Genomic DNA, 57,671 nt, shown 5'->3' on the forward strand with positions numbered 1-57,671 from the left:
CGACATCGTGTCGTTCGTGGGGTACGCCCTGCTCAAGGATCATTTGCGGTTCCTGAGATAGGGCAAATTGCCACAATTAGTCTGGCTTGTGTGGGCCGAATCCTTCTCGTCATCACCCTCGTCGCGTCATCCGTCTTCGCGCTGCCGGTGGCGGTCTCCGGCAAGGCGGCGAGCTCGGCGCTCTACATCGTGCAGCTGGAGGGCGACCCGGCCGGGCGCCAGGAGAGCGCCCGCGGCGCGATCCGGGCCGGCCGCGCGGACGTCCTGCGCCGCGCCGGGATCCGCAGGACGGTCACGGTGTACGAGTCGGCCTTCAACGGTTTCGCCGCCGCGCTCACCCCCGAGCAGAAGGCCCGCGTGGAGCGGACCCCCGGCGTGCGCCACGTCTGGCCCAACGAGCGGCGCACCGTCGACACGATCTCCACCACCGGCTTCCTCGGCCTGGACGGCCCCGCCGGGGCGTGGGCCAAGCACTTCGGCGACCCGTCCCGCGCCGGCGAGGGCATGATCATCGGCGTCATCGACACGGGCTTCTGGCCGGAGAGCCCCAGCCTCGCCCCGCTCCCCGAGCCCCGCCCCGATCAGGCCGTCATCGACAAGAAGTGGGCCAGGGGCGGCACCGACAAGTGCGACGAGGGCACCGGCACCGCCCAGCAGAGGATCACCTGCAACAACAAGGTCATCGGTGCCCGCTTCTACGACGGCGGCGGCTTCGGCGGCTGGGAGTCGGAGTTCCACTCCCCGCGCGACTACGACGGCCACGGCACCCACACCGCGACCACCGCCGCCGGCCTGCCCGACGTCCCCGCCACCATCAACGGCGACCCCGTCGGCACCATCTCCGGCATGGCGCCCGCCGCCCGCATCGCCGTCTACAAGGCCCTGTGGCGGCAGTCCGACGGCGAGGGCTCCGGCGGCACCGTCGACCTGCTCGACGCGGTCGACGACGCGGTCAGCGACGGCGTCGACGTCATCAACTACTCCGTCTCCGGCTCCGAGTCGCTCATCGTCGACCCGGTCGAGCTCGCCTTCTACAACGCGGCCGCGGCCGGCGTCTTCGTCGCCACGTCCGCCGGCAACAGCGGCCCCGACGAGTCCACCGTCGCGCACAACGCGCCCTGGGTGACCACCGTCGCCGCCAGCTCCCACGACCGCGGCGCCGACAAGTCCGTGACCCTCGGCGACGGCAAGACCTACACCGGCGCCGGCCAGGGCCCCGCCGTGCCGTCCGCGCCGCTCGTCGACTCCGTGAAGGCCGGCCTCAAGACCGCCGACGCGGAGAAGGTCGAGCTCTGCGACCCCGGCACCCTCGACCCGGCACTGGTCAAGGGCAAGATCGTGCTCTGCAAGCGGGGCGTCAACCCGCGCACCGACAAGAGCATCGCCGTCCGCGACGCCGGCGGGGTCGGCATGGTCCTCTACAACCCGAGCGAGAACTCGCTCAACGCCGACTACCACGTCATCCCCACCGTCCACGTCGACCACGTCGCCGGGGCGGCGATCAAGGCGTACCTGGCGACCCCGAACCCGACCGCCTCCCTCTCGGCCGTGTCGATGGTGGTGCCGCGGGCGCCCGCCATGGCCGCCTTCTCCTCCGCCGGCCCGGCCCTCGCCGGCGGCGGCGACCTGATCAAGCCCGACATCACCGCACCGGGCGTCGACATCGTCGCCGGCGTGTCCCCGGCCGGCCATCACGGCAACCTGTTCGACGGCGAGTCCGGCACCTCGATGTCCAGCCCGCACATCGCCGGCATCGCCGCCCTGATCCGCGCCGAACACCCGGGCTGGTCGCCGTCGGCCGTCCAGTCGGCGCTCATGACCACCGCCGGCGTCCACGACAACACCGACGGCATGATCCAGCGGGCCGGGAAGATCGCGAGCCCGCTCGACTACGGCTCCGGCCACGTCCGCCCTTCGCAGGCCTTCGACCCCGGCCTGGTCTACGAGTCGGGCCCGCAGGACTGGGCCCGGTACGGGTGCGCCATCGGCCAGCTGCAGCTCGTCAGCGACTGGTGCCCGACCGTCGGCAGCGCCGACCCCAGCGACCTCAACTACCCGTCGATCGCGGTCGCCTCGCTGGCCGGGACGCAGACCGTCGTCCGCACCGTCACCAACGTCTCCACCCAGCCGAGCGTCTACGTCGCCTCCGTCACCACGCCGCAGGGGCTCGCCGTCACCGTCACGCCGAGCACCCTGACCGTCGCACCCGGCGAGTCCGCCACCTTCAAGGTCACCATCCGGCGCACCGACGCCGCGTACCGCGTCTGGACCTTCGGCTCCCTCACCTGGACCGACCTGCGCGGCCACACCGTGCGCAGCCCCATCGGCGCCCGGCCCGTCGCGCTCGCCGGCCCGGGCGAGGTCACCGGCTCCGGCGCCGCCGGCACCGCCGCGATCGAGCTCACCGCCGGGTACAGCGGCAACGTCACCACCAAGCTCTTCAGCCTCACCGCGTCGGCCGTCCACCAGCAGAACCTCGTCGGCAGCACGGCCGCCTTCGTGCCCACGGCGCCCGCCACCGGCCCGGCCGTCTTCAAGTTCACCGTCACCGTGCCGCCCGGCGCCGAGTTCGGCCGCCTGGCCACGTTCTCCGCCGACCACGTCCCCGGCACCGACGTCGACCTCTACCTCTATCAGGACGGGCAGCTCGTGGACCGCAGCGACGGCACCACCGCCGACGAGGAGATCCCGCTCACGTCCATGGGGGTGTTCGAGGTGTACGTGGTGCGCTTCGCCGCGCCACCCGACGCCGACAGCCGGCCGGTCGTGGCGCACACGTTCCTCGTCGGTGGCGACCCGGCCGGCAACCTCACGGTCACACCGCCGGTGGCCGCGGTCCAGCCCGGCCGGCCGGTGACCTTCACCGCCGCCTGGCACGACCTCGACCCCGCGAAGCGCTACCTGGGCATGGTCGAGTTCGGCGACGGCACCGCGGCCCGGGCCTGGACCACGATCGCGGTCGGCCCGGACGCCTTGCCGCCCGCTCCGGCGCCTGGCGCGTCGCCTGGTGTGTCGCCGTCGGGTTCCAGGGCCGCCCGGCCGTCGCCGTCGGCTTCGGTTTCCAGGCCGGCGCGGCCGTCGCCGTCCGTTTCGGTTTCCGGGCCTGTTCGGCCGCCGTCCGCGTCGCGGTCTGCTTCGGGGGTGTCGCCGTGGGTCACCCCGCGGTGACGCCTACCGCCCGTCGGGGGTGGGGACCGGCTTGCGCCGGTAGTAGCGGGTGGCGCGCATGGCGATCGCCTCGGTCGACCTGACCGCGGCGACCGCCCCGATCACCGGCCCGATCCCGGGCACCGCGTGCCGGGCGATCCTGACCCCGGCGGCCTGCAGCAGCCCGCCGCCGAGCGTCCGGCCGAGCGGGCCCGCCAGCCTGGCGACCCCCACCCCGGGCCCGGCCCGCCGCGACCGCTGCGCCTGCTCCGCGGCCATGATGGCGGCCTCGGCGGTGGCGACCTCCGCGTACACCCGCTGCAGGACGAGCAGCTCGGCCGCCCGCGCCCGGTCGAGCGGATCGTGCCCGTGCGCGGCGGCCAGGTGCAGGACGAGCTTGGCGTGCAGCCAGTTGACCCCGGCCGCCTCGACCACCAGCCCCAGCGACCCGGCCGCCCCCGCCGCGATCCCCAGCCTCCTGGCCCGCCGCACGAACTCCCGCGTCACCGCCCGCCCGATCGCGTCACCGTCGACGCCGGGGTAGTTCGCCGCATACCAGGCGGCCCGCTCCCGCGCCGCCTCCCCGAGCCGCGCGACCGCGGCGAGGGCGAGCAGCTCCGGCAGGTACGCGGGATTGATCCCCCGCCCGCCCGGCTCCGTCTCCCTTGTGGTCTCCGGGACCCCGAGGTCGGTCGGATCGGCCTCGACCACCTCCACCCGCCTCTCGACGAGCGTCACCTCGTCCACCACCGGCGCCGCCTCGGCTGCTTCGGCTTGCTCGGCTGCTTCGGTTTCCCTGGGTGCCTCGGCTGCCTTGGGTGCGTCGGTTGCCTCGGGTGCAGCGGGTGCCTCGGGTGCTGGCTCGGGTGCTGCGGGCGCCTCGGGCGATTTGGGTGCCGGGAAGAGGACCTCTTGGGTCGAGGTCGCCTTCACCGCCGCCTTCTTCACGGCAGCCTTCTTGACGGGAGCCTTCTTCACGGGCGTGGTCTCCGGCGTCGGCTCGATCGCCGCCTTGGACTCGACCTCCACTTTGGGCGCTGCCTTCTTCGCCGGTGCCTTCTTGGCCACGGCCTTCTTGGCCGCCTTCTTCGCCGGTGCCGCTGCCTCCGGGGGCGTCACCTGGGCAGGCTCGGTGGCGGGCACCAGCTGCTCGGACGTCCGCGCCGCAGGCACCGTCTTCGCCGCGACCTTCGCGGGTGCCGCCTTCTTGGCGGTGGCCTTCGCGGGCGCGGTCTTCGCCGGTGTGGCCTTCGTCACTGGTGGCGGCGGCTCGGGAGGGCTCGCCTGCTTGACCGTCGGGGGAGCGGCGGCCGGCCTCGGCTGCTTCGTGGGCCCGGTCACGGGCGTGGGAGAAGCCGCCGGTCTCGGCTGCGGCCCGGCGGCCGGCGGGGGAGCGGCCGCCGGCCTCGGCTGCTGCGCAGGTCCGGCCACCGGTGGCGGGGCGAACGGGGTCACCGGCTTCGCCGCCGGGCGCGCCACGCGGGGCTGCGGGGCCGTCTGTCGCGGCGCCTCCACAACGGGCGGCGGCGGGGCGCCGAACGGCGTGGTCGCCGGACGCGGGGAAGCCGCCGCCGGCGGGGTCTCCGGGACGGACTCCTGCGGCGGCGGCTCGAACCGCAGGGAGGTGTCGCCGAGAACCTGTGGGCGGCGGGGTGGCTCGTTGGAAGTCGGAGGCTCGGTGGACTTCGGTTCCTCTCCCATTCGCAAGAGCGTAATGCGCCAACGCCGATGGCACCCGCCGTGCGACCAGGCAAACGTCCTCCGGTGGACGATGTGACGCAAACCACGCAGCCCGGTCCGACGCGCCGGGGGGTCACCCGCTTTGCCCGGTCCTTCACCGGCCCTGTATCCTCGGACGGCGGCTCCTGGCGACAGGGGTTGTTGGAGGCTTCGCCTAGTTCGGTCTATGGCGCCGCACTGCTAATGCGGTTTGGGTCTTAAAGCCCATCCCGGGTTCGAATCCCGGAGCCTCCGCGCAAAACCGGTAAAACCTGGTGTGTACACTAGGCAGGCACCAAGCGCCCGTAGCTCAACGGATAGAGCATCTGACTACGGATCAGAAGGTTAGGGGTTCGAGTCCCTTCGGGCGCGCTTGATCGACAGGGCCTGAGCTGCAGAGATGCGGTTCGGGCCCTTCATCGTTCCGTCCCCTGTGGACGGTGGGCGCCGCACGGGTGTCATCGCCTTCCGTGACGCTTCGCGCCGCCATGAGCTTCACCTGCGGCGCCTGCGCGGGCGAGACGCCGGCTGTCCCGAGGGTGTCTGCTTTCGCCAGTTGGGCGGTTCTTCGCAGCCTTCTCCTTGATCCGCTCGCGGTGTGCCGGGCGGCGGCCAGGACCAGGGCGACAGTGGCGTCGGCGCAGCGCCGGTGGGTGAGCGGTAGCAGCTGGGCTGCGGCGGGAACATGTGCGCGACACCGACGCGGTGGCGATCGCCCCGCTGGTAGGGCGAAGGTGAACGCCAACGCGTCGGCGTCGGGCCCGATCGTGAGAGACGCTGGCGCCGGGCGGCACCGGGCTTCGTCACCCGGACGGGGTGGCCTCCCGGGATGCCGGAGAACCGGCGGCGAGTTGCTCGGCGTACCGGTCGCCGAGGGCGCGCAACTCCGTCCGCAGGTCATCGGGGTCCCGTTCGTCGATGAGCCGGCAGATCTCGATGAGCGGGCCGAACTCCAGCGCCGGCTGGGACACTCCGGTGAATTCCTGCGTGATGCCCGGCCGATCGCCGTCGGTCGGCCAAGGTGCTGCGGTGACATTGCCGGTCATCTGATGCAGCGACCGTACGCGGAGGATGAAGCTTTCCCAGGCCGACAGCATCTTGATCCGGAGCAGTCCTTGCAGGTCGTCGCGCAGCGTTCGAAGGTCGCTCCAGGCGGAGTCGTAGGCGTCGATCAGCAGGTCGGCCCGCCGTGACCTCAACGAGTACGTCAGCCGCAACCGCCACAGCTTTCGCCGGGCACTCGCGACGTCGTCGGCGACGGGGTCGTCGGCGAGGATCTTCACGGCCATCGTGCCCACCGCCAGCAGCACGATGAGCGCCACCACGGCGCCGAGAGGATACTTGTCCGGGGGCGTCGGGTATTCCGCCCGCAGTGCTGACCACCAGGCGATGACCGCGAGCAGGAATGCCACGAAGCCGACCGGGAGCAGCCACCATGCCAGTCGCAGGAGTCCCCGGTGCACGGCGCCCAGTCCGCGCCGCAGCCGGGCGATCCATGAGGCGTTCTGCAGCGGCTCCGGACGTAGGAATGCTGCCGAACGCCATGCGTGCAGCGGGCGGAGCAGCATCTCGGCGGAGGCCGCGATCACCACTGCAAGCACAAGCCCAGGCAACACAGCGACAGCCGTCTCGATGATCATCGTCAGCCGGTGCTGACCGCCGTCGGTGGCGTCGCCGGTCTGTGAGGTGAGATACCGGAAAACCTGGCTGAAGTACCAGACGTCGAACAGGCCGATGCCGAGGACCACCGGCCAGCGCAGCCAGCGCAGCCACGCCGGCCGCCGCCGGCCTTCTGTCGCTGCCCGGTCCAGCGCTCGCTCAAGGTCAGCCGCCGCTCGGCCGACCTGTTGCTCGCCGATCGAGACACGCATCCGGTTGAGGTGCCGGCGGGCGCGGCCGTACTTCGTCACAGCGGCATGGCGGCGCTCGATGAGCCGAGGGTCTGACCGCACGGTCTCGTACCCGTTGCGTACCGCCCCGAGCAGTGCCCGCATCTCCGGGGCATTGACCTCGTCGGCGTCGCGTGGGCCGTGCTCTCGCTCACGCGCGATCAATTCGCGCATTCCGCAGACACAGCCGGACGAGCACTGTCCGAACGGCTCGGGCACCGCGAGAGGGGAAACGTCGCTCATCAATGCTCCGAACTCAGGAATAGACGATGATTTCGACACGGCGGTTGCAGGCCATGCCCGCCCGGTCGGGCTGACCGTTGGTGAACTCGGGGCACGCCGGCCGCGTCGACGCATAGCCCTTCGGCTCGATGTTGTGGAACGACCGGGAGAGCAACTCGCCGGCGACCGTGTCGGCCCGCTGCCTGGACAGGGTCCGGTTGTGCTCGGGTGTCCCGGTGGAGTCGGTGTGGCCGGCGACCTCGATGCGGCTGTATTTCAGCGCCCCGAGGAGTTTGAACACCTCGTCCAGCGCGTCCTGCGACCGTCCGGTGGCCAAGGTGTAGGAGTCGGTGTCGAACAGGAGCGATGCCGGCACCGTCAGGACGGTCGGGTTGCCGGGTGTGTTGATGATCTTCGGCATGGTCACGTCCTCGTCGGAGAGGAGTGCGGCGTTGTCGTCGGCAACGCTGTCCGGCTTGGCCGACTGCGGCTCGGAGCAGTTCGCGCCGGTGGCGTCGCACAGTGCCTTCCACAGGGTGACGAGCCAGGTCCGTTGCGGTGTCTTGATGTCCGACCAGCCCTCCGCGGCGTTGCCGATGCCGAGGAAGTGCACGGTGAAGTCCTTGCCGAGCTTGGGCAGCTCCGGTTCGCAGGCGGACACCATCGCGGGTATGGCGCTCAGGTCGCCGATGTCCGCACCCCGCAGATCCGCGCATCCGGTGTTGCTCAGCCCGTCGGTCGCGATGTACAGCGACTTGGCGCCGGGTCGGTCCTTCACGTAGACAGCGCCCTCGGCCAGGGCACGCAGAACGTCCGTCTGCGGCTTGGTCGGTGGCGATTTGATGGCATCGGCCATGTCGCCGATCAGGCAGCTGCGGGCGTCGTCCAGGTCGTTCTGGGTGCGCGCCGCGTCGTTGCTCCGGCCGGGCGTCACCTTCTGGAACTTCCAGTCGACCGCTCCGCCGAACAGGCCCATCGCCACCAGATCCGTCCCGTTCGTGGGCACATGCGCGCCCAGTTTGGCCAGCCAGTCCTGGCGGTGATCCGAGTTCGGCCGGGTGAAGCTCGACGCGGACTTGTCGGCGAGCAACACGGTGGATCCGGAGATCTTCACACCGTCGGCGGGCGCCTTCAGGATGGTCCCGCATCGTTCTGCGCTGGGCCGTTTGGCGGCGTCCTGGGCGGTGCTGCCTTCGCCGAGCAGGTCCTTCTTGGAGCAGGCACCGCCGACCACGGCGATGGTCAGCAGGATCGCAATCTTCCGTCGCATCAGGAGGTCGCCTTCGAGTCGAAATTCGAGTTGCTGCCCGCAGGAGGGGAGGCGATGCCGAGAATCTCGTAGGTCTTGCTCAAGGCGCTGTCGGTGGCGAGCGCGAACTCCAACAGATCCATCCGATCGGCTCCGGCGGCGACCGCGGCGACCGCGTCCACCAGCTTCGCGGCTTCGTCCTTGCGGTCATCGCGCAACTTGAACAGCAGTGGAGCGACCTGCGCCGGTTGCTGGGCCATGGCCATCGCGTACGGCGTGACCCACTGGGGCAGCCCGTCATTGATGAATTTGCTCCACACCTCGCGGAGTTCGCCGAGGCGATGAGCGGACTGCTCGCTCTGCTCATATCTCGATTCGAACTTCACCTGCTCCGCCAGGGCGAGCCTCTGCAGCTCTCGTACCTCTGCCGGCATGTCGACCCGGACCCGCGCGCTGCAGCTGAGATACACGCCGTCCTCGTCGGGCACGCCGGCCAACGCCGCTTCCACCGCCTGCTGGATCGCACGGGAAACGGGTGGCTCGGCCGCACCGGGCCGGAACGGAGGGAAGTCGCGGGCGATCGGGCGCGCCGATGTCATGAGTTCGGCGGTGAGGTCGGGCAGTCGCGCGTCGAGTTTGGCGTCGAGCCGAGCGGGGGCGGCCACACCGGTGGCGCAGAAGCAGAGATCGACAGTGATGGAGAAGTCGTACGAGTCGCCTTTCGCGGGCGTCGTGAACGTCACGCTTCTGACGCGGTTGACGGTCTGCGTCGCCGGGAGGTCAATCGGGGGGACCCCCGTCGATGTGTTGGGCGGCTCGCCGATCAGATTGCGCAGAACTCGGCCAATCCAGCGCCTCACCCGGCCGCGCCGGGGCCTGGAGGGGTCGATGTGCGATGACACGCCGGTCATGGCGTCTCCTCCTGATTGGGGGACAGCGATGAGGAACGGGCAACCTGCCGCTTTGCTTTGCGAAAAGCCCAGATGCGTTGGTGGAAATCGAGGTTGTCGGCCAGGGCTGAGCTACTGGCTCGGATATCGGCGAGGAGCTTTTCGGTCAGTGCGGCGGACTCCGCGGCGGCCGGGTCTCCGCGGAGCTCGTCAGCTTGATCACACCAGCGCCGCAGCGCTTCCCAGGGCGCCTCGTCCCGCTGCCCGGCGTCCAGAGCGTTGCGCCACAGGGCCAGCACCGCGTCGTAGAGGTCGTCCTGGACACTGGTCAGCTCGATGAGCAGCGGCCACCGGCTGGCACCTTCTTTGCGGGCCAGCTCGAGCAGTGACCTCGCCGCCGCCTTCCGCCAGCGCCAGTGGGGCAGCCCGGCCCACCTGGCGAGGGCCTGGATGACCTTCTCCTGGGCACCCGCGGCGAAGACGTCCAGCAGCGCCCGCTGGACGATATTGGCCAGCTCACGCTCCACGTGATCGATGGAGGCGTCGCGCCGGCCGTCCCACCGGCGAACCCGGCCGCCGACGATCTCCTCCATCCGGGCCAGCGCCTCGTCCGGATCCTTCGCCCCGAGAAATGTCCCGTAGGCGGCCATCGCGGCCGCCAGGAGCCGGACGTTGTTGCTGTGTGCCCAGCCTTGCACCAGACCCCGGACACGTCGCGCGAACCGGCCCTCCGCAGCGACCGCCAACGCTTCCAGCGCGACCGCGGCCGACTGCCGGGTGCGAAATCCACCGTTGAGCGCCCAGACGTGAATGACCTCACGGACCACGACGTCGAAGTCGTAGCACGCGAGCTGCGCGGCGGCTTGCGCGGCCTTGACCCTGACCCGCTTGATCGGATGCGCACCGAGCCCGCACAACCAGTCGAGCAGTACGTCACGCTCGCCAACGTGATCCTGCCAGATGACTTCCAGCAGGGGGATGGCCAGCCTCGGATGTGCCAGCCGGAAGATCTGCCCGGCGCCACTGTCAGCCTGGTCTCCTACCAGATCGACGCAGGCCGACCAGTATCTCGGCCCGTTGAACCAGTCGACCTTCGGCACTTCCGTCTGGATGCCGTTCGGGACGTGCAGTTCGGCCAGCCGCTTCGCTTCACGCACCACGGTTCCCGCGGACAGGTCGTACATCACCGCCGTGGCCACCAGCAGGATGCGGTGCCACAGTTCGCCCTCGTTGAGCTCCTGTTGCGCCAGGCTGAGTTTGGCCGTGGGCTCGCCTTTCAGCAGTTCCTGGTCCGGCAGACCGCTGGCCATGTCTGCCAGAACGTCCGCGGCGAGCATTGCGGCGTCCCGTGGGACCCTGCAGCGCTGCAGCGCCATGCGTACATCTGGAAGCGCACATAACGCGTCGACACGGGACGGCGGTCGGCTTGCGAGGTGCTTCTTGAAGATCGCGTCCAGCGGCGGTGGCGTGTAGGGCACCAACCAATCCGCTTTGAGTGCGGCAGATCCCTTGGGTTCGTTGACGCTTACGAGGATCAGCACGCTGTGCCGCTGCTCAAGGTCGGCGCCGATGGACCCGAACCAGGCGATGTCGGGTGCCGCGACGCTCTCCGGCAGCACGAGGATGAACGCCTTGCCCTCGGGCAGCGCCGATCCGTCGATACTCGAGATGTCGTCGGTCGCGAGGATGTGCACATTGCCCCGCGCGGTCTGACCCACGCGTTCCAGGTGACGGGCCGCCGTTGCGATCGCGGCCGTGGTGCGGCCGGAACCGGACGGCCCGACCAGGCACTGCACGGGTGAGACACGCAGAGCGTCGAGCAGCCGCTGCGCGCAGGAGGGCTGGACGTATGCGGTGACCAGCTTGCTGAGCACATGCCCTGGCACCTCGCCGGAGCGGGGAACCACGGAGTTCTCGCCACCGAAGATGCTGATCTGTTCCGCCTGGAACAGTCGTGCCCGGTCACCGGTCATCATGCTCAGATTGCGAATGCCGTGTTGCCGGTCGGCCTGCGCAGCTCGGTCGTCGGTGCTGTCCTCATCCGGCTCGGGGTCGGCGTCCTCCAGCTTGTTCGGTGCGGAATCCGCCTCCGTGGATCCGTCGGGCTGAGCCTTTTCAGCGCTCTCTTCGGACGAGCCGAACTGCGTGGCAAATGAGGTGGAGTCACCCTCGCTGAGGTCGACGTCCGGTGTGGATACGACGTCCTCGGGCTCCGGCGACTCGGCCTCGTCCGGAGCCTCGCTCACGTGTTATCAGACCCTTCGTTGTATGTAATGTGTTGCGCGACGAAGGACCTGGCGTGTTCACCCGTCTGGTAGACGTTCGTGCCGGTGAAACTTGGCGCGGCCTGGGCGGCCGCGTCGCCGGTTGCTGCGTGAGCGACGGTTTCCGCACCTTCGAGATTCAGTGTCTCGTCGTCCTTCTTGATTTGCCGATGCATTTCCTTGGTCTCCTCGTCCGGGCTGCTTCCGTGCTTTTCGGAGAGCACGTCCTCAAGCTTTACGTACACCATGATCGCTTCCTTCTTCTGGCCTGATCGGAAATGAGCGAGCATGCGCAGGCGGGCCAGTTCCTGGTCGTCGGAGCCGTAATCGTCGGCAGCGAGCAACGCCAACTCGGGGAGTAGTCGCCGGTGTTGCCCACAGCGCATCTCTGCGTCCAGGCAGAGCATGAGCGTCGCCCGGTAGTCCAGCTGCATGGCACGGATTCGGCCTTGTAACTGGCGTTCTTCACGCTCCAGCGGCGTGCCGCCGAGCAGGCCGGCGGGACTGCCCCATTCGGCCAGCGCCAAGCGGCCGAGTCGGGCCGCCTCGTCTGCACGGCGATCGATCAAAGCCACTTCGGCGCGGGCCCGCAAGGCCCGGAAACGGTGGTAGTCGACCTGATGAGCCGCGACCTTGAGTTCGTAGCCGATGTTGTGTGAGGTGGCGAGGACCGCTGCGCCGTCCACGCCCGCCTTGGTGAACGCGGCGCGGATTCGGTTGACGTAGTTGTAGACCAGTTCCGCCGGGTTCTCGGGAACTTCTTCCTCCGGCCATAGCCGCTCAATGATCTGCGGCTTCTCGACGAGCCGCCGCTCGATTGCCAGGTTCGCGAGCAGTAGTCGCTGTTTACGGTCGCCGAGATTCACCTCGGAGTCGTTGACGAACAGCTTTATCTTGCCGAGCACTCTGACATCGACATGCATACAGAACGCCTCCAGATCTCATGTGGAGAGTCGCGGAGAAGAGTTACAGATTTCCCCAGGAGATTCGACCTCGGCGACAGGCGCCATCACAGAAAGAGCGCAAGAAAGAGGTCGAAAAATGTTCGATGAGCAGGCATCAACGCCGCAGTTCCGGACCGCCTGCGAGGGCGCGGGCACCTGTGTGGAGGTTGCGACGCTGGCCAACCAGGTCCTGGTGCGTGACTCGAAGGACCCGAACGGGGCCGTGCTGGCATTCACGGTGAGCGAGTGGAGCGATTTCGTCGCCGGCGTGAAGCGCGGCGTGTTCGACATCGCGTGATCAGGATGGGTGCCGGGGCGGCCCCCTCAGTCCGCCCCGGCTCCCGGCCTGCGGGTTCCCGTTCACTGAACCGCCTGCATCTCCGCGATCAGGTCGTGCAGCAGGCGACGCGCATCGTCCCCATACACGGCGCGGCGACTCAGCGATGCCCAACGGCGTCGATACGCGTCGACATCCGGCTCATGCCGGACCTGGAGATTGCCATGGATCATCTCGACGTTGACGAGATCGTCGAGCTCGTCGTCAGTCGACTCGTAAACGGTGAACGCGTGTGAGTAGGGCACCACCGCTTGGGTCGCGTATGGCAGCAAGCCGATGGTGAGGTTGCTCAGCGTGCTCAGCGTGCTGATCCGGTCCAGCTGTGCGGCGAGCAGCATCGGCGGCCCCGGCCGCCAGCGCAGCGCGCCCTCGGTGATGAGGAACAGGAAAGTCCGTGTGTCGTCGAAGAGCAGCAACTGCCGGTCGAGCCGGGCGGCGATGACTTCGGCAAGATCGTCAGGTCCGTACGGCACCTCCTCGAACGACTCGAAGACACGCCGGGCGTAATCGGCCGTCTGCAGGAGACCGGGGACGACCGAAGGTTGGAACGTCAGGATTCTGGCCGCCCCTCGCTCCGTCTCCTCGATCTCGCCCTGGATGTGGCCCTGGGCGGACAGCTCGCTTCGCCATCGTTGGATGCTGCCGTGGGCGGCGTCGGTGAGTGCGAGGAGCAGTTCGCTCAGGTCGTCCGGCGCACCAACCGCATCCACCCAGGCCTGGACCTCAGGCATTGACGGGACGGAAACGCCGGCTTCGATGCGGGAGATCTTCGATTGGCTCATCCCGATTTTCCTGCCGAGGTCACGACCCGACAGGCCAGACCGGGTGCGGGCATGCTTCAGCTCCTCGGCGAGGCGCCGTCGGCGCTCGTCCAGGGACCAGGCGGAACCACGCTCTGTCACCAATTCTCCAAAGATCGAACGACGGGGCCTCGCCAGCATCCCTTGATGCGCGGCGATTCGTCGATCATGAATCAAGCAGGAGGTCGATTCACAGTGAACCATTTTGATGCAAGCTGTCAAGAGGGCTTCTCGCCGCCGACGATGATCACGTGGCGAGTGTCGGGCGCCAGGTCCGGGCCGTTCGGCCCCGTTCCGCCCGGCGGCGAGGTCATGATCCAGGCCGGTGAGGTGTTCGGGCGCGAGATTCTCGTCATTCAGGCGCGCAACGCACACGTGACGACGCACCCGGTGTGTGGCCTCGCGGATCATGAAAACGCCACCCCGCGCGCCGAGGTGGAGACCCCGGCGCCACGCCGTGGCGGACGGGTAGCTGTGGTCACCGCGCTCATCGGCGCCGTCGGGGTGATCGTCGCCGCATTGGTGGCGGGGGTGTTCACCGTCTGGCACGGCTGATGGTGCGCCGCCGGCCTTGGCGAGGGGTGACCCCGCGCAAAGGCCGGCGGCCCGCGTCACCTTGACTTCGCTACATAGGCGTGGATGCACTTCCTCAGCTTCACTGAACATCACGAAAGTAAGGTTCGGCCGTTCCGGCGCAAGCGATGGGCGTCACGACAGCAATACCGGGCCGAACCCGGTTGATCGGCCGCCGTCCGTAGTCCGTCCGAGTCCACTCGTTGACCACTCGCCGACGAAGTATTCGGCTGGTCCTCCTGGCAGTGCAGCAACATGGACTTGACATCGGTGTGCGTCGTCGATTGACGGAGGTCGGCACCTGATGGTCGAGCTTCACCGCTGAATCCGACGGATACGCACTGAACTTGGATAGCCGGACTCCCGGCCTAATGAGAGCATTCACAGCACGATTGGTCGGGAGCACACTCGTGCCGATATCAGATGCATTGCGTTCGGTAGATCCGCGTACCGCATCGCCGGGGCGTCTCCGTGTGTGCGGGGTCAGTCGCCGCCGGACATGGAGGCGCCCATGCCGTTGCCGGTGGTCAGGAACGAGGTCGGGGGCAGGGAGCCGTCGAGCGGGCGAGGGGACTGGGCGGTGACCGGGTCCGTGGTGCGGAACATCGACCTCGTCCAGGTGCCCTCGTCCCAGGTGTTGCGGCTGGACTGCACGGCGGCGTTGGCGCGGACCGCGGTCTCGTTGTCGATCGACACGGAGCTGCGCAGGGTCGCCGGGGCGTCGGTCACGGCGAAGCCGGTGGCGCCGTTGCGGAAGGCGGTGTTGTTGGTGAGCTGCAGGGCCGCGCGGTTGCCGCTGTCGGTGAAGCCGTGATGGACGTTGTCCCAGGCGGCGTTGTGCCGCAGCCGGTGCGCGGCCGCGGCGGGCGGGCTGCCGCCACCGAGCGTGAAGCCGTTGCCGTTGCTCTGCCAGTCGCGCACGCCCCAGCGGTTGACGCCGTTGCCGAAGGCCCAGTTGTACTCCAGCGTCACCGGGCTGCGGAAGTCGCCGAGGTCGAAGCCGTCGTCGGCGTTGTCGAAGGCGCGGCAGCCACGGATGAGGTTGCCGTCGCCGTCGCCGAACTTCACGCCCAGTCCGATGCCGGTCTGGCCCTGGTCGGCGGGGTTGCGGTTGCGGTAGAAGTCGCTGTCCAGGACCTGGTTGCCGACGGTGCCGTCGTCGCGCAGGGTGAGGCCCGACTCCACGTTGTCGTGGACGGACAGGCGGCGGAAGACGTCGTGCTTGCAGGAGAGGCAGACGTACGCGTGGCTGCGGGAGCCCTTGATCTCCAGGCCCTGCACGGTCCAGTGGTCCGCCCGCTGGGTGATCGCCCACTTGTCGGCGGGGATGCGCGAGGCGTCGATCACGGGTGCCTCGTCGCGGTAGTTGGTGAGCGTGATCCGCTGCTCGGCGGTGCCGCTGGTCGTGATGGTGACCGGGTCGGCGGGCCGGTAGGTGCCGCCCCGCAGCGTGATGGTCTGGCCGGGCCGCACCAGCGCGACCGCCGCCGAGAGCGTCGCCAGGGGCCGGTCGATCGAGCCGTCCCCGGTGTCCGCGCCGGTCGGTGACACGAAGATCTCGCCGGTGGTCCGGGCCGGCGGGGCCGCGGAAGAGGCGGCCGGCGGCGCCGGGGAGGCGGCCGAGGGGGCGGCGGGTGCCTGCGGCGCGGACACGGCCGGCGCCTCGCGCCCATCCGGCGTCTCGTACACCGCGTACGCGAAGCCGCCGCCCGCCACCACGGCCACGGTCGCGACCGCGGCCGCCTTGTGCTGGAACAGCTGCTGCAGGGAGCCGAGCAGGGACGTGCCGGGCAGCGCCGCCTTCGTGAACACGGCCGGCACGGCGACCGCGCCGATCCCGTGCAGCAGCCGCTCCGGCGGGATGAGCCCGTGCCGGTGGCCGCCGCAGCCGGTGCACTCGCGGACGTGCCGGGACAGCCGCTTGCGCCACAGCGGCCGGGCCACCCCGTTCCAGCCGTCGACGACGGTCGCGAGGCCCCCGCAGCGCGGGCTCGCCGCGAGGGCCCGGACGATCGCGCGGGCCGTCTCGAGCTGCGCCTTCATGCGTTGCAGGCGGACGGCGGCGTGCGGCTGGCCGATGCCGAGCGCGGCCGCGAGCTCGGTGCGGGTCAGGTCGCCGGCCGCCTCGTGCCACCACAGCGCGAGCAGGTGCCGGTCGCCGTCGTCGAGCCAGCGGGTCGCCTCGACCAGCTCGCGGCGCTGCCCGGTGAGCACCAGCTCGGTGACGGTGCGCTCGGCGAAGTCACCGGCCGGGTCGGGCACCTCGGTGAGCGCCTCCGGCCGGCGCGGGAACCCCAGCCGGCGGGCCTTGCGCAGATGGAGCTGGATCTCGCGGTACGCGATGGCGACGACCCACGAGCGGAACCGCTCCGGCTCGCGCAGGCCGCGCAGGTTGCGCACGACCCGCTCCATCGTCTCCTGCACGAGGTCGTCGACGTCGGCGTGGCCGTTCAGGGCGCGGCCGATCACGTTGTACACCAGCGGCAGGTGCGCGGCGGTCAGCTCCTCCAGCGCCGCCCGGTCGCCGGCCTGGGCCGCCGCGACGAGCTCGGCCGTCTCGACGATGGTCTCGGCCACCGGGCCTCCCGCCTGCGATGTTAGCGCTCCCAACCGCCGCCGCATGGTTCCATGCCGTTCGGCGGGGTGTAAAGGGAGCGCCGTCGCGGCCAGCGGCGACGGGCGTAACTTTCAGAAAACACAGCGGTGGGCCCATCGCTGATCGCGATGAGCCCACCGTTGGTGGTGCCGGGTGTTACGCGACGGGGTAGTCCGCCAGGTAGATCGGCACGCCGATCATGCTGGTGTCGGCCGCGTTGCCCACGCCGTTGACGACGTGGTTGATGACGCCGGCGCTCAGGTTGACCGTCATGATGTGGTGCAGCTTGACGCCCGGGGTGTTCGGGGCCTCGAAGCCGTTCTCGGTCTGGATCGACGGGTTGTTCTGGTTGAAGACGTACACGCCCGCGCCGTACAGGTTGTGGGTCTTCACCTTGTTGTTGACCTTGTAACCGGCGTAGCCCTTGACGCTGCCGTTCATCCAGTCGGCCTGCGTCGGCGGGTCGTACGGCAGCTCGTTCTGGTACAGGATCGTGGTGCCGCGCTCGCCGTTCCAGACGGTGTTGTACTTCTGGAAGTGCTCGACGAAGAGGCCCGTCGCGGTCACGTTGTCGCCGTTGATGATGGCGCCGTAGCGGCCGGTGTTGGTGACCCAGCGCTGGTTGTCGCCGTTGACGCCGCCGGTGAAGCCCTCGACGCCGTGGTCGCCGCGCCACACCCAGGTGTGGTCGATGAGCACGTTGTCGCTGTTGACCTCGAGCGCGGTGTCGGTCTTGCCGATGTGCGGACCGCCGACGCGGAAGTACACGTCGGACAGCGTGGTCGGGTTCTTCGGGTCGCTGAAGCCCCAGCCGTGCTCCTTGCCGACGCGCAGCAGGACCTTCGACTCCTTGAGGCCGGCGTCGATGGTGACGCCCGCGACGATGATGCCCGGGACGTCGGCGACGTCGAGCGGGGTGGCGCCGTTGACCGCGGTCAGCGTCGCGTGCCCGATGCCGAGGACCACCTGGTTGGGCCAGCGGACCTCGATGCTGCGGGCGATGTCGTACATGCCGGGGGTGAGCAGCAGGTTCTTACCGGCGAGCAGCGCCAGGTTGATCTTGGCGACCGAGTCGCCCGGCTTGGCGACGTAGAAGTCCGACAGCGGGATGGTGCGGCCGGCGGTCTGGCCGTTCGCCCACGAGATGCCGCTGGTGTTCTTCTGCGCCGACGGGACGCGGACCTGGTACTTGCCCTTGGCGTCGACGAAGAGGTACGGCTTCTCCCGGCTGATCGGGGTCTGCGCGATGGTGGTGTACGGCGGGTTCGGGAACGCCGAGTCGTCCGGGGCGCCGACGACGCCCGAGAAGACCTGGTTCCAGACGCCGTTGGACCAGTTGTCGACCTGGCTGTTGCGGGTCAGCCACTGCTGCTGCGAGCCGTTGACGATCGTCCCGGCCTTCGAGTCGGCGATGAAGCCGCCGCTGGCGTACTGCGGGCCGGCGGTGCAGTAGTCCATCAGCGACAGGTTGCCGCCCGTGACGTTGAGGCGCCGCAGCGAGACGGCCTGCGACACGGCCCAGAAGTTGGCCGAGCCGCGGCAGCCGTCCTGGCCCTTGCCGTTGACGTTGATCGACAGGTTGGACAGCGTGCGCCAGAAGTTGACCAGCGCGAGGCAGTTGCTGGTGCCGCCGTTCTCGAGGCAGCGGTTGTACACCTCGACCTTGCCGTTGATGACGACGTCGCCCGGGTTGGCGCCCAGGCCGGCGATCTCGGTGTAGTAGCCGACCTTGAACTGCAGCGGCTGGTCTGCCGTGCCGTACGTGCCGGGCTTGAAGTAGTAGGCGTACCGGGCGGTGCCCATCTCGTTGTCGACCTGCTTGGCGTAGGTCGCGTCCAGCTTCGCCTGGATCTCGCTGACCGGCGTGCTCGGGTCGAACACGGTGACGTTGGGGCCCAGGTCCTGCGACCCGCCGTTCAACCCGGGCGGGGTCGCGCCGGCCGCTGTCCCCATCGAGGCGGTGGCGGTCGTCAGCGCCAGGCTGAGCACGAACGCCCTGCCGACGTTGCGACGGCTCGACCACCGCCTCACGGAATGCTCGGACTGGATCGTCATACGGGTGCGTCCTCTCGATCGTGCGGGCGGGTGAGGTACACGGTGGATGGGGTGTGGGAGGAGCCGGCGGCGCATCGGCGTCCGCGTGTGAGAGCGCTCTCTCCAGCGTGTTGTTTCTACCGTGTAAATCCGCCGTGCGCTACGTCCGCGCGCCCTCGATTTCCACGAAACCGCTCGGCGGTCACGGGAAATGCGGACGTTCCGTGCGATCCATCCGGGCTGCGGCGATTTGTGAAAGCGCTCCAACGACCGGGTGAGACGGAGGGTGATTCTGCTGTTTCACCCGGTCCGGCCGGGATCGGTCATCGCTGATGGCCGCTACGGTCGTGCTATGTCTCCGGTGCTGGTCCGCCCATACGTGAGAGTCATCGCGCACCATCAGATTCCACCCGCGGCACACCCCAACAACGCACCGGCGGTGGCGCGCCCCGAACCGCCGGAATACCACCCACGGCATTCCTGGATGACCCTCGTGAATCCGGCACCGTCGGCATCGCCGGGCTCTCGGCCGGCGCACCGCCGGGCGGGGCGGCACCACCCCGCGTTCGCGTGGACGGTGCTGGTCGTGACGACCGCGACGACCGCCCTGGCGCTGTCGGCCGGCGACCGGCCCGCGACGTCCGCGCCCTCCGCGGACTCCGCGCCGTCGTCCGGCCGGCTGCAGATGGCCGTCCTCCCGCCGCCGGTCGAGGCGGGCCTCGGGTCCGCGCCGGCCCTTGAGCCCGGCGCTGAGTCCGGTACTGGGTCCGGTGTCGCGCCCGCGGCCGTCTCCGGCGCCGCGTCGGGGCCGCTGGTCGGGTCCGCCGGGCTCTGCCTGGACGCGTCCGTGCGGCTGCGCCGCTGCTCCGGCGCCGCGGCGCAGACCTGGACGCTCGTCGCCGACGGCACGCTGCGCACGGCGGGCCGCTGCCTGGACGCCTCGCTGCGGCTGGGCGCCTGCTCCGGTGCCGTCGCGCAGCAGTGGGACGCCGTCCGGGGCGCGCTGGTCACCCGCTCCTCGAAGCAGTGCCTGACGGAGTGGGGCGGCAGGCCGTACATCACCCGCTGCGCCGGCACGAGGCAGCAGCGCTGGCAGGTGCCGCCGGCACCGGCACGGTGAACCCGTCCACCGGCGCGACCGCCTCCAGCCGCGGCAGGGAGCGCCCGGTGCGCGGGTCGGCCGGCTCAGGATCCGGCCACGCCGGTGTCATGGTGGCCCGCCGGGGGTCCGGCGGGCCACCGCCGTCTCAGGACAGCAGCGCCCGGACGCGGTCGGCGCCGACGGCGAGCAGCAGGGTGGGCAGGCGCGGCCCGGTGTCGCGGCCGACCAGCAGGTGGTACAGGAGCGCGAAGAAGCTGCGCTGCGCCACCTTCAGCTCAGCGGTCGGCTTGGTGTCCAGCGGGAGGCCGGCCATCACCTTCGGCACGCCGTAGAGCAGGGTGGTCAGGCCGTCGAGCGACCAGTGGTCGTCGAGCCCGGCCAGCAGCAGGCGCAGCGACTCGCGCTGCTCGGCGGTCAGCGAGTCGAGCAGCGCCTTGTCGGGCTCGTCGAGCACCTTGGTCCGCGACTCGGCCGGCACCTGCGTGTTCACCCAGTGCTGCGCCCGGTCGAGCCTCGGCCGGACCTCGTCCAGCGACGTGATCGGCTGCTCCGCGTCGAGGTCGCGCAGGATCCGCAGGGTCTGCTCGGCCTGCCCGGTGGTGATGTCGACGATGGAGGCGAGCGTCCGGTACGGCACCGTGCGCGGCGTCCGGGGCAGCTCCAGCGCCGCCGTCCGGGAGGCCCGCAGGTAGGCGGAGCGGTCGGCGGGGACCGCGGTGCCGGCCGTGTAGCGCTTCTCCAGCGCGTCCCACTCGTCGTAGATGCGCTGGATCTCCTGGTCGAACGCGACCTGGAACGACTGGTTGGGGCGGCGCCGCGCGTACAGCCACCGCAGCAGCGGCGCCTCCATGATCTCCAGCGCGTCGGCGGGCGTCGGCACTGCGCCGCGGGAGCTGCTCATCTTCGCCATGCCGCTGATGCCGACGAACGCGTACATCGGCCCGATCGGCTGCTCGCCGCCGAACACCTCGGTGACGATCTGCCCGCCGACCTGGAACGACGAGCCCGGCGACGAGTGGTCGACCCCCGACGGCTCGAAGATCACTCCCTCGTAGGCCCAGCGCATCGGCCAGTCGACCTTCCACACCAGCTTGCCGCGGTTGAACTCCGACAGCAGCACGGTCTCGGTGAACCCGCAGACGCACGTGTAGGTCAGCTCGGTGGTGTCGTCGTCATAGGACACGACGGTGGTGAGGTCGGTGCCGCAGTTGCCGCAGAACGGCTTGTACGGGTAGTAGCCGGTCGCGGCGGTCCCGTCGTCCTCGCTCGCGGCGCCGGAGCCCTCCGCCGCCTCGGCCTCGGCCTCGCTCGTGCCGGCCGCGGCCGCCGCGGCGGGCTTCTTCGTCCGGTACCGCGCCAGGACCGCGTCGATCCGGGCGCGCTCGCGCATGGCGAGCAGGATCTGCTCGCGGTAGGCGCCGGACGTGTACATCTCCGTCTGGCTGATCCCCCGGTACTCCACCCCGAGCTCGGCCAGCGACGCGATCATGGCGGCCTTGAAGTGCTCCGCCCAGTTCGGGTGCTCGCTGCCCGGCGGCGCCGGCACGGCACTCAGCGGCTTGCCGATGTGCTGCGCCCACGAGGGGTCGATCCCCGCGGGCACCTTCCGGAAGCGGTCGTAGTCGTCCCACGAGATGATGTGGACCACGTCGTGCCCGCGCCGGCGGATCTCGTCCGCGACCAGGTGCGGGGTCATCACCTCGCGGAGGTTGCCGAGGTGGACGGGGCCGGACGGGCTGAGCCCGGACGCGCAGACCACCGGCTTGCCCGGGGCGCGTCGCTGCGACGCCGCGATCACCTCGTCCGCGAACCGGTCGACCCAGTCGTTGTCTGTCTCACTCGCCACGATCGTCACTCTTCCGTCGGCAGCTGCATGGAAGAGGCCCCCCACCAGCGGCGGGGGGCCTCTTCATCGACCCTGCGCAAGCCTACTGTCCGGTGGTGCGACCGCGCACATCCGTTACCCCGGCCACGGGCGGCGCTCAGGTCACCTCCGCCGTATCCGCGGCCCCGACCATCTCCGCTGTTGCGGCCGTCTCGATCCGGTACGCCGCCGGCACCGAGGTGCCCTGCGCGGTCATCGAGAGCCCGAACGAGTCGAGCATGCCCGCGATGTACAGGATGCGCTCGGCCATCGGCGCCGGGTTGCGCAGCACCATCCGCCCGCCCCGGCTCTCCACGTGGCGGCGGCAGGCCATGAGGCAGCGCAGCCCCTGGGAGCCGAGGAACCGCACGCCGGCGATGTCGACGACGACGAGCTCCGGGACCGGGTCCGGCAGCGTGTCCGCCATGACGGTGAGCAGCTCCCGCGCCGTCGGGCCTTCCAGGACGCCGGTGAGGATCAGTGCGTGCTGCGCGTGGTCGCCGGCCGCCGCGTCGACCTGCACCCGTAGGAACTCCCGCCCTGCACCAGCCTGCGGACCGGAATGCCTCGAATCCACAGGAATGCCCTCCATGCAGTGGCGATCGTTCCGACACTACCGGCAAATCGGGCCGACGGCCGGATGTGTCACCCGATGGCCTGTCCGCCGGCCGTCCCCCCGGCCGTCACCGTGACGCTCAACGGGCCAGCTTGCGGTTGAGGTAGCGCTGCTCCGGCAGGCTCGCCGTGAGGCGGGCGGCGATCCGGTACTGCTCGACCGCGCCGTCCGGGTCGCCGCTGAGGTCGAGGAGGTGGCCGCGGACCGCGTACAGCCGGTGATGACGCTGCATGGCGGGGTCGTCCAGCAGCGGTTCGAGCATGGCCAGGCCGGCCGCGGGTCCGTGCGCCATGGCGACGGCGACGGCGTGGTTCAGGGTGACGGCCGGGCCGGGCGCGACCTTGCTCAGCATGTCGTAGAGCACGCTGATCTGCAGCCAGTCGGTCTCCTCGTAGGTCGCGGCCTCGGCGTGGACGGCGGCGATCGCGGCCTGCAGCTGGAACCGGCCCACGTGCCCGCGGGGCAGGGTGCGCTCCAGCAGCTCGACGCCCTCGGTGATCAGGTCGTGCCGCCAGCGGAGCCGGTCCTGCTCGGCGAGCGGCACGAGGTCGCCGGCGGCGTCGACGCGGGCGGCGGATCTGGCGTGCGTGAGCAGCATGAGGGCCAGCGCGCCGGCGACCTCGGCGTGGTCGGGCAGCGCGGCGTGCAGCTGCCGGACGAGCCGGATCGCTTCCTCGGCGAGCTGCACGTCGAGCAGCGCCTCGCCCGACGTCCGCGCATACCCCTCGGTGAAGACCAGGTGGCACACGTCGATGACCGCGGCGACCCGGTCGGGCAGCTCCTCCGGCGACGGCATGACGAACCGCGCACCGGCCTGGCGCAGCGCGATCCGCGCACGGCTGAGGCGCTGCGTCATCGTGCGGGCCGGCACGAGGTACGCGGCCGCGATCTGCTCCACGCCCAGGCCGGCCACCGAGCGCAGGCAGAGCGCGACCTGCGACGGCCGGGTCAGCGCCGGATGGCAGCAGAGGAAGAACAGCCGCAGCGTGTCGTCGCTGTCCTCGGTCGTCGCCTCCTCCGTCGTGGCCGGGCGCTGGGCCGCGTCCAGCGTCTCGCGCCGGGTCCGGGCCGAGTCCGCCCGGGCCCGGTCGATCAGCCGCCGGGAGGCCACGGTGATCAGCCAGGCCCGCGGCGAGTCGGGCACCCCGTCGACGGGCCACCGGGCGGCGGCCACCTCGGCGGCGTCCTGCAACGCCTCCTCACAGTCGCCGAGGTCGCCGTACTTGCGCAGCAACGCCCCGAGGACGTGCGGCGCCTCCCGGCGCCACACGTCACCGAGCACCGAACCGGTCATTGGTCGTCGCCGCCGGGCCACATCATCGGGCGCAGCTCCACCGTCTCGTCCGGGCCGGAGAACCGGGCGGCGACCGCCTCGGCCCGCGCCTGGCTGTCGACGTCGATCAGGAAGAAGCCGGCGAGGTGCTCCTTCGCCTCCGAGTACGGCCCGTCGCTGGCCAGGGGCTCGCCGTCGCGCCACCGGTAGAGCCGGGCGTTCGCCGGGTCGCCGAGCGCCTCGCCGCCGAGCAGCTCGCCGTTGGCCTGCAGCTCGGTCATCACCTGCTCGAACTCGGCGTTCAGCCGCTTGCGGACCTCGCCGGGCAGCGCCTGGTGGGCCGCGAGGTAGTCGCTCGTCGGGTGGCCCCAGGGCTGCGGGTTCGAGTGGATCAGGATGACGTACTTCATCGGGCTCTCCTCGCGTGTACGACGGCCGTTCCGTCGCTCGCCTGGTACGTCGGAGCGCCGCCTTCGATGTCTACATCCTCCACGGAAGTTTTTTCGGAGCTTCGCGCCGATCGCGGCCGGTGAGCTGAACGTGTTCACTAGCACACGAAGAGTGCTGGCCACCTGTCAAAGAGCCTTATTACCTAATTTGCTCCGAAAAGTACAACACCGCCCTACATTGCTAGGAGATGGCGCGTCGGCACCGTAGCTGGCGCCTCGCAACGGGGGGTTGGACGCAATGATTCAAGTGAGCAAACCGCGCGACCGCCGGGCAGGGCCCAGACGCGGCCTGCTCGGCTCGGCGGCTGTTCTGACACTGACGGCGGGCTCCCTGTTGGTGGCCCAGCAGCCCGCCTCGGCGGCGGTCCTGGCCAGCGTCACCGCTGTGTCGGCGCTGGGTCCCAACGAGACGCTGATCGTCACGGTGACCCCGGACGAGACGAACGCCACGGACGTCAACACGAGCCCTGCCTACATCGTCAACGCGGACGGCCCGGACGCCGGCTCGTCGCCCGACCAGTCCTGCCAGGTCAACGCGAAGGCCGGCGGGCCCTGCACGCTGACGGGTCTGATCGCCGGCACGACGTACACGATCACCGTCGACCCGCAGGGTGCCACGCTCGTCGCCGACGCCACCGCGACCGGTGTGATGACGCCCGTGCTGGCCCCGCCCACCATCGGCACCCCGGTCGCCACGGGCAAGACCGGCGAGGTCAACGTGGTGTGGACCGGCGCGGCGAACGCCCTGTCCACCGTCGCCAACTACACCGCGACGGCCTACCTCGGCGGGGTCTCGACGGGCAAGACGTGCACGAGCGCGACCAACGCGCTGAGCAACAGCTGCAAGATCAGCGGCCTGACCGACGGTACTGAGTACACGTTCAAGGTCGTGACGAACGGCGCCAACTCGGTCCCGAACTCCGCGGCCAGCAGCGCCAGCGTCGGCGCCACGCCGGGTGTCGGCCCCGAGGCGCCGGTCGACGTGGTCGCCGCCACCACCTCCGCCGGTGTGCCCACCGTGTCGTGGGGTGCCTCGCCGACCGAGGGCGTCACCTACGCGGTCGCCGCGTTCAAAGAGGGCGTCGCCATTCCCGGCATCACGTGCCCGGTCGTCGCCGGATCGATGGCGGTGACCTGTGGTGGCACCCCGGTCGCGCCGGGCTTCTCGTACGAGTTCGAGGTGACCGCCACCAAGGACGGGCTCAGCTCGGACCCCGCGAAATCCGGTGCCATCTACATCCTGGGCACGGTGAACGACCCCACTGACGTCACCGTGACCGGTGGCGACGGCGAGGCGACGCTGACCTGGGTCGCGCCCACGTCCGGCACCGTCGCCAAGTACCGGGCCGCCGCGATCAGCAGTGGCGGCGTCGTCAAGTTCTGCATCACCGATCAGCTGACCTGCAAGGTCACCGGTCTGACGAACGCGACCGTGTACACCACGGGCGTCATGTCCATGAACGCCAACGGCACGGCATCGGCCGGCGCCGCCTCCACGCCCACGACGGTCACCCCCGCCGTGGTGCCGAAGCCGGCCCCGCCGGTCGTCACCCCGCCGGCCGACGACGACGTCTCCGCCACCTCGGCGACGCTCGCCTGGACCGCGGCCGCTCCCGTCGGTGGTGCCGCCGTCGTGTACTACGTCGCGACCGCCACCCCGTCCGAGCCCGCCCAGGCCAGCTCCGGCGCCCTGAGCTGCACCGCGGTCGCCCCGGCCGTCACCTGCACGATCAACGGCCTGGCGGCCGGCACCGCGTACGACGTCACCGTCGTCGCCTACGCCAGCCCGACGGCGTACAGCACCGCGGCCACCACCACGATCACCACCAAGGCCGCCGCGCCCGGCACCACCGGTGCCATGAGCGGCCCGATCATCGCCAACAGCGACGGTCTGCAGCAGATTTTCGCCCGTGGCGGCGACAACAACCTCTACACCAGCGTCCAGGCCGCCGACGGCACCTGGGGCGCGTGGACCAACCTCAGCGGCCTGATCTTCAGCGACCCGGTCGCGATCAAGAACGCCAACGGCCGGATCACGGTCTTCGCCATCGGCGGCGACCACGCGATCTGGTCCCGGCTGCAGAACGCGGACGGCTCGTTCGCCTGGTGGACCCGCCTCGGCAACTGGATGTACGCGAACGACATCGAGACCGCGCAGAACGCCGACGGCACCGTCGCGGTGTTCATCCGGGGCACGGACGGCAACCTGTACTCGAACACGCAGATCGACGCCGCCGACCCGAGCCAGTGGAGTGGCTGGACCAACCTCAGCGGCCTGATCTTCAGCAACCCGACCGCCTTCACGCGGGCCGACGGGATCATGGAGGTCTTCGTCGTCGGTGGTGACGGCAAGGTCTGGCACCGCGTCCAGTCCGCGCCGAACTCCGGCACCTGGAACTGGTGGACCCACGTCTAGGACGCGGCCTGGCAACACGTAGCGGCGGACGCCCCGGGGCCCTCCCCCGGGGCGTCCGTCTGCCCGGACCCCCGGCATGATCGAGCCATGCGCGTCACGACACTGGGGGAGCTGGCCGTCGACGGTCGGCCGGTGAAGGGCGCACGGCTGGCGGCCGTGGTGCGGGCGCTGGTCGAGGCGCGCGGCCGGGCGGTGTCCGTCGGCGCGCTCGTCGACGCCGTCTGGGACGACGGCCCGCCCGACGACGCGCCCGGCGCGGTGCAGGCGCTGATCTCCCGGGCCCGGCGGCTGGGGCTGCCGATCGCCGCGGCCCCCGGCGGCTACCTGCTGCCCGCGAGCGCCGTGGAGGTCGACGCCGTCGTCGCGAGGTCGCTGCTCGACGGCGGCCGGAAGGCGCTCGACGCCGGCGACCACGAGCGGGCACGGGAGGCGGCCCGCGCGGCGCGGGCGCTGTTCCCCGAGGTGCCGGACCGCCCGACCCCGCTCCTCGCCGACGTCGCCGGGCTCGCCGCGGAGGCCGCCCTCGCCGCCGGCGCGCCCGCGGACGAGACCGATCTGCGCCGCCTCGTCGCGGACCAGCCGCCGCACGAGCCGTCGGCGGTGCTGCTGGTGCGGGTGCTCGCCGCGCAGGGCCGGGACGCCGAGGCCCTCGACGTCGTGGAGCGCCTGCGCGTCGCCCTCGCCGACGGCTACGGCGCCGACCCGTCCGCGGCGGTCGCGGCGGTGCACGTGGCGCTGCTCCGGGGGGAGCTCGCCCCGCGGGCGGAGCCCCGAACGGCGCTGCCGGCGGGCTGGCGGCGGGCGGTGACGACCCTGGTCGGGCGCGACGGCGACGTGACCGCGGTGCGCGCGGCCCTGGCGTCCGCGCCGCTGGTGACCGTGGTCGCCGCCGGCGGGGCCGGCAAGACCCGGCTCGCCGCCGAGGTCGCCCGGCTGGCCGTGACCGAGGGGCGGCCCGTCCACGTGGTGGAGCTGGCCGCCCTGCGCACCGACGCGGACGTCCTGCCCGCAGTCCTCGCCGCGGTCGGTGCGGCGGACCTCGCGGCCGGCACGGCGGAGTGGCGGGCGCTGGGTTCGCGGGAGCGGCTCCGGCTGGCCGTACAGGAGCTGCGCGGTCTTGTGGTGCTCGACAACTGCGAACACGTCCTGGACGGCGCCGCCGGGGCCGCCGCGGAGCTGACGGCGCTGGCCGAGGCGCCGGAGCTCGCCGTGCTCGCGACCAGCCGGGCGCCGCTGAGCCTGCCCGGCGAGGTCGTGCACCGTCTCGGGACCCTGGCGGACGACGCCGCGCTCGACCTCCTCGACGCGCGGGTCCGGGCCGGCGGCGGCGTGCCGGCCGACCCGGACCGGGCCCTGGAGCTGTGCCACCGGCTCGACAACCTGCCGCTCGCGCTGGAGCTCGCCGCGGCCCGGCTGCGGCACATGCCGATCGACGACGTCCTGGCCGGGCTCGCCGACCGGTTCGGGCTGCTCGACGCCGCGCTGCGCGGCCTGCCCGACCGGCACGCAAGCCTGTGGGCGCTGGTCGACTGGAGCCGCGAGCTGCTCGGCGCCGCCGACCGGGAGCTGCTGGAGCGGCTGGCGGTGATCCCGGCGCCGTTCACCGCCGCCCTGGCGGGCGCCGTGGTCGGCGGCCGGGACGTCCGCCGGGGGCTGGCGACGCTGGTCGAGCAGTCGCTGCTGGTCCTGGACGCGGGCGAGGACGGCGCGCTGCGGTACCGCATGCTGGAGACGGTCCGCGAATACGGCGAGGTGCGCCTCGACGGCGCCGGCACCCGCGACGCGGCGATGGTGGGCCTGGTCCGGTGGGCGGCGGCCGAGTCCGCCGACCTCGCCGCGCGGTTCCGGTCCCCGGCGCAGCTGCCGGCGTTCCGGCGCTGCTCGGCCGAGCAGGACAACCTCGTCACGGCGCTGCGCTGGGCGCTGGAGCACGAGGACGACGCCGCGACCGTCGACGTGATGCTGCCCCTGGCCCACCTGTGGACGGTCCGCGGCCTGCACGCCGAGGTCGTCGCCTGGACGCTGCGGGTGTTCCGGGTCGGCGACCCGCTGGCGCGGCGCCGCTTCGCGCTCGCCTCGGTCGACGCCGATCGGGCCACCTGGCTGTGCCTGTTCACCGGGCTCAACGCGTTCGTCCGGGACACGACCCGCCTCTTCGCGCTGGTCCTGCGGATGCTGCGGGCCCTCGGCACGCGGCGCGCGGAGATCTCGGACCGGGCGTGGACGCTCGCCTCGATGGTCCGGCGGCTCGCCACGCCCTACCTCGACCACGCGGCCGGCGCGACCGCGCTCATCGCGGACCCCGACCCCTACGTGCGCGGCTTCGGCTACTACTTCCGGGCCACCGTCAACGAGAACCTGGGCGCGCTCGCCGAGTCCGTCGCCGACGCGACCGACGCGTACCGGTGCTTCGAGGAGGTCGGCGACCACTGGGGGATGGGCACCGCCGCGCAGAGCATCGGCGCCCGCGGCGGCCCGGGCGCGCACGAGTGGCTGCGGCGCAGCGAACGGCACATGGACCTGCTCGGCGCCACCGAGGACGTCGGCTCGATCCGGGTGATGCTCGACGCGCGGGCGGCGTTCGGCGGCGACGCGGCCGCGGCGGAGCGGCTCAGGGCGGTGGCGGGCTCGCCCGACAGCCAGGAGCACGACGCCGGGCTGGCGTCGCTGGTGCTCGCCCAGCTGGCGATGGCGCACGACGACCACCCCGCGGCGCTGGCACACATGACGCGGGTCGTGGCCCTCGTCGACACGATGGAGCCGGTCGTCCCGCAGCTGCGGGTGCTGTACCGAAGCGCCGTGGCCGTGCTGTGCCTGGGGCTGGACGACGCCGACCGGGCCGCCGCGTTGCTGCTGCTGGCGTGGGACGAGGCGCTGTCCACGCAGGACGTGCCGATCCTGGGGGCGTGGGCCCTCGCGGGGGCGGCGCTGGCGGCTCATGGCGGGCTTGGTGCCGCCGACGAGCTGTGGACGCTCGGGCTGCGGGTCGGCGGCAACCCCGAGCACCTCTTCCCCGGCGGCGACTTCCCCGTCGGCTCTGGCGGCTCCGTCGGCTCCGGTGGCTCCGGTGGCTCCGGTGGCTCCGGTGGCTCCGGTGGCTCCGGTGGCTCTGGTGGCTCTGGTGGCTCTGGTGGCTCTGGTGGCTCTGGTGGCTCTGGTGGCTCTGGCGGGGACGGCTGGGGATGGCGCGAGCGGCCGGTGACCGAGGCCACCGACCGCATCCGCGCGCTGATGTCAGACCTTCTTGCGGTAGGCGGCTAGCGCGAGGGGCATGAACACCGCGACGAGGGCGGCGCACCAGCCGAGCGTCCACCACACGTGGTCGCCGACCGGGGTGCCGAGGAACAGCGCCCGCATCGACTCGACCAGGTGCGTCAGCGGGTTGACGTTCACGAACCCCTGCATCCAGCCCGGCAGCGTCGCCACGCCGACGAACACGTTCGACGCGAACGTCAGCGGCATGATCACCAGGAAACCGACGCCCTGCACCGCGCCGGACGTGCGCACCAGCATCCCCACGAACACCAGCGCCCAGCTCAGGCACAGGCCGAACAGCACCGCGAGCAGGCAGCCGGCGACCGCGTGCACCGGGCTGGCGTGCAGCCGGAACCCCATCAGGTAGGCGAACGCGAACGTCGAGATGCTCACGACGACGTACCGGACGACGTCGCCCAGCACGGCGCCGATGAGCGGCGCGGAACGGGCGATCGGCAGCGACCGGAACCGGTCGAAGATGCCCTTCTCCAGGTCGCTGTTGAGGTTGACGCCGATCGAGATGGCGCCCATCGCGACGGTCTGGGCCAGGATGCCCGGCATGAGGAACTGCAGGTACTGGTGCGTGCCGCCGGCGACCGCGCCACCGAAGATGTAGACGAAGATGACCATGAACAGGGCCGGCTGGACCGTGACGTCGATCAGCGCCTCCGGGGTCCGCCAGGTCTTGATCAGGCTGCGTTTCGTGAGCTCCAGCGAGTGGCGTACGCCTCGGAACGGGCCCTTGTGGGTCTTGTTCTCGGGCAGGACGGCTACGGCGGTCATGCGGCGACCTCTTCCTTGGGCTTGCCGGTCAGGGTGAAGAAGACCTCGTCGAGGCTGGGCAGGTGCATCGAGAGCTCGGTGACGGCGATCCCCGCCGTGGCGAGCCGGGCGACGGCCTCGGTGAGCGCCTCGTCGCCGGCGACCGGCACCGACAGGACGCCCTTGCGGGTCTGCTCGGCGGTCTGCCCGCCGGTGGCGACCGCGGCCAGGATCAGCCCGGTCTTCTCCAGGTCGGCCGGGTCCGTGGGGCGCACCTCGAGGGTCTGCCCGCCGACGATCCGCTTGAGCCGGTCCGGCGTGTCGTTGGCGATGACCCGCCCGTGGTCGATGACGGTGATCTCGTCCGCCAGAGCCTCAGCCTCCTCCAGGTACTGCGTGGTCAGCAGCACCGTCGAACCGTCGCGGACCAGGGTGCGCACGACGCCCCACATGTCCTCGCGCTTCGACGGGTCCAGGCCGGTCGTCGGCTCGTCCAGGAAGATCACGTCCGGCCGGCCGACGAGGCTCGCGGCCAGGTCGAGCCTTCTCCGCATGCCGCCCGAGTAGGTCTTCGCGGGCCGGTCCGCGGCCTCGGTCAGGTCGAACCACTCCAGCAGCTCCGCGGCCCGCGCCTTCGCCGCCGGCTTGCGCAGGTCGAGCAGCGTGCCGAACAGCACCAGGTTCTGCCGGCCGGTCAGGTCCTCGTCGACGCTCGCGTACTGGCCGGTCAGCCCGATCCTGGACCGCACCCGCTGGGCGTCGCGGACGACGTCGGCGCCGCCGATCCGGGCGCTGCCGGCGTCCGGGCGCAGCAGCGTCGACAGGATGCGCACGGCGGTGGTCTTGCCCGCGCCGTTGGGGCCGAGCACGCCGTGCACGGTGCCCCGGGGGACGGCGAGGTCGACGCCCTGCAGCGCCCTCGTCTCCCCGAACCGCTTGACGAGGCCCTCGGCCTCGACCATCAGATCCGTCATGCCACCACCGTGCGCGGCCCCGCTGACACGGGACCGACACGGCGCCGACACGACTTTTGAACCCCGTGCCGGGCGGCGAGCATCTTCATGTGTGACGCCGGTTGGTTTTCGTGGAGGTCACCCTTGCGCGCCGAACAGGAGCACGAGTACGTCGAGTACGTCCGGGCGCGGATCCCGCGGCTGCACCACGTCGCCTACCTGATCCTCGGTGACGGCGACCGGGCAGACGACGCCGTGCAGAACGCGCTCACCGTGCTGTACCGCCGCTGGCACCGCATCTCGGACGTGTCGAACCTCGACGCGTACGTGCACACCATGGTCGTCCGGGCGTGCCTCGCCGACCGGCGGCGGCCCTGGTCACGGGTCCTGCTGCGGGACGCCGCCCCGGACGGCCCGGTGGCCGGCGGCGAGGGGCGGGTCGACGAGCGGCTGCTGATCCGGCAGGCCCTCGACCGGCTCCCGGAGCGCCAGCGGGTCGTCGTCGTCCTGCGCTTCCTGTGCGACCTGCCGGTCGCCGAGGTCGCCCAGCTGATCGGCCGCTCCGAAGGCACGGTCAAGAGCCGCACCGCCTATGCGCTGGCCGCCCTGCGCCGCGCGATCCCCTCGACCACCTGGAGCGCGTCATGATCGACGACCAGCTTCGTGACTACGCCCGGCGTACCTCCAGCGCCTCGCGCCTGCGCGCCGAGGACGTCCTGGTCCGTGCCCGCCGCTCCCACCGGCGCCGGCAGGTCGCTCTGTCGGCGTTTTCCGCTTTTGTACTGGTCGCAGTCGTCGCCGTGGCCCTGCGGCCGTCCGGGGCCCGGCCACCCGTGCCGGCGATCACGGGTGCCGCGCCGGACGGCTGCTCGGTGCGGTCCCTGCCCCTGCCCGCCGGCATCACCGGCGGCTCCGTCATCGCCGCGGACCCGACCGGCCGGTACGTCCTCGGCGTCCCCTTCCCGAGCGACGACATGGCCCCCGCCGTGACGATCCTGTGGACCGACGGCACCCCCCGGCTGCTGCCGACCGGCTTCGCCGGGACCGCCGTGAACGCCTCCGGCCTCGTCGCCGGCATCCGCGGCCGGCTGGAGGACCGCCGGGCCGCCGTCTTCCGCGACGGCGCCGTGGTGGACCTGCCCGCCCCCACCGGCGCGACCATGTCCGAGGCCGTCGCCGTCAACGCCCGTGGCGAGATCGCCGGCACCGCGTACCTCCCGGGCACCCCGGACTTCTCCGCCCGCGCCGTCGTCTGGCCCCCCGGCCAGGGCGCCCCCAAGCTGCTGCAGTCGGGCGGCAAGGACACCTTCGCCGCCGGCGTCGCTGACGACGGCACGATCGTCGGCACCATCGGCACCCGCGAGCACCCGTACCGCTGGACCGCGGCCGGCACCGGCACCGCCCTCCCGCTACCGTCCGGCTACCGCGGCGGCGAGGGCCAGGCGGTCGCCGGCGACTGGGCGGTCGGCACCGCCTCCACCAGCCGCGGCGGCGAGGACGCCAAGGATGAGCTCACCGCCGAGTCCGTCGTCGTGCGCTGGAACCTGCGCACCGGCGCCCTCGACCACGGCATGCGCATCGTGCCCACCTCGGTGTCCGCCGCCGGCGCCCTGGCCGGCCGCGTCGGCAGGGACGAGCCCGGCATCTGGCGGGACGGCACCGTCGTCCCGCTGCCGATGCTCACCGGCGGCACCCGCGGCGCCGCCGCGACCATCGTCGGCGACGGCCACACGGTGGCCGGCTGGAGCGCCACCGCCTCGGGCCTCCCCGCGCCGGTGCTCTGGCAGGGCTGCTGAGGGTCTCTAGGCTTGAGCTCATGTACGTGCCTGCGCACTTCGCCGCCCCGTCCGAGGCCGCGGTCCACGAGCTGCTGTCCCGCCCGGCCGCGAGCGACCTGGTCACGTGGGACGGCCGGCAGATGGTGGCGACCACCCTGCCGCTGCTCTTCGACCCCGACGCCGGTGCCCTGCTCGGACACGTGGCCCGCAACAACACCCAGTGGCAGCACACGGCCACCGAGGCGCTGGTCATCGTCCGCGGCCCGGACGCGTACGTCACCCCCTCTGCCTACGCGACGAAGCACGAACACGGCCGCGTCGTGCCGACCTGGAACTACATCACCGCCCACGTCTACGGCACGCTCGTCGCCCACGACGACCCCGCCTGGACCGAGACCCTGGTACGCCGCCTCACCACCCTCCACGAGTCCGCCCGCCCGTCCCCCTGGTCGGTCGACGACGCCCCCCGCCCCTTCATCGAAGGCCAACTCCGCGCCATCGTCGGCGTCGAGATCGCCATCACCCGCATCGAAGCCAAGTGGAAGCTCAGCCAGAACCGCTCCCCCGCCGACATCGCAGGCGTCCGCGCCTCCCTCGCCACCGGCACGGCCCCCGAACGCCAGGTAGCCGCCGCGATGTCAGACACCCCCCACCCACCCGCCTAACTCGCTGGCTTGGTGTTGTGGGTCACCGGCTGACCGTCCCGCCACGCCGACGCGTGTCACGGTTGGACGCGGCAGCGCCTGTGCCGCGTCGCGGGTCAGGTTTGGCCGATCCCGCCGGTGTCGACATGCGTTGGGGCTGGGACGTGGATGCGCGTGGGCAGCGTGGTGGGGCGCGGCTTGGTGATACCGCCGTGATGATCCCGCGCGGGTCGCGGTTCGGGGGTGGCCGGGCGTGGTGCGGTGTTGTGGGTTGCAGAACGGCGTCGTGGGTTACGGTTTGCGCCGTTCCGCCGTGATGACCCGTGCCGAGGTTGGGGTGTGGTGGAGCGTGGGCGGCGTGGTGAGGGCGCGGCTGGGTGACACCGCCGTGATCGTCCCGCGCGCGTCGGTGGCCAGGCGTGGTGCGGCGTTGTGGGTTGCGGGCGGGCGAGGCTGCGGTGTGGGGTGGGCGTCCTGCTCACCGATTCCGCGGCTGGGTGGCACCGCCGTGATGGTCCCGCGCGTCGCGGTTCGGGGGTGGCCGGGCGTGGTGCGATGTTGTGGGTTGCAGGGCAGCGTCGTGGGTCAGGGGAGTTGAGACGCTCCGCCGTGATGACGGGCGTTGAGGCCGAGCGTGGTGCGGTGTTGTGGGCAGGCGAGGCTGCGGTGTGGGGTGGGCGCCCCGCTCACCGATTCCGCGGCGTTGCTGGTCAGGGGGCGGGGAGGTGGCAGACGGCCTCGATGTTGTTGCCGTCGGGGTCGCGGAGGAAGGCGCCGAAATAGTTGGGGTGGTATTCGGGGAACAGGCGTGGGGCGTGGAGGACCTCGGCGCCCAAGGCGACGCCCGCCTCGTGGAAGGCGATGACCGTGTCGCGGTCAGCGGCGGAGAACGCGACGTGGACCTCGCGCTGGACGACGTCGACGGTGACCGGGCCGAGCCAGAAGTCGGGCTTGGTGACTCCGTAGCCAGCGACGCCGGGGAACTCCATCATGCGTCTCGCGCCGAGCGGGGCCAGCACAGCGTCGTAGAACGCCTTGCTGGCATCGAAGTCGGCGACCTGGATCCCAAGATGGTCGAGCATGCCTCCATTCTAAGAAACCGACCGACATTTCCGTGGGACCGGCCAAGGGCTCAGCCGATGCGCTCCACGACGTTGCCGTCGCTGTCGCGGATGAGGGTGGGGCGGACGTCGACGATGAGGCCGGGGGCTTCGGGGACGGGGGACGCGCCGGCCAAGGGGACGAGGACGCCGGTCAGGTTGTCGAGGGCTTCTTCCGTCAGGACGATCCTCAAGAGGGTGCCGTCGCTGTTGGTGCCGAGGCCGAAACTGCCGGAAGAGAACTCGACGCTGCTGTCGGGGCCGTCGATGACCAGGGTCCGGCCGAATCGCAGCCGGCCGCGGAGGATGGCGGCGATGCGTTCGACCGCGTGGGCGCCGACGATGAGGCGGTACCCGTCGCCGTCGGGCAGCCAGGCGAACTCGGCGACGGCCAGACTGCTCGTGGAGGAGCCGTCGCGGCGTCGGCCGGCGGCGACCTTCTCGGCGAACGCGGGAATGTCGGTGAACGAGGTGCGGCCCAGATCGGTGATGAACAGCGGCGCGTATCCGGCGGCGAGCTTGAGCACTGCCTCGGTGCTCCAGGTCTGGGTCGCCGCGTATTCACCCAGGGTCAGCCCGAACACCTGCAGGAATCGCACTCTGCCGAACGGGGTGTCGATGACGCCGAGCTCCGGATCCTCGAGGAAGGAAATGGCGCGGATCCGGGTCTGGTACTCCAGCGCGATCGGACCGTTGAGGTCCATCTGATGATTGGGCGCGAAACCGTTGCCGCTGCTGAAGTTGTACCGGGCGAGGTTCTGCAGGAAGTTGGCGGCCCAGATGGGCGGCTCGGTCTCGCCCGGCGCGCGACGCACCCGGAATGTGAACTCGTAGCCCCAGCCGGACCATTCCGCGTCTGGATTCGGCGCCGAATACAGCTCGCTCATGCCGTAGCTGACGATGTGCCAGTGCGGGACCGGTGTGTCGCGGGCGTAGAAGCTGATTCCGTCCAGCGGATCCGGGCCGCCGAGCGACCATTTCAGCAGCGTGGCGTAGTGCTTGGGCTCGATGCCGGGGTAGAGGCGGTCGAGCGCGGCGTCGATGGCGTCCCAGCCAGGTGCGTCGGAGGTCACCAGCCGACCTAACCACAGTTCGGAAATCCTTCAACCCTTGGTGCGACTAGGGTTGAGGCATGGCTCGTACCATCGCGACGAACACCGACGTGGACCGCTCCGGACTGATCGAGTTCCTCCGCACCCGGCACCGGGCATTGATCATCACCACTCGCGCGGGCGGGCGGCCGCAGGCCTCGCCGGTCACCTGCGGCGTCGACGCGGAGGGCCGGATCGTCATCTCGACGTATCCGGAGCGCGCCAAGGTCCGCAACGCCCGCCGTGACGAGCGCGTCTCGGTCGTCGTGCTGTCCGACGAGTGGAACGGCCCCTGGGTCCAGGTCGACGGGGTCGCCGAGGTGCTGGACCTGCCGGAGGCGTTGGAGCCGCTGGTCGAGTACTTCCGGTGCATCTCCGGCGAGCATCCCGACTGGGACGAGTACCGGGAAGCGATGCGCCAGCAGGGCAAGTCGCTGCTGCGCATCACGATCGAGTCGTGGGGGCCGATCGCGACGGGTGGGTTCCCCGCGCGACTGGCCTGACCCGCCACGGCTGCCTGACCCGCCACGGCCTGCGGCTTGCCGCGGCCTGCCTGACCGTCGCGGCCTGCCCGGCTATCCGGCGTGGGTGTCGACGGCGGTGAGGCCGTCGGCGAGCACGGCCAGGGCGTCGTCGGGCCGGCGCATCGCGGTCAGCAGGTCGGCGAGATCGAGGGAGAGCTGGGCGAGCTCCCGCCGCGGCCCGGTCCCGCGATGGATGGCGATCGCGGCCCGGAGGTGCCGCTCGGCCGCCTCGAGATCGCCGGCGTCCTGGCTGAGCAAGGCATGGACCCGGTGCGCACGAGCCCGGCGCACCTCGCCCGCCGACCCGCCGCCACCGGTACGGTCGCGGCGATGGCCTTCGAGGTCGGCATCGCCGCCGCTGTGAGTGCCGCCGTGAGCGCCGGTGCCGGGGGCGATCAGAGCATCCGCGTCCGGCTCGGCCACAAGATCTGCTTCCGGCGCGATCGCAGGATCCGCTGCCGACAGCAGGGCACGCGCCGTCGCCGGATCGCCCAGCGCCCGGTGCACCTCCGCCAGATCCACCAGCGCGTCCAGCGCCTCAGGCCCCGTCGACCGCTGCCGCGCCGCCGTCAGATCGGCCAGCGCGCCCGCCAGGTCGCCCGCCGACAGCCGCGCCCGCGCGCGGATGCGGAACGCGCCCGCGATCTCGTCCGCCAGCCACGACTCCAGCACCGCCGCCCCGGCCGCGGTCAGCGCCGCCCGCGCCTCCGGCAGATGGCTCGACGCCGCCAGGGTCCGGGCCGTCGCCACGAACGCGGACACCGCCTCGGCGCCAGGCCCGGCCAGCGCGAGCGCGGTCGACGCCGCCGGTGCCGCGTCCTCGCCCAGGTCGTGCTGGCACAGCGCGAGCAGCGCGTGCACCGCCAGCACCGACGCCGGATCCGGCAGCCCGGCACGGTGCAGCTCGTCGCGGAAACCCGTCAGCAGATACGCGGCATAGCCCGGATCACCCTGCAGCCGTGCGCACAGCGCGAGCCCGGCCACCGCGGGAGTCCGCAGATGGGCCAGCGTCGGCGGGACCAGCCGCCGGGCCCGCTCGAAGTGCGCGACGGCGTCGTCGGCCGCGCCGGCCGTCAGGCGCCGCCGGCCGAGCACGACCTCCGCCGCCGCCCGGCGGGTGTCGAGCGCGGTCGGGTCGGTGGCGAGCTGCTCGTACCAGGGCTGGGGCTGCACCTCCTCAAGCAGATCGATCTCGATGGACAGCGCGTCGCCGGGGTGGCGGCCCGTGGTGAGCTGCGTGACGTCGACGCGGAGGCGGGCCGCGAAGTGTGCGAGCGCGTCGCTGGACGGAACGCGGTGACCGTTTTCGACGGACGAGACATAGGCGGCGGTGTAGTTGGGCTCGGCGAGGTCGCGCTGCGTCAACCCCTTGCCGGTGCGCAGTGCCTGGATCCGTTCACCGACCCCGCTCACAGCGATCCGCCCTCAGGCAGCCGGGCCGCGGCGAGCAGCCCCCGCCGGAAGCTTTCCGCCGCACCCTCGACGTTACCCCCGGCCCGCCGTTGCTCGCCCAACAACCTGCTCGTCGTCACGAGTTCGGCAACGAGACCTGACTCTTCGTAACGATCCGCGGCGGCACTGAGCAGCTGGTCCGCAACAGGAGACCCGGGGGAGCGGGCACCCGCGATCCGCCCGAGGATTCGGTCGGCCTCGGCCATGCACTCCTGGTGGGGGGTGCGGCGGCAGATGTCGACGGCCTCGCCCGCGAGCCGCTCGGCCTCGTCCAGGTCGCCGTCGAGCCGGCGCGCCTCCGCGAGCTCAAGGGTCGCGCCGGCCAGGTCCTGCACGGCGCCGACCTCGCGCAGGATCGCCCTGGCCTGCTCGAAGCGCTCCGCGGCCTCGCGGACCCGTCCGACGCGGCGCAGCACGTAACCGTGCGCCCATTGGCAGATGCCGATCTCGCGGGTGAGCCCGAGCGAGGTGTAGATGGCCAGGGCCTCGCCGAGCAGTCGCTCGGTGTCGGCGAGGTCGTGGTCGCGCCGCTGCTGGGCGACGGTGACGCTGAACTGCGCGAGCCACTCGCGGTTGCGCACCCGCGGCAGCAGCGGCAGCGCCTCCCGCTCCAGCCGGCGGGCCCGCTCGCGCCAGTCCAGCTCCAGGAACGTGTACACCAGCGCGCTCGTCAACCGGACCTGCGCGTCGGGATCGGGGTCGGCCGCGGCGCGGACGGCGCGCAGCTCGGCCTCGAGCAGCGTGATCGCCTCGCCCGTGGCGCCGGTGATCTGCAGGCAGTAGGCCTCCCGCGCGACCACCGCGGCGCGCAGCGTGACGTCCTGCTGCTCCAGCAGGGTTTTCGCGCCGGCGTACCGCTGGATCGCCGCACCCACGTCGCCGCGGTGCAGCGCGACGTCCCCGGCGAGGTGGACCGCGCGGCACTGGAGCTCCGGCAGCGCGTACCGGCGCGCCAGCTCGGCGATCTCGTCGGCCTTCGCCGCCGCCTCGGCCGTGCGGCCGCGGGACAGCTCCCGGCGGGCCTCGGCGAGCTCGCCGGAGAGGGTGTCGGCCAGGTCCGCCGGGCGGCCGTGGCGCAGGTCGTCGGCGTCGACCCCGAGCGCGCCCGCGATGTGGGCGAGCGTCTCGGCATTCGGCACGCGCACGCCGCCCTCGATCGCGGCCAGGAACGCGCGGGTGTACCGCGGCTCCGCCACCTCCCGCTGGGTGAGCCCGCGGTCGAGGCGCAACCGCCTGATCCGAGCGCCGAGCGACTCGTCCTCCGTCACCGCGTCACCTTCCCACATCACCTGTGTATTGACAGCCGACTGTGCGCGTCCTAGCGTTCACGCAACAACGACGGTAACTGGAGTTAACAAGCCAGTTGCGCACCTCCCACGATCTCCGGCGTCGGGATGCCGGGTGCCTCCCCCGTCCCGATGCCGGACACCACCGCCAGCACCCCCAACGCTGCACTTCCGGGAAGGAACTGCGATGCGCAGAACTGCCCTGGTGCTGTCCGTCACCGTGACCGCCGCCCTGGTCACGACCGGCGTACTCACCCACAACGCCCTGGCCGGCACCGGCGTCGCCGACACCGCGGCGGCGCCACCGGCCGGGGTCGCACCCGCTGTCTTCAGCGCGATGCAACGCGACCTGCACCTCACCCCGGCGCAGGCCCGCGACCGTCTCACCCTCGACGGCCGCGCCGCGACCACCCAGCAGGTCCTCCGCACGACCCTCGGCGCCCGCTACGGCGGCACCTGGGTCGCCGCCGACGGCAGGACCGTCACCGTCGGCATCACCGACGCCGGCCAGCAGCAGAGCGTCCGCAACCTCGGCGCGACCCCGACCCTGGTCAGCCGCAGCGAGGCGCAGCTCGACGCGATCGTCGCCAAGCTCGACCGGCAGTCGTCCGCCGCTCCGCGCACCGTCAAGGGTTGGTACGCGGACCTGCCCACCAACTCCGTCGTCGTCCTCGGATCCGGCGCGCAGGGCTTCCTGGCGGCGGCCGGCGTCGACCAGGCCGCGGTCCGCGTCGAGGCGACCAGCGAGGACCCGAAGCCGTACATCGACGTGGTGGGCGGCAACGCGTACTACATCGGCAGCGGCACCAGGTGCTCGATCGGCTTCTCCGTGAACGGCGGCTTCGTCTCCGCCGGCCACTGCGGCACCACCGGCGCCCGCACCACCCAGCCGAGCGGCACGTTCCGCGGGTCGAGCTTCCCCGGGAACGACTACTCGTGGGTCCAGGTCGACGCCGGCAACACCCCGCGTGGCCTGGTGAACAACTACAGCGGCGGCACCGTCGCCGTCGCCGGGTCGACCGAGGCGGCCGTCGGCGCCTCCGTCTGCCGCTCCGGCTCCACCACCGGCTGGCACTGCGGCACGATCCAGCAGAAGAACGCGTCCGTCACGTACTCACAAGGCACCGTGACCGGGCTCGTGCGCACGAACGCCTGCGCCGAGCCGGGCGACTCCGGCGGCTCGTGGCTGTCGGGCACCCAGGCGCAGGGCGTGACCTCCGGCGGCTCGGGCAACTGCACCTCCGGCGGCACCATGTACTACCAGCCCGTCAACGAGATCCTTCAGGCGTACGGGCTGACCCTTGTGACCTCGGGTGGCGGCCCGGGTCCGACCGCGACGGCCACGACGACGAGCCCGCCGCAGGGCGGGACGTGGGCGCCGAACACCGTGTACGCGACCGGCGCGACCGTCACCTACGGCGGCCGGTCCTACCGCTGCCTGCAGGGCCACACCTCGCAGGTCGGCTGGGAGCCACCGAACGTACCGGCGCTGTGGGCGTGACGGTTTCGACTTAGTTCGCGGGTATGGGGAGGAGCGGGCCCGACAGCGTCGTCGGGCCCGCTCCGCGGTGCTGCAGCCGGCTGCGCACCTCACCGGCCTTCGGGTGGGCGAGCACGTCCAGGGTGCTCAGCGACCGGGTCCACGCCGCCCTCGCCTGATCCCACCGGCCCGCCGCGGCCCAGGTGTCACCGAGCCGGATCGACGTGTCGGCCTCGTTGAACCGGTCGCCCTGCTCCGCGTAGCGCAGCAACGCGTCCTGATAGCGCTCGATCGCCCGGTCATGGTCGCCGAGGCGGTGGTGGATGTACCCGAGGCTGTCCAGCGTCGCCGCGACACCGGCCGCGTCGCCGAGCGCCCGTTGCAGCTCCAACGCCTCCTCGCAGCACTCGAGGGCCACGTCGTGGTGCCCGAGCCGGGCGCGGTGCCAGCCCGCCGAGTTCAACGCCCGGGCCTGCCCGACCGGGTCGTCCGCGAGCCCGAACAGCTTCAGCGCCCGCTCGTCGTGCGCGACTGCCTCCGCGAACCGGTCCTGCGTCTCCAGCAGCCAGGCCAGCGCGTGCTGGCACCGGGCCGCCCCCGCGTGGTCGGCCAGCTCGACGAACAGGTCGAACGCAACCCGCAGGTGCCGCCGCGCCTCCTCGTGCCGCCCGCTGCGGATCAACCCGCCGGACAGGCTGCGGTGCGCCAGTGCGAGCGCCGCCCGGTCACCGAGCCGCTCGGCGGCGCCGACCGCGGCCCGCTGCGTGGCGATCCAGTCGCCCCAGCGCCCACTCCTGTCGAGGTGGTCGGCCATCGCCCAGGCCAGGCGCCACGCCTCCCGGTCCGCCCCGCACGCCACCGCCAGCTGCACGGTGCCGATGAGCGCCGTCCGCTCCTCCTCGAACCACGCCGCCGCCTCCCCGTCCGGGACCTTCCGCGCGGCGGGTGCGGGCAGCCCCGCCGGGTCCCGCGAAGGATTGAGCGCCATCGCCGCGGCCGTGGCCGCCTCGACGTAGTGCGAGATCAGCCGCTTACGCGCGGCGGCGCGCTCCGAGGCGGGGTCGGCGACGCGGGTGAGATCGGCGGCGTACGCACACAGCAGGTCGTGCATGCCGAACCGCCCCGGCCGTCCCTCGATCACCAGCTGCGCCCGTACAAGCTCCGCCAGCAGCGGCAGGACCGTCTCGCGCGGCAGCCCGGCGATCGCCGCGGCGGCCGCGATCCCGAGCTGCGGGCCGGGGTGCAGGCCGCCGAGCCGGAAGAGCCGCTGCGTGTTGGGGCTGAGTCGCTGGTACGACCACGAGAACACCGTCTCGACGTCGGCCTTCGGGTCGTCGGACCGCAGCGCGTCCAGCCGGCTGCGCGCCCCCGTCAGATCCGCGGCGATCGCGGCGAGACTGAAGTCCGGATGCAACGCCGCCCGCGCCGCCACGACCGACAGCGCCAGCGGCAGCCGCGCACACGCCGCGACGATCGCGTCGACCGCCGCCGGCTCCCGCTCCGCCCGCACCGCGCCGATCCGCCCCGCGAGCAGCGCCCTGGCCTCGCCGACGTCGAGCAGGTCGAGCGTCACCGGATACGCGCCGTCGGCCGCCACCAGCTCCGTCAGGTCCGACCTGCTCGTGACCAGCGCGAGCGCCGCCCCCGTGCCCGGCAGCAACGGCCGCACCTGCTCAGCCGTCGACGCGTTGTCCAACACGATCAACATCCGCTTGTCGCGCAGGAGTTGCCGGTACCGCCGAGCCCGCGCCCCGGCGTCCGCGGGCACCTGCGCCGGCGGCACCCCCAGTAACCCCAACGCGACACCGAGCGCGTCGAACGGGCTGACCGGGTCGCGGCTGCTCGGCCCGAACCCACGCAGGTCCAGAAACAGCTGACCGTCCGGAAACGTGCTCGTCATCCGATGCGCCCAATGTACGGCCAGCGCCGTCTTCCCGACCCCCGCCGTCCCCGACACCACGATCGCCCGCCGCCGCCGGTCGAGCAGCCCGTCGAGGTGAGCGAGCTGCCCCGTCCTCCCGGCGAACATGACCAGATCCGCCGGCAACTGCCGCGGCGCCTCGTCCCCCTTGGGCACCCCGGCCGCCCGCAGCTCCTCCACCCTGTCCCGCGCCGACGCCAGCGCCCGCTGCTCGTCCGGCGTGGTCCCGAGCAGCCTGACCAGCTCGTCGAACCGATCCGTCGGCGGCAGCACCCGCCCGGCCAGATACTCCCCGACGATCCCGTGCGACCACCCCGTCAGCGCCGCGATCCGCCGGTACGTCAACCGCGGCTGCCCCGCCCGCCCCGACTCCCGCACCCGGAGCTCCCGCAGCACCCGAGCAAGCTGCCCCATGGTGCCGACCTTCGCCGCGTCCTCGAGCAACTCGTCCACTGCCGCCGATTCCTCACGTCGCGCCCGCCCACCCCCGCGCCCTGCCAGTGTCGCGCGCCCCCGCAACCCGCCGGTCCCCCCGAGCCCGCGGTTCTCGATCGAAGGACGCTTCTGGCCACCCCGACGACCGGATCCATCCTTCGATCAAGAACCCCCGGACCGTGGCAGCCTGCGACCGGACGCGGTGCCGGCCGTGATCGGCTGAGCATGGAGTCCGGGGCAATATCTTGTGGGCACATGGACGCGACGATCGCTCGGTCCCGGTGACTGGCCTGCGACTGCCAGCCTTGCTTCCCGCGGCCGACCCGAAGGCGCCGGCTCGAACCTGCGGACGCGTGGCAGGCAGCGAACGCCTTGCCCCGCGACTGGATGCGGGTGCCGGCCCACACCTGGGAAGCGCACGGTCCGGTGACCGCCACCCACTCCAGCGGCGACCACGGGTGCTGGCTCAGCTACCACGGAGGCATACAAGCTGGGCGCCGCTGTCCGTCCTGCCCGCAGCTGCCGGCGCCGCCATCCACCCTTGGCACAGGCCTCCGACACGCGGGGCGGGACAGACTCCCCGAGGCGAGGCGAGGCGAGGCGAGGCGGCGCGGGGCGAGGCGGGGCGGGGCGGGGCGAGGCGGGGCGGGGCGTTGGCTCAGGTCACGGGTCTGCGGTCTGGTGAGGGCCTCCTGTCCGCGGCCGGGTGTGGGCGCGTGGGGGTGAGAGGTCGGGGAAGTGGGTCACTGGAGGCGGCGGATCTCGCGGGGGAGGCCGCGCATCCAGGCGCGCAGCAGCGGGGTGACGGTGCGGACCAGCGGGCTGGCGGGGGCGTCGTCGATCGGGGAGGTGAGGGTGTCGGCGGCGAAGATGAAGGGGTCGATCAGCGGGGTGGGGCGGTGCCTGTCGTGGAGGTCGCTGCGCTGCAGGGCGTCCTCCACCAAGGTGCGGAAGGCGGCGGCCGGGACGTCTTCGCGGACGGCGCGGATGGCCTCGTGGAGGTGGCGGCGGACGCCGAGCTGCTGCTCGTGGGCGGGGGAGCCGACGCCGACGAGGAAGGTGAGGTAGGTGCGGGTGAGGCGGCCGTCCTCGCGGTCGAGATAGCACTCGACGGAGCGGGTCCAGCCCGCGCGGGCGACCGAGAACCCGAGGCCGGCGACGGTGCCGTCGGCGGCGACGAGGCGGTGGCAGCCGCCCGCGCGCTGGGGGCCGGCGAGCTCCGGGGACCAGACGGGGCGGCGGGCGCCGGCGGCGACCATGCGCTCGACCGCGGCCGCGGCCGCGGACGCGACCCGGCCGCCGGCGACGCTGCCGAGGCCGAGGACGACGGCTGGGGCCATGGGGGTGGTGGCGCGCTCGAAGCTGGGGATCACGTCGGAGAGCAGGACGGCCTCGAGGGTGCTGCCGGCAGTGACGTGGGCCATCGGGTCGCCGATGGTGAGGGCGGCCATCGACACGAACGCGGCGCCCGCGAACTCGGCGTCGGTCGGGTCGTCGTCAGGGACCAGGGCGGCGGGCCCGCCGAGGATGCGCCGCAGGAGGGGGTCGACGTCGCCCACGACCGCGGCGAAGAGGCCCGGCGGACCGGCCGCGGTCGAAGGAGCGCGCCGGTGCGGCGTGCGGCGGTGGACAGACTGCTGACGGTGCCTGCGTTTGTGGCTACGACCACGACTCCCCGGACCCATGCCAGCAGTCTGCACCTACCCCCCGACAAAAAATCGCCGCACACACCGTCAATCCCCGTGCCGACCTGCGCAAAACAAAATCACAGCGGCCAGGTCCGCCGGGCGGCTGAGCATCGGCCAGTGGCCGGTCGGCAGTCCGTGGACGCGGTAGTCGCCGCGGTCCAGGCCGGCGAAGAACGGATGGTCGCCGTCGATCATCTGGTGGACGTCGGCAACGGCGAACGTCGAGCAGATCAGGTCGGTCGGCGGCTGCGCCGCGGACGAGAGCCGCAGCGGCGACAACGCGCTGGCCAGCGGGTGTGGGACGGCACGGGAGAACTGTGACGGATGCAGGCCGGCGAACTGCACCGGGTCGTCAGCGGGGTCGAACGACGGCGGCGGGATGAACACGCCGTCAGGGGAAGCCGGCGGGGACACGTCGGCCTGGGAGACGCCGTCCGGCAGAGGGCCGCTGTCCACATAGATCACTCGTGAAACCTTCAAAAGGTCCGCCGCGCCCCGGACCGGCAGACCGCCGTAGCTGTGCCCGACCAGCACCACCTCCGCGGCATCCGCGACGGCGGCGGTGACCTGCGAGATGTGGTCGTCGAGGGTGGCGCCCGCGCGCAGGTCGAGGCTCAGCGCGGTCACGTCGTGGCCGGCGGAGCGCAGCGGCGCGGCGACCGCGTCCCAGGCCCAACCGCCGAGCCACATACCGGGAACAAGGATGAAGTGCGTCATGCCACGACCGTAGGACGATATCCGGGCGGATCACGCCCTGATAAAAGTCCTGATAAGAAGAAGAACATGTCGACCGGCAAGGTGCTCGCGATGCTGGAGCTGCTCCAGGCGCAGCCCGGCCTGACCGGGCCCGAGCTGGCGCGCCGCCTGGAGGTCGACGGCCGCACGGTCCGCCGGTACGCCACCACCCTCGCCGACCTGGGCGTCCCGGTGCAGGCGGAGCGCGGGCGGTACGGCGGCTACCGGCTGCTGCCCGGGTACAAGCTGCCGCCGCTGATGCTGACCGACGACGAGGCGGTGTCGGTGGTGTTCGGCCTGCTGGCCGCGGAACGGCAGGGGGTGGGGGCGCCGGCGGCGCTGGCGAAGGTCGAGCGGGTCCTGCCGGCCAGGCTGCGCGAGCGGGTCCAGGCGGTCCGCGAGACGCTGGGGTTCACCGCCGTACACGCGGAGAAGAAGGCTCCGGTCGAGCAGCTGCTCGCGCTCGGCGAGGCGACCCGCGCGCACCGGCGGGTCCGGCTGGCATACCGGTCGTGGCGCGACGAGGACACCGAGCGCGACTTCGACCCGTATGGCGTCGTCGTCCACAACGGACGCTGGTACACCGCCGGGCACGACCACCGCAGCGGCGAGATCCGCACGTTCCGGCTGGACCGGATCCGGTCGATCACGAGCCTGCAGGTGTACTTCGAGCCGCCGCCCGACTTCGACGCCGTGGCGCACGTGCTGCGGAAACTGGCGGCGGTGCCGTTCCGGCACGAGGTGGAGGTGGTGTTACGCGCCGAGCTCTCGGACGCCGCGAGCCGGATCCCGCCGGCGGTCGGGACGCTCGCCGTGCACCCGGACGGCGTGCTGCTGACCTGCCGCGCCGAGCGCCTCGACGGGATGGCGCGGATGCTGGCCGGCCTCGGCTGGGACTTCACGATCAGGCGCCCGGAGGCGCTGCGCGACGAGGTGCGCGCGCTGGCCGCCCGCCTCGGCGAGAGCGCCGGGCGGCCCCGTGGCTGAAGCGGTCGAAGGGTGAGCGTCAGTCCCGGGACAGGGCCGTGCTGAGCACCACGGACGCCACCAGCGAGCCGATCATCAACCAGACCAGCCGCCACGTCCACTTGTGGCCGAAGTTGAGCGTCCACCCGACGCCCTGCCGCTTCGGCACGAACAGCGCGGGGTCGTCCGGGTTGACGTAGAAGACGCCGCGCCACGCGCGCGGGTCGGCGCTCATCCCGCGCGCGTCGCCGCCGTCGCGACGCTTCGGTGCCGGGACCGCGACGATCGCAAGGGCGAGGACGGCGACCATGAAGGTGATCGCGAGGATCTCGGCCAAGGCTGCGTGGTTCACCATTCGAGCGTGCCACCGGTTGTCACGGTTCTTCAAGTGCGACGCGTCATAAGGTACGCCCGCTGCACATCGTTGCCGGCCGATGCGGCGGCCCGGCCGAACGCCTCCCGCGCCTCGGCGACGCGGCCGAGCCGGCCCAGCAGATCACCCCGCACGGCGTGAAACACGTGGTAGTCGGGCAGATCGAGGGCCTCGACCAGGGCCAGCGCCGTCTCCGGTCCGGTCACCTCGGCGACGGCGACCGCACGGTTGAGCGCCACGACCGGTGTGGGTGACAGGTGCAGCAGCTGGTCGTACAGGCGCAACACCTGCGGCCAGTCGGTGCTCGGCCCGTCGGTGTGGACGGCGTTGATCGCGGCCTGCAGCTGGTAGACGCCGGGCCGGTCGAGCTCCAGGCATTGTCTGACGAGTCCGTGGCCCTCCGCGATGAGGCCGGCGTCCCACTGGCCGCGGTCCTGGTCGCGCAGCAGGACGAGCGCCCCGTCCGGCCCGGTGCGCGCGGGTCGCCGCGCCTCGATGAGCAGCATCAACGCGAGCAGCCCGGTGACCTCGGGCTCGTCCGGCAGCAGCCGGTGCAGCAGTCGGCCGAGCCGGATCGCCTCCGCGCACAGGTCGTCGCGGACGAGCCGTTCGCCGGAGCCGGCGGTGTACCCCTCGTTGAAGATCAGATAGATGACGGCGAGGACGGGCGGCAGCCGCGCGGGGAGCTCCTCGTCCGATGGCACCCGGTAGGGGATGCGGGCGTCGCGGATCTTCTGTTTCGCCCGCACGACGCGTTGTGCGACGGTCGTCTCGGGCACGAGCAGCGCCTGCGCGATCTCCGCGGTGGACAACCCGCCGAGCAGCCGGAGCGCCAGCGGCACCTGCGCGCCCATCGACAGCGCCGGATGGCAGCAGGTGAAGATCAGCCGGAGCAGGTCGGGACCCTCCTCGGGAGGGCCGTGCAGCAGCGCCGCCTCCTGGTGCTTCCCGGAGCGCTTGGCCTCCCGGCGCAGCCGGTCGATCGCCCGGTTGCGGGCGGTGGTGATGATCCAGCCGGCGGGGCTCGGCGGCGGGCCTTCCGTGGCCCAGTGGGCGACGGCCGCGGCGAACGCCTCCTGCACCGCCTCCTCGGCGAGGTCGATGTCGCCGAGCAGCCCGACCAGGACGGCGACGGCGCGCCCGTACTGCTCCCGGAAGACCCGCTCCACCGAGGTCAACGGAAGGGCCGGACCTCGATCGGCAGCCGCGAGGCGCGCATCAACATGTCCGCCCACGCCAGGGCGGCCGCGCGGTCCTCGACGGCGATGACGCAGAACCCGCCGAGATGCTCCTTGCCCTCGGCGAACGGGCCGTCGCTGACGAAGCCCGGCCGCAGCACGGTCGCCGTCGACGGCGGCAGGAGGCCACCGGAGAACACCCACACGCCGGCCTCGCGCACCTCCCGGTCGAACGCGGTCACGTCCGCGTCGATCGCCGCCATCTCCGCCGGCGACGGGGGCTCGCCCTCGCTGGGCTCGATCACGCTGAGCAGGTACTGCCGCATGGTCACCTTTCTACCCCAGCGTCCACGTATTCTTTTCTGCGGCATCTTCACGGAAGGGGATTTCAGGTGAGCAGCGAAACGCTGGAGTTTCAGGCTGAGACGCGGCAGCTCCTGCAATTGATGGTCCACTCGATCTACTCGAACAAGGACATCTTCCTGCGGGAACTGATCTCCAATGCGTCCGATGCCCTGGACAAGTTGCGCCTCGAGTCGCTGATCGACAAGGATCTGGAGGCCGACACCTCCGACCTGCACATCTCCCTCGAGGTCTCGGCCGAGGACCGGACGCTGACGGTCCGGGACAACGGGATCGGGATGTCCCGCGACGAGGTCGTCCAGCTCATCGGCACGATCGCGAAGTCGGGCACGGCCGAGATGCTGCGCAAGATGCGCGAGTCGAAGGACGCCGCCGCGAAGCAGGAGCTGATCGGGCAGTTCGGGGTCGGGTTCTACTCGACGTTCATGGTCGCCGACAAGGTCACGCTGGTGACCCGGCGGGCCGGCGAGAAGGGCGGCACCCGCTGGGAGTCCGCCGGCGAGGGCACGTACGAGATCGAGCCCGTCGACGACGCGCCGCAGGGCACCTCGGTGACGCTGCACCTCAAGCCCGAGGACACCGACGACCAGCTGCACGACTACGCCGCGGACCGGAAGATCCGCGAGATCGTCAAGCGCTACTCGGACTTCATCGCCTGGCCCATCCGCCTCGGCGACTCCGACACGCCGCTGAACTCGATGAAGGCCCTCTGGGCGCGGCCGCGCAGCGAGGTCAGCGACGAGGAGTACCACGAGTTCTACAAGCACGTCTCGCACGACTGGACCGATCCGCTCGAGACGATCCACATGAAGGCGGAGGGCACGTTCGAATACGAGGCCCTGCTCTTCATCCCGTCGCGGGCGCCGTTCGACCTGTTCATGCGCGAGGGCAAGCGCGGCGTGCAGCTCTACGTGAAGCGCGTCTTCATCATGGACGACTGCGAGGCGCTGACCCCGCAGTACCTGCGCTTCGTGAAGGGCGTCGTCGACGCGCACGACCTGTCGCTCAACATCTCCCGCGAGATCCTGCAGCAGGACCGGCAGATCCAGGTCGTGCGGCGGCGCCTGGTGAAGAAGGTGCTCTCGACGCTGACCGAGATGCGCGAGTCCAAGGAGAAGTACCTCGGGTTCTGGAGCGAGTTCGGCCGGGCGCTCAAGGAAGGCCTGATCGACGACGCCGACAACCGCGACGCCCTGCTCGACCTGCTCCTCCTGCCGTCGACCGCGTCCGGCGAGCTGACCTCGCTGCGTGACTACGTGTCGCGGATGAAGGAGGACCAGAAGGACATCTACTACATGACCGGCGAGTCGCGGGCCATGGTCGAGCACTCGCCGCACATGGAGGCGTTCCTCGCCAAGGGCTACGAGGTGCTGATCCTCACAGACCCCGTCGACGAGGTGTGGGTCGAGCGGATCACCGAATTCGACGGCAAGCAGCTGCAGTCGATCGCCAAGGGGCAGGTCGACCTCGGCGCCACGGAGACGCCGGCCGAGCAGCAGGAGGAGTTCGCGCCGCTGCTCAAGTGGCTCGGCGAGAAGCTCCAGGACGACGTGAAGGACGTGCGGCTGTCCTCGCGGCTCACCACCTCGGCGGCCTGCATCGTCGGCGACGAGCACGACATCACGCCGACACTGGAGAAGATGTACCGCGCGATGGGGCAGGAGCTGCCGCGCACCAAGCGGATCCTGGAGCTGAACCCGACGCATCCGCTGGTCACGGGGCTGCGCTCGGCGTTCTCGGCCTCGCCTGACGACGAGGGGCTCGTGGAGACGGCGGAGCTGCTGCACGGGGTGGCGCTGCTCGCCGAGGGCGGGGAGCTCGCGGATCCCGCGCGCTTCACCCGCCTGGTCGCGGACCGCCTGGCGCGTTCGCTGTGACGGCCCCGTCGGAGGACGGCCTGCGGGCCGCCGAGCGCCGCCTGCAGGCCGCGCAGCTGGCCGGCGACGTGGCGGTGCTGGACGAGGTGCTCGACGAGCGCCTGGTCTTCACCGGCCCCGACGGGCTGCTGTACGGCAAGGGCGACGACCTCCACCTGCACCGCTCCGGCGAGCAGAAGGTCACGAAGGTCGAGGAGGAGGACCTGATCGTCCTCGTCCACGACCGGACCGGGGTGACCTGCTTCCTGGGTCAGCTCGCCGGCACGTTCAAGGGCACCTCGTTCGCGGCGCGGATGCGGTACACGCGGACCTGGGCCTTCGCTGAGGAAACCGGATGGCGGCTGGTCGCCGCGCACGCCAGCATGCTGTGACATGAGGACCGTCTCGCTTGTGCTCGTCTCGTCCGGCGGCGACGTGCTCGGCGCGTTGCCGCCGATCGAGGTCGAGATACCGTGGTGGTCGGAGATCGCGTCGGTGGTCTCCGCCGCCCGTGCGCGGTTCGGGGTGACGGTCACCGTGCTGCGGCTGCTGTCCACGTCGCTGCCGGAGCAGCCGGGCGGGTCGGTCACGTATCTCGCTTCCGCGCCTTCCGCGCCTGCGGGCGTGCTGCCGTTCTCCGGCATGCTGTCGTCGCATCCGTTGCGTGCTGCTTACGCGGCGGTGGGCGGGCCCACACGGTCACTCGAATGGGCTTCGTCACATATTTCCGAAATCTCGGACATGGTGCAGGTGAAGACCTGGAACCTGTCGTCGCTGTGGCGGCTGGAGACCGGCGGCGACACGGTGTGGCTCAAGGAGCTGCCCGCCTTCCTGCGTGCCGAGACCGCCGTGCTGAGCTGGCTCAACGCGGTGGCGCCCGGCGCCGCGCCGACCCTGCTCGCCGCCGACGACGAGGGCCGCCAGCTCCTGTCGCACCTGGACGGCGAGGACCGCTTCGGCGCGCCCGAGGCCGACCGGCTGCCGATGGTCGACCTGCTGCACGACCTCCAGCTGCGGTTCCTGCGGGACCAGCCGGTGCTGCCCGGCATCCTCGACCGCCGCGGCGGCCTCCTCCTGGAGCAGATCACCGCGGCCGCCACCCCCTGGCTCGGCCGGATCGACGGGCTCGAGGCGGTCCTCGACGCGCTGCCCACGCGGCTGGCGGCCGTTGCCGCGTGCGGGGTGCCGGAGACGCTCGTCCACGGTGACTTCCACCCCGGCAATGTGCGTTCTGCGGCTCATGTACCGCCGGCGGTGCTGGACTGGGGCGACGCCTACCTCGGGCACCCCGGGTTCGACATCCTCCGGCTGTGCGGCGGTCTCGAGTCGTCCGAGGCGCTGCTGGCGCGGTGGTCCTCGTTGTGGCGCGCCGCCGTGCCCGGCTGCGACCCGTCACGGGCGGTGACGCTGCTGCGGCCCGTGGCCCCGCTGCTCGGCGCCGCCGTCTACGCCAACTTCCTCGCTAACATTGAGCCAGATGAATGGCCATACCATGCCGAGGACGTCCCGAGCTGCTTGAAGGCCGCCGTCGGAAATTTTGTCGTACCGATGCTGTAGAACTACCGGCGTCAAGGATCGTCCGACGCTGGAGGTCGATGGCTGTGGACGTTGAGCGGCGCTCGGTAGCGCCCATCATCCCGCCGGTGAAGCCGCGCAAGCTGGCCAAGGTGCCGTTCGTCGAGCTGGCCGACGGGCGGTTGCAGGGGGTCGTGTCGAGCGGCTCCGACGTGGAGCGGGTCTATGTCTCCTCGATCGGGGCCGGCAGCCACGGCCTGAGCTGCAGCACCAACAACAACCGCCCCTGCGGCGGGCTGCGCGGGTCCTATCCGTGCAAGCACCTGCAGGCGCTGCTCGACGAGGCGGTGCTGCAGTATGGCGCCGACCGGGTCGCCCGCTATCTGCGCATCGACGCCGAGCCGGGCGCGAGCCTCGCCGGCGCGCTGCGCGCGCACCACGAGCCGTCCCCCGCGGCGACCGTGTTCAGCAGCTTCCTGCGCCACCTGGCTTATCTGGAGCTGCCCGACACCACGCAGCCCGTGCCCGAGCTGCACTGGTTCCCGTCGGTCGGGGCGGCCCGCTGATGCGCTGTTCATTTCGTCTCGCGACCGGTCGGGTGGTCCGCTGATGCTTGAGACCCAGCTCGGCGAGTTGCTCGCCGACCCCGCCCCGGGCGTGCCCGAGGCCCTCGACCTGGCCGGCTCCGTCGACCAGGCCCTCGCCGACGGGCTCGCCCGGGTCTCCCCGTCCGTGTTCACGGGCCTCGCCGACGCGTTCGCCGGCAGCCCGCTGCGCGACCGGGTCGCCGAGGCCGCCGACAAGATCGCCGCCGGGTCGATCTCCGACGAGCACCTGCTCGCCCTGGCCGGCGCCCGGTCGGCGCTGTTCGGCGCCGTCCACGACGCGCTGCTCGCCCAGGCCGACGCGGCGCTCGGCCGCACCCGGCTGGAGTGGCCCGCCCGCGCCGGCGACGACGTCGCGGCCGCCGGCAACCTGCTCGCGGGCAGCCGCTCCTGGCTGCGGGAGCTCGCGATCACCGGCTGGCGCGGCGTCGACCACGACCTGGTCACCACCGCCGGCCAGATCATCGCGGCGACCCTCGCCGAGCCGCGGCTGCGCCGCCTCGCGACGCTGCTCGACGGGCTCGCCGCGGAGCTGCGCGCGTGCAGCCCGATCGCCACCATGGACCGGCTGCCGCTGCGGCGGTGGGGCGACCTGTGGAGCCGCGCGATGCTCCTGGCCCAGGACGGCGGCCGGGCCACCGCGGCCGAGCCGGTCAGCGGCCGGCTCCTGCTGCTGGGCGCCGACGTCCACGAGCACGCGACCGCCGTGCAGATCCAGGTGCACGGCATCCTCGAGACCCCCGGTGCCGCGCCGCGCCTCGTGCGCACCAGCGTCGCCGCCCCGAAGGTCGACACGATCGTCGGGCCGGCCGTGTGGCGGCTGTTCGCGGGGCACCCGGTGCTGCTCGGCGCCCTCGCGGAGCGGCTGACCCTCGACGTCACCGACCTGCCGCTGCTCGACAGCGGCGACCTGGTCTGGAGCGACGCGCAGGCCAAGGCCGGGCCGCCCGCCGACCCGTTCGCCACCGCCCGGGTGCTGCTGCCCGGCGCGGTCGCACCGGCGGTGCCGCCGCTGGAGCGCCACCCGGCCCGCATCGGCGAGCCTGTCCTCGTCGAGGGCTATGCGGCCGACGGCGGCACGTTCACGCTCGGCGACCAGGCGATCGCCGTCGACACGACGCGGCTGCCGTCGTGCGGGCCGCTGACCCCGCAGCTCGTCGCCGCCTCGCAGGCCTGCATCGGCCTGCTGCGGTGGGACGGCGGCTGGTCGCTGCAGCCGGTCGCGGTCCTCACCATGGTCAAGCGCCAGCCCGTGGCGACCCACACCACCGACTGGGCCCTCGGCCCCACCGACCCGAAGGTCGTCAAGGCGGCCGCCGCGGCCGGCGACGCGGTCGCGGTCCTCCGCGAGCGGGCCGGAAGGTTGCTGCGCCGATGAGCGACGAGAACCGTCGCCAGGTCCTCTACTGGCGGATGCTGTCCCGGGTCTTCCAGACCGACGAGCAACAGGCGTTGGAGGCGGCGAGCGTCGCCATCGTCGAGGACATCGGCCTGCCCCCGGCGCTGCTCGACCCGGCCGTCTCCGTCGACAACCTGGTCCAGCGCCACCCCGAGCTGGCTGGCGCCTTCGACGGCCTGATGACCCCGGCCGACCCGACCTCGGCCACTCCGGCGGGGCCTTCGGTGGCTACTGGTCCGGGCGCCTCCGCGGGCGCTGCGCCGGGCTCGCTCTCGGGCCCGCCGGCGGGCTCTGCTGCGGCTACCGGCCCGGGCTCTGCCGTGGGGTCTGGACCGGGGTCGCCCGCGGGCGGTTCGGTGGGCACCGCACCCGGCGCGTCATCGGGCGGTTCGGCCGGCACCGGGCCGGAAGCCTCGGCGGGCACCGGGGAGGACGCTTCGGGGGGCGCTGGAGCAGCGGCGTCGCCAGGCACCCCGGCAGGCACGGCTTCGGGCACCTCGCTGAGCGTGGTGGGCGCGGCGGGTGACGAGGTGCGGCGGGCCGCGCTGGTGTCCAAGCTGCTGATCAACGTGTTCGCGACCGGCAGCGGCAGTGTGAGCGCCGGGCAGCTGGCAAACTGGCAGGCCGACGCGGGGTGGTTCGAGCGGGCGCTCGGCATGAATCCCGGGGAGCTGCGCGGCAAGCCCAACGCCGGCGGGCTCGCCGGGGTGCTCGGCGGGCTCGAAGGCGACCTGGTCAAGCGGATGCACCTGCGGGAGGTCCTGGCCAACCCGGCGCTCGCCAAGCAGCTGACGCCGAGCATGTCGCTCATCGAGCAGCTGCTGCGCGACAAGAGCAACCTGTCCGGCGTCGCCCTCGCCAACGCGAAGGCGTTGATCCGCCGGTTCGTGGACGAGGTCGCCGAGGTGCTGCGCACCCAGGTGCAGCAGAGCAGCGCCGGCGTGATCGACCGGTCGGTGCCGCCGAAGCGGGTCTATCGCAACCTCGACCTCGAGCGCACCATCTGGAAGAACCTGACCAACTGGAGCCCCGACGACGAGCGGCTCTACGTCGACCGCCTCTTCTACCGGCAGACCGCGAAGCGCACCACCCCGGCGAGGCTCATCGTCGTGGTCGACCAGTCCGGTTCGATGGTCGACTCGATGGTCAACTGCACCATCCTCGCGTCGATCTTCGCGGGGCTGCCGAAGGTCGACGTGCACCTGATCGCCTATGACACGCGGGCGCTGGACCTGACGCCGTGGGTGCACGACCCGTTCGAGGTGCTGCTGCGCACGCGGCTCGGCGGCGGCAACGACGGGCCGGTCGCGATGGCGATGGCCCGTCCGAAGATCGCCGACCCGAGCAACACGGTGATGGTCTGGATCTCGGACTTCTACGAGTTCGACCGGTCACAGCCGCTGCTGGAAGGCATCCAGGCGGTGCACCGCTCCGGCGTCAGGTTCATCCCGATCGGCTCCGTCAGCAGCGGCGGCCAGCAGAGCGTCAACCCGTGGTTCCGGCAGCGCTTCAAGGACATGGGCACGCCCGTGATCTCCGGCCACATCCGCAAGCTCATCACCGAACTCAAGAACTTCCTCGCATAGGAGACCCGACATGACCGACATGCTCCGCGCCCCCGCCGAGGTCAAGTATGCCGATGAGCTCGACTGGCTCGAGTCGATCGACGACGGGCCGAAGCCGTTCTCGTGGCGGTTGAGCCCCAAGATGGTCCGCCTGTTCGTGCTCGGTTCGGAGCGCGCGGACGGCCTCGACCGTGAGGTGTCGCAGAAGTGGTTCGGCGACCGCAGCTTCGTCGAGCGCAGCATCGTGACGCTCGCGTCCGACCGCGGCCTGCTGCTCATCGGCGACCCCGGCACCGGCAAGAGCTGGCTCGCCGAGCTCCTCGCGGCGGCCATCTCCCGCAACTCGACGCTCGTCGTGCAGGGCACCGCCGGCACGACCGAGGACCACATCAAGTACTCGTGGAACGTCTCGATGGTCATCGCCAAGGGCCAGTCCCGCGCCTCGATGATCCCGTCGCCGATCATGACGGCGATGGAGCGGGGCGTCATCGGCCGGTTCGAGGAGCTGACCCGCTCCACCAGTGACGTGCAGGACGCGCTGATCTCGATCCTGTCCGAGAAGTACGTGTCGATCCCCGAGCTCGACGACGACAACATCGTGTTCGCGCAGCCCGGCTTCTCGATCATCGCGACCGCGAACAGCCGGGACCGCGGGGTCAACGACCTGTCGTCGGCCCTCAAGCGCCGGTTCAACTTCGTGCGCATCCCCGTCGTGACCAACAAGCGCAGCGAGGCGGAGATCGTCCGGTTCCGCACCACGGAGCTGCTGCGCCGGCACCAGATCGAGCTCGACGTGCCGCCCAACCTGCTCGACATCCTGCTGCAGAGCTTCGCCGACCTCCGTACCGCGGCGGCATCGGCGACCAGTGACGACGAGAAGCTCGAGTCGGCGCTGTCGACCGCCGAGCAGATCGGCGTGCTGGAGGACGCGATCCTGCACAGCACGTTCTTCGGCGACCGGACCCTGCGGGCGCAGACCCTCGCCGGTTCGCTCGTCGGGTCGCTCGCCCGCCGCACCCCCGAGGACCTCGCGATCCTCAACAAGTACTGGCACGGCGTCGTCGAGCCGCGCAGCAAGCAGGACGGCGGGGACTGGCCGGCCTTCCTCGAAGGCGGCCGCGAGGCGATCGCCACCTTGTCATGAGCGAGCCGTTCGGGGCCTTGCGGCAGCAGCTGGTCGAGGCGGCGACGGCGTTCGCCGGCTCGCCCGGCGCCGTGCCCGGGATCCTCTCCGGGATCGTGGACGACGTCGACCGGGCGCTGCGCGAGGAGCTGGAGATCTTCCCGGTCTGCCACCACTCGCCGGCGTCCGCCCTCGCCATGGTCCGCAGGCTGCGCGAGAAGCAGCCCAAGGTGATCTACCTGGAGCTGTGCGAGGACCTGGCACCGCTGCTGACGGAGCTGCGCAACTGCCGGCTGCCGGTGGCGTTGCAGGCGTTCGCGTCGGAGCTGGACACGTTCCCGAAGGACTGGGGGCCGCTCAGCGTCATCGCGCCGATCACGGAAGCGTCCGCCGAATACCAGGCGATCGCGTACGCGCTGGAGACCCCCGGCGTCGAGCTGGTGCTGGTCGACCGCTCCACCGACCATGTCTTCCAGTGGCAGCCGCGTACGTCCGGCGCTTCCGGCGAAGAAACCCCGGCCGACGCCGAGCCGTCCGGCGCCGGGTCGGGTGTCGCGCCGTCCGAGGCCGACGCGTCGGACGCCGAGGACGCCGGCGCGCTGCACGGCGACGCGGTCGGCATCGAGATCGGCGACCTGCGGCCGCGCTTCGCCGAGCTGGAGACGCACTTGCTGCACCACGGCAAGGTGCGGCACTGGTCGGAGTGGTGGGACCAGTACGTCGAGCAGCCGCTCGTCGACGCCGACTACGCGACGTACCGGCAGGTCATGGTGCTGATCGGCAGCCTCTTCCGGCGGCTGGCGCCCAGCGACACCGAGCGGGTCACGGTCGACGAGGACCGCGAGCGCTACATGTGGACCCGCATGCGCGAGCACCTCGCCACCTCCGGCGTCGACCGGGCCGACTGCCTGTACGTGTGCGGCGCCTTCCACGCCGCCAGCCGGGTCGAGCAGTTCGGCACCGGACCGGACGCGGCGCCGTTCGAGATCAGCCCACGCACCGCGACGAAGTGGCTGTACGGGCTGATCCCGTCCAGCCACTCGGCGATCGAAGGCCAGTTCGGGCTCGCCTCCGGCTCGGTGTCGATCGCGGCGGCGACCTGGGCCAAGGCGGTCAGCCGGTCGAAGCTCGCCACGTTTCAGCTCGAGGGGCAGCGCGGCGGCAAGAAGAAGCCCGCCCGCCCGGCCGCCGCGCCGGTCGAGACGGCTCCCGTCGCCGACCAGCTGACCCAGTTCCTGGC

The 57,671-nt window shown here is 71.8% G+C and carries 46 protein-coding genes and 2 tRNA genes (2 of these 48 running past the window's edge); 23 read left to right on the forward strand and 25 right to left on the reverse strand.

The features are described 5' to 3' along the window. Both ABD332_RS08425 and ABD332_RS08430 read left to right on the forward strand, forming a co-directional pair. Positions 1 to 61: the final stretch of a CPBP family intramembrane glutamic endopeptidase gene (locus tag ABD332_RS08425; protein WP_344501220.1), read on the forward strand. The gene continues 677 nt to the left of window position 1, outside the view; the window shows 61 of its 738 coding nt (coding positions 678-738); its start codon lies beyond the left edge, outside the window; it ends in the stop codon at positions 59 to 61. Positions 62 to 90: 29 nt separating this feature from the next. After that, entirely contained in the window at positions 91 to 3,168 is a 3,078-nt protein-coding gene (locus ABD332_RS08430) for a S8 family peptidase (RefSeq protein ID WP_344501221.1), read from the forward strand. A 3-nt stretch (positions 3,169 to 3,171) separates the two neighbouring features. On the opposite strand, the gene ABD332_RS08435 is transcribed toward ABD332_RS08430, so the two are convergent. Continuing rightward, positions 3,172 to 4,848 carry a hypothetical protein gene (locus tag ABD332_RS08435; protein ID WP_344501222.1) on the reverse strand — a complete coding sequence of 559 codons (1,677 nt, stop codon included), beginning with the start codon at positions 4,846 to 4,848 and terminating at the stop codon, positions 3,172 to 3,174. Positions 4,849 to 5,030: 182 nt separating this feature from the next. Between ABD332_RS08435 and ABD332_RS08440 the strand changes: the two genes are divergently transcribed. Together ABD332_RS08440 and ABD332_RS08445 are read left to right on the forward strand one after the other, a co-directional pair. After that, positions 5,031 to 5,121, forward strand: a tRNA-Ser gene (locus ABD332_RS08440). A 44-nt stretch (positions 5,122 to 5,165) separates the two neighbouring features. Then, positions 5,166 to 5,238 (forward strand) — tRNA-Arg (locus ABD332_RS08445). A gap of 431 nt (positions 5,239 to 5,669) precedes the next feature. Here the strand turns inward: ABD332_RS08445 and ABD332_RS08450 are convergent. Genes ABD332_RS08450 through ABD332_RS08470 form a run of 5 tightly spaced genes read right to left on the reverse strand, consistent with a single transcriptional unit; the run spans position 5,670 to position 12,303 of the window. Beyond that, a complete protein-coding gene (locus tag ABD332_RS08450) occupies positions 5,670 to 6,998 on the reverse strand; it encodes a hypothetical protein (protein ID WP_344501223.1) in 1,329 nt (442 codons plus the stop codon). Positions 6,999 to 7,011: 13 nt separating this feature from the next. Further along, positions 7,012 to 8,211: an OmpA family protein gene (locus ABD332_RS08455; protein WP_344501224.1), complete on the reverse strand. Its 1,200-nt coding sequence runs from the start codon at positions 8,209 to 8,211 to the stop codon at positions 7,012 to 7,014. Positions 8,212 to 8,246: 35 nt separating this feature from the next. Beyond that, complete coding sequence (locus ABD332_RS08460) at positions 8,247 to 9,137, reverse strand: hypothetical protein (protein ID WP_344501225.1); 891 nt, start codon at positions 9,135 to 9,137, stop codon at positions 8,247 to 8,249. Next, the gene (locus ABD332_RS08465) at positions 9,134 to 11,362 is read right to left on the reverse strand and encodes a hypothetical protein (protein WP_344501226.1); all 2,229 of its coding nucleotides are present in this window, start codon (positions 11,360 to 11,362) and stop codon (positions 9,134 to 9,136) included. Before ABD332_RS08465 ends, ABD332_RS08460 begins: the two co-directional genes overlap by 4 nt. Then, on the reverse strand, positions 11,359 to 12,303 hold the full coding sequence (locus ABD332_RS08470) for an AfsR/SARP family transcriptional regulator (RefSeq protein WP_344501227.1): 945 nt from the start codon (positions 12,301 to 12,303) through the stop codon (positions 11,359 to 11,361). The genes ABD332_RS08465 and ABD332_RS08470 overlap by 4 nt, the downstream gene beginning before the upstream one ends. A 118-nt stretch (positions 12,304 to 12,421) precedes the next feature. Between ABD332_RS08470 and ABD332_RS08475 the strand changes: the two genes are divergently transcribed. After that, on the forward strand, positions 12,422 to 12,622 hold the full coding sequence (locus ABD332_RS08475) for a DUF397 domain-containing protein (protein ID WP_344501228.1): 201 nt from the start codon (positions 12,422 to 12,424) through the stop codon (positions 12,620 to 12,622). A gap of 62 nt (positions 12,623 to 12,684) precedes the next feature. On the opposite strand, the gene ABD332_RS08480 is transcribed toward ABD332_RS08475, so the two are convergent. Beyond that, positions 12,685 to 13,563, reverse strand: coding sequence for a helix-turn-helix domain-containing protein (locus ABD332_RS08480; RefSeq protein WP_344501229.1), 879 nt, complete (start codon positions 13,561 to 13,563; stop codon positions 12,685 to 12,687). A gap of 45 nt (positions 13,564 to 13,608) precedes the next feature. On the opposite strand from ABD332_RS08480, the gene ABD332_RS08485 reads away from it, so the two are divergent. Continuing rightward, positions 13,609 to 14,016 (forward strand): hypothetical protein, encoded by a 408-nt coding sequence (locus ABD332_RS08485; protein WP_344501230.1) that lies wholly within the window; start codon positions 13,609 to 13,611, stop codon positions 14,014 to 14,016. Positions 14,017 to 14,517: 501 nt separating this feature from the next. Here the strand turns inward: ABD332_RS08485 and ABD332_RS08490 are convergent. Together ABD332_RS08490 and ABD332_RS08495 are read right to left on the reverse strand one after the other, a co-directional pair. After that, a complete protein-coding gene (locus ABD332_RS08490; RefSeq protein ID WP_344501231.1) occupies positions 14,518 to 16,611 on the reverse strand; it encodes a sigma-70 family RNA polymerase sigma factor in 2,094 nt (697 codons plus the stop codon). Between the two features lie 175 nt (positions 16,612 to 16,786). Then, positions 16,787 to 18,685 carry an adenylyl cyclase gene (locus ABD332_RS08495; RefSeq protein ID WP_344501232.1) on the reverse strand — a complete coding sequence of 633 codons (1,899 nt, stop codon included), beginning with the start codon at positions 18,683 to 18,685 and terminating at the stop codon, positions 16,787 to 16,789. Between the two features lie 565 nt (positions 18,686 to 19,250). Here ABD332_RS08495 and ABD332_RS08500 point away from each other — a divergent pair. Then, on the forward strand, positions 19,251 to 19,784 hold the full coding sequence (locus ABD332_RS08500; RefSeq protein WP_344501233.1) for a ricin-type beta-trefoil lectin domain protein: 534 nt from the start codon (positions 19,251 to 19,253) through the stop codon (positions 19,782 to 19,784). A 127-nt stretch (positions 19,785 to 19,911) separates the two neighbouring features. On the opposite strand, the gene lysS is transcribed toward ABD332_RS08500, so the two are convergent. The 4 genes from lysS to ABD332_RS08520 form a co-directional block, all read right to left on the reverse strand. Continuing rightward, complete coding sequence (gene lysS, locus ABD332_RS08505) at positions 19,912 to 21,612, reverse strand: lysine--tRNA ligase (protein ID WP_344501234.1); 1,701 nt, start codon at positions 21,610 to 21,612, stop codon at positions 19,912 to 19,914. Positions 21,613 to 21,748: 136 nt separating this feature from the next. Next, positions 21,749 to 22,207 carry an STAS domain-containing protein gene (locus tag ABD332_RS08510; protein WP_344501235.1) on the reverse strand — a complete coding sequence of 153 codons (459 nt, stop codon included), beginning with the start codon at positions 22,205 to 22,207 and terminating at the stop codon, positions 21,749 to 21,751. Positions 22,208 to 22,325: 118 nt separating this feature from the next. Then, a complete protein-coding gene (locus ABD332_RS08515; protein ID WP_344501236.1) occupies positions 22,326 to 23,540 on the reverse strand; it encodes an RNA polymerase sigma factor in 1,215 nt (404 codons plus the stop codon). Then, a complete protein-coding gene (locus ABD332_RS08520) occupies positions 23,537 to 23,929 on the reverse strand; it encodes a YciI family protein (protein WP_344501237.1) in 393 nt (130 codons plus the stop codon). Before ABD332_RS08520 ends, ABD332_RS08515 begins: the two co-directional genes overlap by 4 nt. Before the next feature lie 286 nt (positions 23,930 to 24,215). Between ABD332_RS08520 and ABD332_RS08525 the strand changes: the two genes are divergently transcribed. Together ABD332_RS08525 and ABD332_RS08530 are read left to right on the forward strand one after the other, a co-directional pair. After that, on the forward strand, positions 24,216 to 26,384 hold the full coding sequence (locus ABD332_RS08525) for a DUF8189 domain-containing protein (RefSeq protein WP_344501238.1): 2,169 nt from the start codon (positions 24,216 to 24,218) through the stop codon (positions 26,382 to 26,384). 87 nt (positions 26,385 to 26,471) lie between these two features. Continuing rightward, a complete protein-coding gene (locus ABD332_RS08530) occupies positions 26,472 to 29,645 on the forward strand; it encodes an ATP-binding protein (RefSeq protein ID WP_344501239.1) in 3,174 nt (1,057 codons plus the stop codon). Here ABD332_RS08530 and ABD332_RS08535 read toward each other — a convergent pair. After that, complete coding sequence (locus ABD332_RS08535; protein ID WP_344501240.1) at positions 29,619 to 30,422, reverse strand: ABC transporter permease; 804 nt, start codon at positions 30,420 to 30,422, stop codon at positions 29,619 to 29,621. The two genes, ABD332_RS08530 and ABD332_RS08535, sit on opposite strands and share 27 nt — an antisense overlap. Next, entirely contained in the window at positions 30,419 to 31,375 is a 957-nt protein-coding gene (locus tag ABD332_RS08540; protein WP_344501241.1) for an ATP-binding cassette domain-containing protein, read from the reverse strand. Before ABD332_RS08540 ends, ABD332_RS08535 begins: the two co-directional genes overlap by 4 nt. A 123-nt stretch (positions 31,376 to 31,498) precedes the next feature. On the opposite strand from ABD332_RS08540, the gene ABD332_RS08545 reads away from it, so the two are divergent. Genes ABD332_RS08545 through ABD332_RS08555 form a run of 3 tightly spaced genes read left to right on the forward strand, consistent with a single transcriptional unit; the run spans position 31,499 to position 33,797 of the window. Continuing rightward, positions 31,499 to 32,002 (forward strand): SigE family RNA polymerase sigma factor, encoded by a 504-nt coding sequence (locus ABD332_RS08545; protein ID WP_344501242.1) that lies wholly within the window; start codon positions 31,499 to 31,501, stop codon positions 32,000 to 32,002. Then, positions 31,999 to 33,150, forward strand: coding sequence for a hypothetical protein (locus ABD332_RS08550; protein WP_344501243.1), 1,152 nt, complete (start codon positions 31,999 to 32,001; stop codon positions 33,148 to 33,150). Before ABD332_RS08545 ends, ABD332_RS08550 begins: the two co-directional genes overlap by 4 nt. Before the next feature lie 20 nt (positions 33,151 to 33,170). Continuing rightward, positions 33,171 to 33,797 (forward strand): FMN-binding negative transcriptional regulator, encoded by a 627-nt coding sequence (locus tag ABD332_RS08555; protein WP_344501244.1) that lies wholly within the window; start codon positions 33,171 to 33,173, stop codon positions 33,795 to 33,797. A 689-nt stretch (positions 33,798 to 34,486) separates the two neighbouring features. On the opposite strand, the gene ABD332_RS08560 is transcribed toward ABD332_RS08555, so the two are convergent. Together ABD332_RS08560 and ABD332_RS08565 are read right to left on the reverse strand one after the other, a co-directional pair. Further along, positions 34,487 to 34,858 carry a VOC family protein gene (locus tag ABD332_RS08560; RefSeq protein ID WP_344501245.1) on the reverse strand — a complete coding sequence of 124 codons (372 nt, stop codon included), beginning with the start codon at positions 34,856 to 34,858 and terminating at the stop codon, positions 34,487 to 34,489. Between the two features lie 50 nt (positions 34,859 to 34,908). Further along, positions 34,909 to 35,949 carry a suppressor of fused domain protein gene (locus ABD332_RS08565; protein WP_344501246.1) on the reverse strand — a complete coding sequence of 347 codons (1,041 nt, stop codon included), beginning with the start codon at positions 35,947 to 35,949 and terminating at the stop codon, positions 34,909 to 34,911. A 59-nt stretch (positions 35,950 to 36,008) separates the two neighbouring features. On the opposite strand from ABD332_RS08565, the gene ABD332_RS08570 reads away from it, so the two are divergent. Then, positions 36,009 to 36,470, forward strand: a complete 462-nt coding sequence (locus ABD332_RS08570) for a PPOX class F420-dependent oxidoreductase (RefSeq protein ID WP_344501247.1) — start codon at positions 36,009 to 36,011, stop codon at positions 36,468 to 36,470. A 72-nt stretch (positions 36,471 to 36,542) separates the two neighbouring features. Here the strand turns inward: ABD332_RS08570 and ABD332_RS08575 are convergent, their stop codons facing one another. Both ABD332_RS08575 and ABD332_RS08580 read right to left on the reverse strand, forming a co-directional pair. Further along, a complete protein-coding gene (locus ABD332_RS08575) occupies positions 36,543 to 37,904 on the reverse strand; it encodes a hypothetical protein (RefSeq protein WP_344501248.1) in 1,362 nt (453 codons plus the stop codon). Further along, positions 37,901 to 39,211 carry a helix-turn-helix domain-containing protein gene (locus ABD332_RS08580; RefSeq protein ID WP_344501249.1) on the reverse strand — a complete coding sequence of 437 codons (1,311 nt, stop codon included), beginning with the start codon at positions 39,209 to 39,211 and terminating at the stop codon, positions 37,901 to 37,903. The genes ABD332_RS08575 and ABD332_RS08580 overlap by 4 nt, the downstream gene beginning before the upstream one ends. A gap of 205 nt (positions 39,212 to 39,416) precedes the next feature. Here ABD332_RS08580 and ABD332_RS08585 point away from each other — a divergent pair, with 205 nt between their 5' ends. Next, positions 39,417 to 40,730 carry a carbohydrate-binding protein gene (locus ABD332_RS08585; RefSeq protein WP_344501250.1) on the forward strand — a complete coding sequence of 438 codons (1,314 nt, stop codon included), beginning with the start codon at positions 39,417 to 39,419 and terminating at the stop codon, positions 40,728 to 40,730. 10 nt (positions 40,731 to 40,740) lie between these two features. Here the strand turns inward: ABD332_RS08585 and ABD332_RS08590 are convergent, their stop codons facing one another. The 3 genes from ABD332_RS08590 to ABD332_RS08600 all read right to left on the reverse strand — a co-directional run bounded on the left by ABD332_RS08590 (position 40,741) and on the right by ABD332_RS08600 (position 45,470). Further along, a complete protein-coding gene (locus ABD332_RS08590) occupies positions 40,741 to 43,083 on the reverse strand; it encodes an ATP-binding protein (RefSeq protein WP_344501251.1) in 2,343 nt (780 codons plus the stop codon). A gap of 725 nt (positions 43,084 to 43,808) precedes the next feature. Next, positions 43,809 to 44,624, reverse strand: coding sequence for a hypothetical protein (locus tag ABD332_RS08595; RefSeq protein ID WP_344501252.1), 816 nt, complete (start codon positions 44,622 to 44,624; stop codon positions 43,809 to 43,811). Positions 44,625 to 44,798: 174 nt separating this feature from the next. Continuing rightward, positions 44,799 to 45,470, reverse strand: coding sequence for an alpha/beta hydrolase (locus ABD332_RS08600; RefSeq protein ID WP_344501253.1), 672 nt, complete (start codon positions 45,468 to 45,470; stop codon positions 44,799 to 44,801). 66 nt (positions 45,471 to 45,536) lie between these two features. Between ABD332_RS08600 and ABD332_RS08605 the strand changes: the two genes are divergently transcribed. Further along, a complete protein-coding gene (locus ABD332_RS08605; RefSeq protein WP_344501254.1) occupies positions 45,537 to 46,475 on the forward strand; it encodes a helix-turn-helix transcriptional regulator in 939 nt (312 codons plus the stop codon). A gap of 19 nt (positions 46,476 to 46,494) precedes the next feature. Here the strand turns inward: ABD332_RS08605 and ABD332_RS08610 are convergent, their stop codons facing one another. From ABD332_RS08610 to ABD332_RS08620, 3 genes are read right to left on the reverse strand one after another with little or no spacing between them, the layout of a single operon-like run. After that, positions 46,495 to 46,806: a DUF5808 domain-containing protein gene (locus ABD332_RS08610; protein ID WP_344501255.1), complete on the reverse strand. Its 312-nt coding sequence runs from the start codon at positions 46,804 to 46,806 to the stop codon at positions 46,495 to 46,497. Positions 46,807 to 46,838: 32 nt separating this feature from the next. Continuing rightward, on the reverse strand, positions 46,839 to 48,005 hold the full coding sequence (locus ABD332_RS08615) for an RNA polymerase sigma factor (protein WP_344501256.1): 1,167 nt from the start codon (positions 48,003 to 48,005) through the stop codon (positions 46,839 to 46,841). Next, entirely contained in the window at positions 48,002 to 48,331 is a 330-nt protein-coding gene (locus ABD332_RS08620; protein ID WP_344501257.1) for a YciI family protein, read from the reverse strand. Before ABD332_RS08620 ends, ABD332_RS08615 begins: the two co-directional genes overlap by 4 nt. Positions 48,332 to 48,397: 66 nt before the next feature. Between ABD332_RS08620 and htpG the strand changes: the two genes are divergently transcribed. The 8 genes in view from htpG to ABD332_RS08660 are tightly spaced (at most 43 nt apart) and all read left to right on the forward strand, a layout consistent with a single transcriptional unit that may run on beyond the window. Continuing rightward, positions 48,398 to 50,245, forward strand: a complete 1,848-nt coding sequence (gene htpG, locus ABD332_RS08625) for a molecular chaperone HtpG (protein WP_344501258.1) — start codon at positions 48,398 to 48,400, stop codon at positions 50,243 to 50,245. Next, complete coding sequence (locus tag ABD332_RS08630) at positions 50,242 to 50,616, forward strand: nuclear transport factor 2 family protein (RefSeq protein ID WP_344501259.1); 375 nt, start codon at positions 50,242 to 50,244, stop codon at positions 50,614 to 50,616. The genes htpG and ABD332_RS08630 overlap by 4 nt, the downstream gene beginning before the upstream one ends. Position 50,617: 1 nt before the next feature. After that, positions 50,618 to 51,781: a phosphotransferase family protein gene (locus ABD332_RS08635; protein ID WP_344501260.1), complete on the forward strand. Its 1,164-nt coding sequence runs from the start codon at positions 50,618 to 50,620 to the stop codon at positions 51,779 to 51,781. A gap of 38 nt (positions 51,782 to 51,819) precedes the next feature. Beyond that, positions 51,820 to 52,305, forward strand: coding sequence for a hypothetical protein (locus tag ABD332_RS08640; RefSeq protein WP_344501261.1), 486 nt, complete (start codon positions 51,820 to 51,822; stop codon positions 52,303 to 52,305). Between the two features lie 43 nt (positions 52,306 to 52,348). Beyond that, a complete protein-coding gene (locus tag ABD332_RS08645) occupies positions 52,349 to 53,722 on the forward strand; it encodes a hypothetical protein (protein ID WP_344501262.1) in 1,374 nt (457 codons plus the stop codon). After that, entirely contained in the window at positions 53,719 to 55,329 is a 1,611-nt protein-coding gene (locus tag ABD332_RS08650; RefSeq protein WP_344501263.1) for a VWA domain-containing protein, read from the forward strand. Before ABD332_RS08645 ends, ABD332_RS08650 begins: the two co-directional genes overlap by 4 nt. A gap of 10 nt (positions 55,330 to 55,339) precedes the next feature. Beyond that, a complete protein-coding gene (locus tag ABD332_RS08655) occupies positions 55,340 to 56,452 on the forward strand; it encodes an ATP-binding protein (protein WP_344501264.1) in 1,113 nt (370 codons plus the stop codon). Continuing rightward, positions 56,449 to 57,671 carry the beginning of a DUF5682 family protein gene (locus ABD332_RS08660; RefSeq protein WP_344501265.1) on the forward strand. 1,756 nt of this gene lie beyond the right edge of the window, so 1,223 of the gene's 2,979 nt are visible here — the first part of the coding sequence; the start codon lies at positions 56,449 to 56,451; the stop codon falls past the right edge of the window. Before ABD332_RS08655 ends, ABD332_RS08660 begins: the two co-directional genes overlap by 4 nt.

The organism is Dactylosporangium maewongense (assembly GCF_039531485.1).
GTDB lineage: Bacteria > Actinomycetota > Actinomycetes > Mycobacteriales > Micromonosporaceae > Dactylosporangium > Dactylosporangium maewongense.

Bases quoted from the DNA above. Each gene is read 5' to 3' on its own strand.
- ABD332_RS08530 (WP_344501239.1), top strand. From the start codon at position 26,472: ATGCGCGTCACGACACTGGGGGAGCTGGCCGTCGACGGTCGGCCGGTG.
- ABD332_RS08570 (WP_344501247.1), top strand. From the start codon at position 36,009: ATGGCTCGTACCATCGCGACGAACACCGACGTGGACCGCTCCGGACTG.
- ABD332_RS08645 (WP_344501262.1), top strand. From the start codon at position 52,349: ATGCTTGAGACCCAGCTCGGCGAGTTGCTCGCCGACCCCGCCCCGGGC.
- ABD332_RS08600 (WP_344501253.1), bottom strand. From the start codon at position 45,470: ATGACGCACTTCATCCTTGTTCCCGGTATGTGGCTCGGCGGTTGGGCC.
- ABD332_RS08620 (WP_344501257.1), bottom strand. From the start codon at position 48,331: ATGCGGCAGTACCTGCTCAGCGTGATCGAGCCCAGCGAGGGCGAGCCC.
- ABD332_RS08640 (WP_344501261.1), top strand. From the start codon at position 51,820: ATGGCTGTGGACGTTGAGCGGCGCTCGGTAGCGCCCATCATCCCGCCG.
- ABD332_RS08535 (WP_344501240.1), bottom strand. From the start codon at position 30,422: ATGACCGCCGTAGCCGTCCTGCCCGAGAACAAGACCCACAAGGGCCCG.
- ABD332_RS08655 (WP_344501264.1), top strand. From the start codon at position 55,340: ATGACCGACATGCTCCGCGCCCCCGCCGAGGTCAAGTATGCCGATGAG.
- ABD332_RS08460 (WP_344501225.1), bottom strand. From the start codon at position 9,137: ATGACCGGCGTGTCATCGCACATCGACCCCTCCAGGCCCCGGCGCGGC.
- ABD332_RS08550 (WP_344501243.1), top strand. From the start codon at position 31,999: ATGATCGACGACCAGCTTCGTGACTACGCCCGGCGTACCTCCAGCGCC.
- ABD332_RS08585 (WP_344501250.1), top strand. From the start codon at position 39,417: ATGCGCAGAACTGCCCTGGTGCTGTCCGTCACCGTGACCGCCGCCCTG.
- ABD332_RS08650 (WP_344501263.1), top strand. From the start codon at position 53,719: ATGAGCGACGAGAACCGTCGCCAGGTCCTCTACTGGCGGATGCTGTCC.
- ABD332_RS08540 (WP_344501241.1), bottom strand. From the start codon at position 31,375: ATGACGGATCTGATGGTCGAGGCCGAGGGCCTCGTCAAGCGGTTCGGG.
- ABD332_RS08470 (WP_344501227.1), bottom strand. From the start codon at position 12,303: ATGCATGTCGATGTCAGAGTGCTCGGCAAGATAAAGCTGTTCGTCAAC.
- ABD332_RS08520 (WP_344501237.1), bottom strand. From the start codon at position 23,929: ATGAAGTACGTCATCCTGATCCACTCGAACCCGCAGCCCTGGGGCCAC.
- ABD332_RS08635 (WP_344501260.1), top strand. From the start codon at position 50,618: ATGAGGACCGTCTCGCTTGTGCTCGTCTCGTCCGGCGGCGACGTGCTC.
- ABD332_RS08450 (WP_344501223.1), bottom strand. From the start codon at position 6,998: ATGAGCGACGTTTCCCCTCTCGCGGTGCCCGAGCCGTTCGGACAGTGC.
- ABD332_RS08435 (WP_344501222.1), bottom strand. From the start codon at position 4,848: ATGGGAGAGGAACCGAAGTCCACCGAGCCTCCGACTTCCAACGAGCCA.
- ABD332_RS08475 (WP_344501228.1), top strand. From the start codon at position 12,422: ATGTTCGATGAGCAGGCATCAACGCCGCAGTTCCGGACCGCCTGCGAG.
- ABD332_RS08495 (WP_344501232.1), bottom strand. From the start codon at position 18,685: ATGACGATCCAGTCCGAGCATTCCGTGAGGCGGTGGTCGAGCCGTCGC.
- ABD332_RS08485 (WP_344501230.1), top strand. From the start codon at position 13,609: ATGCGCGGCGATTCGTCGATCATGAATCAAGCAGGAGGTCGATTCACA.
- ABD332_RS08515 (WP_344501236.1), bottom strand. From the start codon at position 23,540: ATGACCGGTTCGGTGCTCGGTGACGTGTGGCGCCGGGAGGCGCCGCAC.
- ABD332_RS08560 (WP_344501245.1), bottom strand. From the start codon at position 34,858: ATGCTCGACCATCTTGGGATCCAGGTCGCCGACTTCGATGCCAGCAAG.
- ABD332_RS08555 (WP_344501244.1), top strand. From the start codon at position 33,171: ATGTACGTGCCTGCGCACTTCGCCGCCCCGTCCGAGGCCGCGGTCCAC.
- ABD332_RS08605 (WP_344501254.1), top strand. From the start codon at position 45,537: ATGTCGACCGGCAAGGTGCTCGCGATGCTGGAGCTGCTCCAGGCGCAG.